Raw genomic sequence first — 55302 nt, forward strand, 5'->3', positions numbered from 1 at the left:
GCGTCGCGCGCGACGCTCGCTCGTTCCGCTAGACTATAAAGGTTATGAAACCGATCGGAGGGTCCGATGCCACAGCCTATCGTCGCCATCGTGGGGCGTCCAAACGTGGGGAAGTCCACGCTCGTGAACCGCATCGCGCAAACATCCGATGCCATCGTGCACGAGATGCGTGGCGTTACGCGTGACCGTTCGTATCACCATGCTGATTGGAACGGCGTTGAGTTCATGTTGGTGGATACCGGCGGTATCGAGATAGCTACCGATGATGCCTTTCAAGCCTCCATCCGCGATCAGGCGCTCCGCGCCGCTGAAGAGGCTGATGCGATCATCTTCCTCGTCGATGGCCGCACCGGTGTACTCACCGACGATGAAGAGGTAGCCCGTATTCTCCTGCGGGCTGAGGCACCATCGTTCCTCGCGGTGAATAAGATGGACAATCCCGCGCGCGACGACGAGACCTGGGAATATTGGCAGCTGGGTATGGGGCAGCCGTGGCCGGTCTCTGCGTTGCATGGACATGGGACGGGAGACTTGCTCGATGCGGTGGTGGCTGCGCTTCCCGCTGAGGCATCATCTCAGGACGAGACCGACGATGCGCTCAATGTGGCCGTGATCGGGCGTCCGAATGCGGGGAAATCATCTCTAGTGAATCGTCTTACCGACAACGACCGCTCCATCGTGAGCCCGGTGGCGGGCACCACGCGCGATGCGATCGATACGCTGGTTGACCATGATGGCCGCCTGTATCGCATCGTCGACACCGCCGGGCTGCGGCGCAAGAGTCGCATCGATGAGTCGGTCGAATACTACGGGTTCGTGCGCGCCATGCGCGCCATCGACCGGGCTGACGTGGCGCTTCTCGTGATGGATGGCACGCTTGGCGTGACCGGCGAGGATCAACGCGTTGCCAACTATGCTGCCGAGCGCGGTTGTGCGCTCGTCGTGGTGCTGAACAAATGGGATATCGTCGAAGGTCCCGAAGCGAAGGAGAAGGTGCGCTGCGATGTGGAAGACGAACTGCACTACATCTCCTATGCGCAGGTAGTGGCCCTCTCGGCGCTGACGGGCAAGAACGCCCATCGCATCTGGGATGCCATCGATTCTGCGTATGCCAACTACGCGAAGACCATTCCCACCAGTCGCCTGAACGCATGGCTCGCGGAGATCCGCGAAGAGGGCCACACCGTTACGAAGGGCAAAGCCGTTTTGCGCATCAAGTACGTCACGCAGACGAGCGCGTGCCCGCCTTCGTTCTCGTTTTTCTGCAATCGACCCGATCTGGTCACTGACAATTACGAGCGATTCTTAGAGAACCGTTTACGACGCACGTTCGATCTGTCGGGTACCCCTATCCGCCTGCGGTTCAAGAAGAAGGATTGACCATGACCGGTGCGCTACTCATGCTCGCGGCCCTGTTCGCGGTGAGCTTCCTGTTGGGGTCCATCCCGTGGGGGGTCATCGTGTCCAAGGTGTTTTTCAAGAAGGATATCCGCCATGAGGGGTCGGGCAATATCGGCGCCACGAATGCCGCTCGCGGCATGGGCCTCAAAGGCGGCGCTGCCGTGTTCGCTCTTGATGCGGGCAAAGGCGTGCTAGCAGGCGCTCTTGCGTGGTTGGTATGGGCGCCGCTTCTCTCGGGGGCGTTCGCAGACGATACCATCAGCTTGTTCGCGGGCATCTATGATGGCGCAGCGCCTGCTCATGCCGCCTTCGCCTCAGGGCAGGTGGTCGTTTTGTGCACCGCGGTAGCGTTTATCGGCTGCACGCTCGGACATATCTTCTGCCCCTGGTTGGGCTTGCGGGGAGGCAAGGGCATCTCGGTCGCATTCGGCTGTGAATTCTTCGCGCTCGGTCCGCTGGCAGCGCTCATCGACCTTGCGGTGTTCGCGGTGTTCGCGGTGAGCACGCGCTGGGTATCGCTCGGGTCGCTCATGGCAGCGGTGGCGGTGCCCATCATGAGCGTGTGGGTCTGCGGGGGTTGCTGGCCTGCCATGGTGCTCATCGATGCGACCGCGGTTGTCGTCATATGGGCGCATCGGGGCAATATTCGGCGCCTGCTCAAAGGCGAGGAATCGAAGTTCGGTGCGAAGGGCAAGACTGCGGCGCGACCGCAGGCCTCGGATCGCTCTGCTGAGGATGCGGGCGCGCGCTGAGCGAGCATGTGCGCGATCGGGGAGAAAGGACAAGAGGGCATGGGCAAGATCGCCATCATCGGATCGGGTTCGTGGGGCACCGCGCTTGCGCAGCTTCTCGCATGCAAAGGGTTTGATGTGGTTATGTGGACACGACGCCTCGAGCTTGCTGACGAGGTGAACGTCCGTCATACTAACCAGACCTACCTCGCCGATGCTTCGCTCGACGTGCGCATCCGTGCTACCACAGCGCTTTCAGAGGTGCTCGAAGGCGCCCTTGCCGCGGTCTTTGTGACCCCCTCGCGCTTCTTGCGGGCAACGGTCGAGGCTGCAGCTCCGTTCGTGCCTGCGCAGCTTCCCGTGGTCATCTGCTCGAAGGGCGTTGAGGGCGAAAGCGGTTTGCTCGCCAGTCAGATGATGGCTGAGGTGCTGGGATACGCTGCGCGCATTGCGGTGCTTTCGGGCCCCACGCATGCGGAAGAGGTCGTGCACGGCGTTCCGAGCGGTGCGGTATGCGCCTCGCAAGACGTGGCGACTGCGACGTTTTTTCGCGATCTGTTCGCTACCGATACCTTCCGCACCTATACCTCCGAGGACATCGTGGGCGTGGAGCTATGCGCGGCGTTCAAGAACGTCATCGCCATCGCGGTTGGCGTATCGTATGGCATGGGGTATGGCGACAACACGGCTGCTATGATCGTCACCCGCGGCTTGGCCGAGATGAGCCGCATGGTGGTGGCGTGCGGCGGCACCGCGCTCACCTGCATGGGGCTTGCCGGTGCGGGAGACATGGTGGTCACGTGCATGTCGCAGCACTCGCGCAATCGCCGTTTCGGCCAGTACTACCTGGCGCAGGGCAAGACGCTCGCCGATTTTGAATCCGATACGCATATGGTGGTGGAAGGGGCGCAGGCTGCGCGCAGCTTGCGGGTGCTCCAAGAGCGCCATGGGGTTGACCTGCCGCTGACCGATGCGGTGCGCAAGATCGTTTGGGAGGGGTCCGATCCAGCCCTTGAGGCGCGCGTGTTGGTCGATCGGCCGCTCAAGGATGAGATATACGGCATGGAGTCGTACTCGCAAGCCAAGGCATAAGGCGAGCCCCTCGCTGTTAAGGGGGTGAGCGAGGGGCTCTCGCTGGCGGGCCGTCTTGCACAAGGTTTGGGAGGAGAAGAGGATTCACGCACAAGACGCGTGACAGCCCGTTAGCTTCAACCCAGTGCTGCGCTCGAAAGCACCAGCACGATCATCTTACGCGCTTGGCACAGGTGATCTGCGGCATGTTCGATTCGGTTTCCGTCCGGTCTTTGGCTCGTTACGCATCCGACACTGTCAGCGGTGGATGCTGCCCGGTCAGCCATGCTCTCTGTCGGGTGATGCTCCTGTTACCCATTCGGCTCTTTAGGCGAAAGAGCGCTCGAGCTTGCGAAGCGCTGCGCGCAGTTGCGCGGCTCTATCGGTATCGACCGTGCGTCCCGATGCGGAGGTCACGCGATGTGCAGGAATCAGGATGGCGAGGGGATTGCTGCTGACGGCCTGTCCGACCGCGCGGTTCGCATTGGGGCGGCCGATGACGTGGGCGATATGGGTTGCGGTGCGCACTTGCCCATAAGGGATATCACCGATGGCCTGCCAAACCTCTTTCTGGAAGAGCGTACCCTCTACGAGAAGATCGACGGTGAACGAGGTGCGCTTGCCCGCGAAATACTCGAGCAGTTGATCAGCGCACGCGTTCGTCGCCGCGCTTGGGCGCCTCTCTCCTTCAAAGGCAAGATGGCCGAGCGCAACGCGGTAGATGCGTTCGCGCTCGCCGCCGATCGTGAGTGGCCCGTAGGGCGTTCGGTACGTGAAATAGGTGCGGGAGCGCATCGTAGGAGCATCCTCCTATCATCTTCGATGGAAGAATTATAGCAGTGGTGTGCGGCGCTCTTTGCATTAGAATGAAACATATCCGACGCTCTCAGAAAGGATATTCGTGTTCACACCTGTTCGCATATGCCCCTCCATCCTCTCAGCTGACTTCGCGCATCTCGGCGATGATGTGGCTACTGTGGCGGCAGCGGGCGCAGGATACATCCACATTGACGTGATGGATGGCCATTTCGTTCCCAATCTGACGATGGGGGTACCGGTGGTCAAGCAGCTCAAGCGGTGCACGGATGTGCCGCTCGATGTGCACTTGATGATCAGCAATCCGCTCACGCAGTTGCCGTGGTTCATCGAAGCAGGCGCCGACATGCTCACCGTGCACGCTGAGGCGGTTGATGAGCAGGGGCTCGCGGATGCGGTGCGCCTGATCCGCGATGCTGGCGTGCAAGCGGCGGTCGCGGTGAAGCCCGCCACGCCCATATCGGCTGTTGCCCCTGTGATCGAAGAGGTCGATATGGTGCTGGTGATGAGCGTAGAGCCGGGGTTTTCGGGTCAGAGCTACCTTGAGGGGTCCGAGGACAAGGTGGCAGAGGTCGTGCGCATGGCGCGCGAGCGCGGGTGCGCGCCTTTGATCCAGGTTGACGGCGGTATCGGTAGGGAGACCGCTCCGCGCGTCTGTGCGTGCGGGGCCGATCTTCTGGTATGCGGAAATGCCGTGTTCGGCGCTGACGATCCTGCCCAGGCACTGCGCGATATCCAGACGTGTGGGCAGCGCGCGCGGAAGGAAGGTGCTGCGTGATGTCTGAGGATATGATCTACCTTGACTATGCTGCCACCGCTCCGCTGCGACCTGAGGCGCTGGCGGCTATGGAGCCGTACCTCACCGCGGGCCGTACCGGCATGACAACGCAGGCTAACCCCAATTCGCTCCATTCGGCCGGGCGAGCAGCATTTCGCGCATTGGAAGAGGCACGGGCTGAGGTAGCGAAAGCCTTAGGCGCCGCCCGCCCCGACGAGGTGGTCTTCACCTCGGGAGCAACCGAGGCGGATAACGCAGCCATCGCCGGTCTTACGTTCTCGGCGAATCGGCGCATGTTCGATAGCGGCAAAGCGGATTCCAAGGCCCACGTCATCGTCTCTGCCATCGAGCATGATGCCGTGCTTTGTCCGGCGCGTCATCTGGCTTACCAGGGATTCGAGGTCGACTTCATCAAGCCGACGCGCGCGGGATTCGTCGATGTTGAAGCGGTGCGCGACGCGTTCAAGCCGAATACGGTGCTGGTATCGGTGCAGGCAGCCAACTCAGAGGTGGGCAGCGTGCAACCGGTGCGGCAGCTGGCCGATCTCGCCCATGCGCATGGTGCGCTCTTTCACACCGATGCTACGCAGGCGCTCGGGAAGGTGCCGGTCGATGTGCGGGCCTGGGACTGCGATGCTGCGTCCTTCAGCGCGCATAAGATCGGCGGTCCGAAAGGGTGCGGCGCTCTGTATCTGCGCGCACGCACGCCCATGCAGCCCCAAGCGCTCGGTGGCGGACAGGAAGGCTCGAAGCGCAGTGGCACGCAGGACGTGTGCAGCATCGTGGGTTTCGCCGCCGCTCTACGCACAGCCGTTGCCCACCAGCAGCAGGAGAGCGCCCGCTTGATGCGCCTGCGCGATCGCATCTACGGGGCGGTGCAGAACATGGCACGCGTGGTGCCCACGGTGCCGGTTGAGGCGGGCTCGCTCGATTATCTGCCCAACATCGTGAATCTCATGGTGCCGGGCATTGAGAGCAATACGCTGGTCTTGCGCTTCGATATGCTGGGGATCGAGGTATCCGGTGCCAGTGCGTGCGCATCGAACTCATTGGAGCCAAGTCATGTGCTGCGCGCCCTGGGCATCTCAGACGACGAAGCGCAGTGCGAGTTGCGCGCATCCATGGGTTGGGATACCACCGATGCCGATGTGGAGGCGTTCTTGGATACGCTGCCGCGCGTGATCGAGTGGAGGCGGTAGCCGTGGAGCTCATAAACACGCATTGTCATTCCCGGTATTGCGGGCATGGTGAAGGCGAGGTCGCTGCCTATGCTGACGCAGCTGCTGCGGCGGGCATCACCACGCTGGCCTTCACAGAGCACTATCCACTCAGCTCCGCCTTCGATCCCGATGCCTACCTTTCAGTGCCGAAGGCGGATATGCGCGCCTATGAGCAGGCGGTCCTTGATGCGCGGGCGACACACGATGACATGGAGATCCTGCTCGGCATCGAGCTCGATTACCTAGCCGATACCGACGATCGCGATTTGGCCGCTGCGAATCTTGAGCGCTTCGATCTTATCTTGGGATCGGTGCATTTCGTTGACCGGTGGCCCTTCGACGATCCGGCGCAGCGCGGGGTGTGGGAAGAGCCTGGCGCGCCCGAGCGCATCTGGAGCCGCTATGCTGAACTGTGGTGCGAGGCTGCAAGCGACCCATCGCTTCCCTTTGATGTGATGTCGCACCCCGACCTGCCCAAGAAGTTCGCCTTCTATCCGCAGTTCCCGCTCGATGCGCTCTATCAGCGCATGGCCGAGGCGGCTGCTGCGGGTGGGCGCATGATAGAGGTGAACACCTCGGGCACCTACTACGCGTGCAAGGAGATGTTTCCCGCTCCGCAGCTCTTGCGCGCATTCTGCCGAGCAGGGGTGCCGTGCACGGTGGGTACCGATGCTCATACGCCAGCCCACGTGGCGCGTGATATCGAACGCGCCTATGCGCTCATGAGGGATGCGGGTTACCGCCAGGTCACCGTTGCGACGCTTGGCGGCGATCGGCGCGTTCTCGCTCTAGACTGATCGTATCGATCAGAGACGGCGTTATGCGCCGTGTGCCGGTTGTTCTAAGGAGCATGAGATGGATCAGGAAAGAACGAAGGACGCTATCCAGAAGCGGCGCTCGCCGTTGCCCGCTCGCGCAGCGAAGCGCATGACGGTGGGCGATCTGGAAGGAGCGCTGCTCGCTGAGTTTCCGGCCGCAGATGCGGAGAGCTGGGATAGAACGGGGCTGTACGTGGGGGAGGCTGCGGTGCCCGTTCGCACGGTCGCGGTGGCCCTCGATGCGACGGTCGCGGCCATTGCTCAGGCGGCGAGCGCGGGCGCGCAGGTGCTCATCACGCATCACCCGGCGTATCTGAGCGCCCCTGACGCCTTCGCGCCGGAGCCTTCGGCGGCGTTGAGCCCGGGCGCTGCGGTGTTCGCGGCAGTGCGCAACGGTGTGGCTCTCATGGATTTCCATACGGCGCTTGATGCGAGCAAGCGCGGCAACGAAGCATTGCCAGCGCTTTTGGCATTGCAGGCAACGGGGCGGGTGGTTCGTCCGATCGCGCCGAGAAGCCATAAGGGATACGGGCAGATCTGCAAGACGAAGCAGAGAGATCTGACCGTGCAACAGCTTGCCGCTCGGTGCACCTCGGTGTTCGGACGCGTTCCGCGCGTATGGGGCGCTCCCGACGCGCCGGTATCTACGGTGGTCACTGCCACGGGTAGTGCGAACGGCATGGGAACCGATGTGCTCGCTGCGAAGGCTCAGTGTCTGATCTGTGGCGAATTGCGCTACCATGAGGCGCTCGATCTCTCGCAAGCCGGCCTCGCTCTGATCGAGCTGGGGCACGATGTGAGCGAGTTGCCGCTGGTAGCGGTCTTGGCTGACGCGGTGGCCAAGGCGGGCGTACCGCGCGATGCCATCATGGTCATCGACCAATCGGAGAATTGGCACTATCCCGAAGCCATCCGCCTTTAGTGGTATAGTTGAAGGAGATACCGTACTGCGAAGGGATGGTCAGCGTATGCAGGCGAAGATGGATGATCTGGACAGATTGCTCGAGGCACAAGGATTCGATCTTCAGATCATCCATCTCAAGAAGCAGCTGGCCGAGCTGCCGCAGCCTGCGCGCATCGCTGATGCGCGCTCTAAACGTCAAGCGCTCCAGAAGAAAGCCGATCAGGTCGCAGCTCTGCGCAAAGATGCCGAGCGGCGTCTGACGCGCATTGCCGATGAGGACGCATCGCTTGAGAAGAAGCAAAATGGCGTGCAGGCGGCCATCGACTCCGCACAGGGCGATTACCGCAACGTAGAGGCCCGCACTAAGGAGCTGGCCGGGATTGCGCGGCGCCGCGAGACCCTTGAAGCGGAGCGAGCGGAGGCGGATGCGGAACTTGCCAAGATCGCCGCATTGCATCAGCAGGTTTGTGCGGCGCTCGATGAGATCGATCGTCTTGAGGCCCACGCGATCCAGGAATATCAGCAGCAGGGAGGCGCTCTCAAGAAGAGCGAGGCGGATCTCATCGCTAAGCGCGATGCGCTGCTTGACAAGGTGGATGCAGAGGTCGTGGAAGCATATCGAAAGACTGCCGAGCGTTTGGGCAGCATTGCTCTGGGCGTTCTCGAAGAGGATCGATGCGGCGTGTGCCGCTCGGTCATCGATGGCGGCCGTCTCATCGATCTGAAGAATCAGGCGCCGCTTGGTGTGTGCCCTTCCTGCAAGCGGTTGCTCATCATCAAGTCATAGCGCGAGCCATCAGCGCTCCCGTCATCAGGATGCCAGTACTGAAGCGCTCGCAGCGTGCATGCTGATCAGGTGCTCAGACATAAAAAAAGGACCCCAGCGGGTCCTTTTTTCGTTGTGGCGGAGCCTCTGTTATGCGCGCTCCACCTTTCCAGCCTTCATGCAGCTGGTGCAGACGCGCGCCTTGCGCACCTTGCCCTTCGTGTCGCGAATGGTGATCTTCTGCACGTTCGGACGGAACACGCGATTGCTCACGCGATGCGAATGGCTGATGCTCCGACCAGCAACCGGGTGCTTTCCGCAAATCTCGCAAACCTGTGACATCTTCTTATCTCCTATGAGCGCATGGCAATAGAGCCGATTCGTCGATAGCTGCCCAACTATATCACAGTGGGCCGCCTGCTGGTAGGAAAATTTCCCACTGATCGCATCTGATGCGCGATGGGCGGGCAACAACATGGCCCCAACCTGTCACCGACTATGTGGCATGGGGTATACTTTGGCGAAAAGCCTTGTTCAAAGAGCGGCGCTTCGGCGCCTGACGGAGAGGAGCCTCATGGACGGATCGATCCCGGGCGATCTGCACGTTGCCAACGACGTGCTGGCCGATATCGTGGGCAATGCCGCCATGGAATGCTATGGGATAGTCGGCATGACTGCGCCCAACGCGGTAGATGGCATTGCGAAAATCCTTCCCAAATCACGTCTGCGTCGCGGTGTGGTGGTTCACCCTCAGGATGGTGGGGTGAAGGTCGACCTGTATGTCGTGATCGAATACGGTACGAACATCCAGACCGTCTCGCAGAATCTGCGCGACCAGGTTTCGTTCGCGTTGAAGGAATATGCGCGCGTTGCCGCCTGCGATGTGGAGGTCCACGTGCAGGATGTGAAGGTGCGCAGCTAGGCGCACGCAAGAGAGAGCCGCTAAGGAGTATTCGATGCCCAGCAAGTATTCACCGCAGCAGATGCTCGGAGCCATCGCGTTTGCCAGCCGCGTTTTGGACGAGCGCAAAGAAGAGGTGAACCGTCTCAACGTGTTCCCGGTGCCCGATGGTGACACCGGCACGAACATGTCGCTTACCATCAAGAGCGTGGTGGACAACATTCAGGCACTGCCGCTTTCGGCTTCGAACGCCGATGTGCTCAAGGCCATCACCACGGGGGCTTTGATGGGGGCGCGCGGCAATTCTGGCGTTATCACCTCTCAGATCCTGCGCGGATTCTGCGAGGGCACCATTGACCATACCGACTTGAATACCGATGTGCTCAATAGCGCCTTTCAAAAGGCAGAGGAAGTGGCGTTTCAGGCGGTGCGCAAGCCGGTGGAGGGCACCATCCTCACCGTGCTGCGCGATTCGGCCGCTGCCGCTGCGCGCGCAGCTGAGGATCATCTTCCGGTGGATGAGGCGCTTCAGGCCATCGTGGATGAGGCATACGCTTCGGTGCAGCGCACCCCAGATTTCCTTCCGGTGTTGAAGGAGAACGGTGTGGTGGATGCGGGCGGCTTCGGCCTCGCTATCCTGTTCGACGCTTTCACGGCGGCTTTGTCGGGTAAAGGCGAGCCGGTGGGCATCTCCTTCGGCATTGCGGCATCTGCGCCCAAGGTGGAGATCGAGCAGATCAACGACTGGGAGGATGCGAACTATCGCTATTGCAACGAGTTCCTCGTTGATTCCGATACTCTGGATGTGTCGAAAGCGCTCGATTTTCTTGCGACCATGGGAGATTGCGAGCTGTGCGTGGGCTCAACGCCCAAGTTCAAGGTGCATGTGCATTCCAATGAGCCGAACAAGGTGCTCGAGTACTTCTTGGATCGCGGCCAGATATCAGAGGTGCACATCCACAATATGGAGCTGCAATCGGCCGATCGCAGCCAGCGGATCGCGCAGGAAGAACAACAGGCTCGCAAGCCCATCGGGGTGGTTGCGGTGGCTAATGGCGCAGGTAACGAAGCGATCCTCAAGAGCCTAGGGGTAGATGTGGTCGTCAGTGGCGGCCAGACCATGAACCCGTCCACCAAGGATTTGCTGGACGCAGCAGCATCGGTCAATGCCGAAGCGGTGCTGTTCTTGCCCAATAACTCGAACATCATCATGGCGGCGAACAGCGCGTGCGAGTTCGTCGACAAACCTTGCGGCGTCGTTCCCACCAAAAGCGTGCCGCAGGCATTCGCTGCCCTGTTCGCGCTCGACGAGAACGCTTCGGTGCACGAGAACGTGGTGGCCATGACCGACGCATTCGCCGAGGTGCGCACCGGTGAGGTGACCACGGCGGTGAAGGACTCCAAGGACGCTGAGGGCAATCCTATCGTTGCAGGAGACATCATCGGCATCGCCGATGGCTCCATTCGCGCGGTGGGTGTTGACGTAGCCGATGTGGTTATGGATTTGCTCACGAAGATGGATGCCGACCAGTTCGATAACTGCACGCTCTTGGCGGGCGAGGATCTGGATGACGCTGCGCTCGCGGCGCTGGCCCTTCGTGTCGAAGAGACGTTCGACGAGCTGGAGGTGGACCCGCAGCGGGGAGACCAGCCGCTCTATCCGGTGGTTCTCTCGCTTGAATAAGAGGCATCCGACGAGCCGGAGGCGCTTGCAGGCGACGCTTGCGCTTGACGAGCCGCTCACGGCGGTGCCGGGGATTCGCGAGCGTCGCGCAGCCGATCTCCGTCAGATGGGCATGCATCGTGTGCGCGATCTGCTGACCTCGTATCCGCGCCGCTATATCGATATGAGCGAGGTGCGCACGATAGCAGAGGCTGCTATCGGGGCGCTGGTCACCATAGCGGGCACGGTGCATGAAGTGAAGGTCAAGCGCCCGCGCCGTAATCTGCATATCGTAGAGATCACGGTGGTGGATGGCACAGGAACACTGATCGTGACCGCCTTCAATCAGCGCTGGCTGGCCGATAAGCTCTCAGCTGGCATGCGGGTGGCGCTTTCCGGGAAGCTGGAATTCGACTACGGCTTCAAGCGCATGACCAATCCTACCATCGAGCCGGTCGAGCACGATGTTGAGGGTCTGATCCTGCCCGTTCATCCGGCGTGCGCGCGCATATCCGCTGCCCAGATGCGTGGCTTGGTCAAACGCGCGCTGTCCCTCACCGCGGCCGCGCTCGATCCGCTTCCGCTCGAACTGCGTCTCAAATACCGCCTGATGAGCCGCGGGGCTGCCCTGAAGAGCGTCCATTTTCCTCGAAGCATGCGCGAGGCTGCTCTCGCGCGTCGCAGGCTCGCGTTTGAAGAGATACTGATGGTGCAGCTGTTGATGATGACCGAGAGCCGAAAGCGCTCGGCTGGGCTCGAAGCGACCGCGCATCGAAGCGATGGGCCGTTCGTACGTGCGCTCGCCGACGTGCTGCCATTCGCATTGACCGACGATCAGGCAGCGGCGCGCGATGAGCTGTTCGACGCCATGGCACAGCCCGAGGCGGCGAACCATATGATCTTGGGCGATGTGGGAACGGGCAAGACCGCTGTGGCGGCGTTCGGGATGGCGGCGGCTGTCGACTCGGGCGGCCAGGCGCTCATGCTGGTGCCCACCGAAGTGCTGGCAGAGCAACACCGGGCGAGCCTGGGGTCTCTTCTGGAGCGCGCGGGCATGCGCGTGGCGCTGTTGACGGGGTCGACACCAGCCGATGAGCGCGCGGTGATGCTCGGGGAGCTCGCGTCCGGCACGCTCGATATTTTGATCGGGACCCACGCGCTCATGGAGGACGATGTGCGGCCAGCGCACTGTACGCTGGTGGTCATCGACGAACAACAGCGCTTCGGGGTCGATCAGCGCGCACGGCTCTTAGCGAAGGGCAGCGCACCGGATGCGCTCTATCTGACTGCAACGCCGATCCCGCGCTCATTGGCGCTCGCCCTGTTCGGGAATTTGACGCTGTCCTACCTTCGACAGCGCCCGCATGCGGGCTCGGGCAGGACGACCACGGTGGTGGCGAAGGCGGATAGGGGCGTTGCCTACGATGCGGCGAAGCGAGCTCTTGCGCGCGGGGAGCAGGTCTATGTCATATGTGCGTTGATCGGCCTAGACAGCACCGAGCGCAAGGCGGCTGCAGGACGTCACTTGGGTGAAGACGACGATGAGGCCTACTATCCTGAGGTTGCCATCGAAGGTGCCCAGGGTGATCCGGACGCTGGCTTGACCGCAGCGGTGCAAGAGGCATCGTTTCTACGGACGAACATCTTCCCCGACCATTGCGTCGAGCTGCTCCATGGTGCTTTGCCCGCAGATGAGAAGCGCTCGGTCATGCAGCGCTTCGCATCGGGCGAGATAGAGGTGCTGGTGGCGACCACGGTGGTGGAGGTGGGCGTGGATGTGCCCAACGCCACGGTGATGATCGTGGAGGACGCCGATCGCTTCGGTCTGGCGCAGCTGCATCAGTTGCGCGGGCGCGTGGGACGCGGCGAGATCCCGGGTCAGGTGTTCTTGGTGTCGGCCTCGAAACAACAGCCAGCGCTCGAGCGTCTGCGCGCCATGGTGCGCACCGACGATGGGTTTCGCTTGGCCGAAGAGGACTTGGCGCTGCGCCGCGAAGGTGACATCCTCGGCAATCGGCAATCGGGGGCATCGGCGCTCAAGCTGGTCAACGTGGTGCGAGATGCAGCCATGATCGAAGAGGCGCACGCATGCGCGGCGGCGATTCTAGCGGCGGATCCTGACCTCCAGGCGTCCCATAACGCCGCTCTAGCACGTGAATTGCGTACCGTGTTCTCCGAAGAGCGCTGCGAGTACGCGGTCGTGGGAGGCTAGGATGGGCGAAGTGCGCATCATAGGGGGCATACATGGGAGCCGCCGCATCCAGGTGCCCGCATCGGTGTCGCGCCCGACGACCGATCGGGTGCGAGAATCGTTGCTGAGCAGTTTGGAGAGCGCATACGGGGGGCTGGCAGGCGCGCGGGTCCTGGATGCGTTCGCGGGCAGCGGTGCCCTTGGGCTTGAGGCGCTGAGCCGGGGTGCTGCGCTCGCGTGCCTGGTGGAGCGCGACGCGCGTGCTGCGAAGGTGCTCGCTGCGAATGCGCGTATGCTCGGTTATGGCCCCGAGCAGGCGTGTATTGTGCGCGCTGATGCGCTCGCAAGCGCGGCGACGATTGCTTCTCAGGGTCCCTTCGACGTGGTCTTCCTTGACCCGCCCTACGCGCTCGCTCCTGAGGCGGTGGCGGGCTTCCTTGACGCTCTTGCAGGTGATGGCGGCATCGCGGAAGGCGGTTTCATCGCCTATGAGCATGCACGCGATGCCGTCCGCGCGCTCGAGCGCGCTTTTGCGGAAACCCCCTTCACCCTCGTACGACAGAAACGCTATGGAGGCACGCTGATCACCCTGCTTCAAGCACGATGACCCTACCTTGCGCAACGGCTTTTAACGAGAGTCGTGTTTTGGGTTGACAAAAGTGCTTGGGGGGGGGGTATCGTCTTTTTTGCATGTGTTCGTGCATCTTTGAAACGTACAAGAAAGGTTATAGGTATGAAGAAGAAGATAACAGCTTCTGTTGTCGCCTTTGCGCTTGCGCTGGCGCTGCCGACGGCTGCTTTCGCAGTGGAGAAGAGCATCGAGGCTTCTCCGGTCGCAGGCGCCGACTACGTGCAGGCCGCCGTGAATGCGAACGGCATTGGCAACGTGAACGTCCAGGGCGCTGAGGACGTCACGGTGAAGACCGTCGACACCCCCGAGGCCGGCATTGCTGATGTCGAGGCGAGCCTGGCTGCGAAGATCGCCGAGGCGACGAAGGGCACCAACCTGTCCCAGGATGAGAAGGACGCCATCGCCAAGAAGATGCGCGAGGACTTCTATGGCACGGATGATTCGGTCGACATCAACGGCAACGTTGTTGAGGGCGAGAAGGGCTATCTGGACAAGTTCAACGAGAAGGTTGCTGAGATCGAGAAAGGCGAGGGCGAGTACAAGGGTGCTCAGCTCATCACCGATCTGGTGCTCACCGGCGATGTTGAGGGCACCGCGACCGTGCGCGTGTTTCTGAACAGCGCGAACGCTCAGGAGGGCATGACGGTCACGTACGTCATCCTGCACGAGACGCAGGCTCCTGAGTACAAGACGGTCACCGTGGGCGCGAATGGTATGGTTCTGATCGAGGGCCTGACCGAGTTCTCCTACGTGCAGTTCTATGCTACTCCGTATGCAACGGCTGGCCAGGGTGGCGCCATTGACGGTGACACCACCGACCAGCCGATCGTCGACAATGGCACCGACAACGGTACTGACAACGTTGTCGATGGCGACAATGTCGACAAGGTCACCGACGAGGACGTGACTCCTGCAGGGAAGTCCCCGAAGACCGGTTTCTAAAAGTATAAGCGAACACACACTACTATCAAAAGATGCATGAATTCGCGATTTCATGTGCAGGGAGGATCGAAGGATGGTCTTCCCTGCTTCCCTTTTTGTGAGGTTCCTGCATAGCAAAGGCCACGCAGGCACGCTGATGCTGGGCGGCCCTTGCTAGTGCTGTCGCAAAGAGCTCGCATACGGAAGGAGAGGTATGTCTTCGGATACCCAACAAAAACAAGGCGCACATGCGCCCAAGAAGCGCACTGGTCTGATCGCTCTGGTCGTTTTGATCGCCGCGATCGCGATAGCGGCGGTGGTGTTCATCGCTGTAGGTGCGGGCATGTCCGAGCCTTCATCTGATGAGGGTGCGCTGGATGTGGCCGAGCCGGAGTACAACGCCGAGGGTCAGCTGACCAATCCGGTTGACTGGAACACCTGGATCGAGCGCAATCCTGATGTCTATGCGTGGGTGAAGATCGACGATACCGATGTGGATGAGCCGATCTTGCAGCATCCTTTGGAGGACAACTATTACTTGAACCGCGATGTCGACGGCCAGCGCGGCGGCTACGGGGCGCTCTATACGCAAGGATCGCATAACAGCAAGAACTTGGGCGAAGATCCGGTCACGATCGTCTATGGGCATACGTTCCAGAACAATGTCGAGATGTTCTCGACGCTGCATAATCTGGAAGATGCGGAATTCTTCGAGAGCCACCCTGAGTTTTACATATATACGCCCACTGAGCGTTTGACCTATGAGATCGTCTCGGCGTTCGAATACGGCAACGACCATATTCTCGAAACGCAGGATATGAGCGATACTGCGGTGCGCCAGGCGTTCTATGATATGGTGCAAGATCCTGATTCGCTCAATAAGAACGTGCGCACGCTCGATGTGCCGCTTGATGCCGAGACCGACAAGCTGTTGGTGCTGAGCACATGCACGAAGCCCTCTAATCCGAATGCACGCTACCTGATCGTGGCGAAACTGGTGGCCGAGGAACCCACTGAGACCGTTGAGATCTCTGCTGATGGCAGCAATGAAGTGATCGACGAGGGCGTGCTGGAGTAGGCGCTTACCAGCACGAAGGCGGAGCATGGCGCGAAAAAGGAGCAAAGCGCAGAAAGCGCGCACCGAACAGCCGATGGCTTCTCGACGTGCGCGCACGGAGGGCATGACAGGATCGTCTTCGGTGGCGCGCTCACAAGATGCTGCGAACATGTCAGCTGAGCGTGAGGCCAGGCCTGCGCGAACGCGCACGTCCGGCAACCTCGTCTTCAATGCAGCGTTTCATCCGTACGGGAAGGTGGCTGATGCAGCGCCCGTAGAGTCGACCGATCTGGTGTTCGATGCGGTATTTAAACCCTTGCAAGAAGCCGAGGCGCGCGACGCGGGCGCACAAGGCGCTCGAAGGCCTCAGAAGCGACGGCGCCGCGGGCGCATCGCGGCCATAGTAGCGGCGAGCATGTGCTGCGTGCTTCTCTGCGGGGTTGGGGCGGTGGCGCTCGCACTCACGATGGGCAAGAGCAATCTTGTGCAAGAGGCGCAGGTTGAGGTTGAGCAGAGCGCCGTATCCGAGGATAACGGCAAGACGGTCACCTACAACGGGGTGACCTATCGGCAGAAAGAGCACATGACCTCTCTTTTGTTGCTGGGGCATGACGGTCGCACCACCGACGAGCTGAACGGCCAGACCGATTTCGTGATGCTGCTGGCGGTCGATACCGAGAGCGGCCAGATGGATCTGATCTCCATTCCGCGCGACACCATGGTGCAGGTGCGCATGACCTATAGCAATACCGATGAGTATGCCGAGCTGCGCGACTTGCAAGTAGCGGCCGCCTTCGCCTATGGATCAGATCTCAACACTTCAGCTCTCAACGTGTGCGATGCGGTCTCGCGCATGCTCTATAACGTACCTATCAACTATTACTACGTTTTGAACGTGCAGGGTATCGGTCCGCTCGCCGACGCGGTGGGTGGTGTGACGGTGGAGGCGCTCATGGACGTCAAGCCTGCCAACATCGTGGCGGGCAAGACGTACACGTTGAAGGGTCAGCAGGCTTCCTACTACGTGCAGTATCGCGATATCAAGCAATACGGGTCTGCGTTCGGTCGCTTGGATCGTCAGAAGCAATTCTTGAAAGCGTATGCGGCCAAGGCGCTTGAAGAGGCGAAGGGAAATCCTGCGGTCATCCTCAACATCATCGATTCGGTCTCGGCATATTCCACCACCAACATCGGGATGGCGGAGATGAGTTTTCTCGCGCAGGTGTTTCTAGAGCACGGCATGGCGGATCTGGACATGACCACGCTCGAAGGCGATTACACCCACAACGATGAAACGGGCTATGCTGAATATCATCTAAACCGAGAAGCGGTGTATCAAACGTTTTTGAACATCTATTATGAGCCGCTGCCTGATGATGAGACGGCCCAGCATGCAGATGAAGAACGTTCGGACGCTGATGCGCCTGAAGATGCGGAAGAATAGGGCGCAGCGACATCGCGCGCAGATGCACATGAGGGATATTCGCGTGCGGGCGCTTTTATGATACTATTTGCAGATATGCCTGATGCTTGGGCTGGCAAAGCATGCCATTAAAACGAACCAGGGAGAACGAAGATGGACGAAACCGGAGTATTGGGTCTTCTTGAAGAGCTTTCGATCTTGCTCGAAGACTCGAAGACGGTGTTCGGCAAGAGCAACATGCGCCAGGTGGATATCACTGCGGCGTTTGAGATAATGGATGAGATACGCGACCTGTTTCCGAGCGAATTCGCGCAGGCGCGTCAGATCGTGCGCGAACGTCAGGCGCTCCTTGATGATGCGGAGGCAGAGGCGAATCGCCTGATCGAGGATGCGCGCAGTCAGGCAATGACCATCGCGAGCGAGCAGGAGATCGTGCGCATATCGCAGCAGCAAGCGGAAGCCATCATGGCCGACGCGCGTGAGCTCGAACGCGAAACGCGCGCTGGCGCAGAGGATTATGCCGATGAGGTGTTCGGGCATGTGGAGCAAAGCCTTGATAATGTGCTCGGTCAGGTGCGTCGCGTGCGCGATCGCCTGAATCAGAACAGCACGGTGCCGCGCTAGTGCTCCCATCCATCTTCATACACATACCGAAGGATCTGTTCGAGCCCGCAGCGACGCGCTCTTTCGAAGGAGCGGCGCACGGGTTCGAATTGCGTTTGGGCGCTGATGAATACACGTTCGAGCCGCCGGTTACGTGGAGCGTTGAGGTGACGAACACCGGTGGAGCCTTGTTGGTAACGGGCAGCGCGGCTGCATGCTGCTGCTGTGCGTGCGCGCGTTGTTTGGAGAGCGCTGAATACGAGCTGGAAGGTCAGATCGAGGGCTATTTCCTGATTCCGGGCGAAGAGGCCGAGGTGGACGATCTGGAGGCGGATGAGTTCGACGCGCTTCCGGCCGACCATCGCATCGATCTGGCGCCGCTCATCCAAGCCGCGCTGGTGTTGGAAGTTCCGCGCGTGCCGCTCTGCACCGACGATTGCGCAGGGCTCTGTCCGGTCTGCGGGCAGAATCTGAACGAAGGTGTGTGCACCTGCGTTCAAGAAGAGTCGGACGCTCCTGTCAACCCCTTCGCGGTGCTCAAGGATCTCACGTTCGATGACTGAGGGACAGCATGCCATCAGGTGTTCGGATAGCCCAGCATTTCTCGTCACAGATGCGTTCTTTGTGCTAAACTTACCAAGTTTGCTCAAGCCTTGGTCGGAAACCAAGGCGCCGAAAAGGAGATACCATGAAACCTGAGATCCATCCTGATTATATGGAATGCACGGTGAAGTGTAGCTGCGGCAACACGTTCACTACGCGCGCTACCAAGCCCGAGATTCGCTTGGATATCTGCAACGTATGCCATCCTTTCTATACCGGTACCCAGAAGCTCATCGACTCCGGTGGACGCGTTCAGCGCTTCGCCGATCGCTTCGGCAATGCAACCGATACCGTTGCCAGCCGCGAGGCCGCTCGCAAGGCCGAGCGCGCAGCGAAGGCTGCCGAGAAAGAGGCTGCTCGCAAGGCCGAGCGTGAAGCGAAGGCCAAGGCCAAGGAAGAGCGTGCGGCCAAATATGCCGCCGAGGCTGAGCGCGCAGCGAAGCGCGAGCAGCAGGCTGCTGATGCGGCCGCTGAGGAAGTTGCAGCTGACGCTGCCGCCGAGGTGGCCGAAGGCGAGCAGGCTGCCGCTGAGTAGCCTTGCATCTTCGCAGAGAACTGTCAGGCGGTCTGCTGAGCGGGCCGCCTTTCTTTTTGTTGAAACCTGTTTGAAACATGCCTCGCTATAATGGCCGCAAGAAACGCGAAGGAGGGAGCAGCATGGACGAGAGCGGGTCGACCCGATTGAACCCAGAGCAGGATTTCGTGCTCAAGACGGTGGAAAGCCGTGGTGTGCACTTCGTGCGATGCTGGTTTTCCGATGTGCTGGGAAACATGAAATCCTTCGCGATGGTGCCCGGTGAGTTAGAGGGTGCGTTCGCGCGCGGCATGGGCTTCGACGGAAGCTGCATCGAGGGCTTTTCGCGCACTCAGGAAAGCGATATGCTGGCGTTTCCTCTGGCATCAACCTTTCAAGTGCTGCCGTGGCGTCCGCAAACCGATGCGGTGGCTCGTATGTTTTGCCGTATCTGCACGCCCGCTGGCACGCCTTTTGAAGGAGACCCGCGCCAGGTGCTCGCCCGTATGGTCGAGCGCGCGGCCGACCTGGGATTCATGGTGAACGTTGGTGCCGATATTGAGTTCTTCTACTTCAAGGACGCGCAGGGCACCGAGGTGCTCGATCGGGGCAGCTACTTCGATCTGACCTCGCTTGACTATGCAAGCGATCTGCGCCGCGATACGGTGCTCGCTCTTGAGAAGATGGGCATTCCGGTGGAATACTCCCATCATGAGGTTGCGCCCTCTCAGCATGAGATCGACCTGCGCTACGCTGACGCCATGAGCATGGCCGATGCGGTGATGACCTATAAGCTGGTGGTGCGCGAGATCGCCTTGAAGCATGGCGTTCATGCGTCGTTCATGCCGAAACCCATGGCTGAACAACCCGGAAACGGCATGCATGTGCACCTGAGCCTGACCAACAGCGAGGGCGAGAATGCGTTCTTCGACGATTCCGATCCATGGGGTTACTGTCTTTCGGACACGGCGAAGAGCTTCATTGCGGGCATTCTCGCACGCGCGCGCGAGTTGTGCTTGGTAACCAATCAATACGTGAACTCCTACAAGCGATTCTGTGGGGTGGGGCATGCGTCTTCGGCGCTCGTGTGGGCGCGCAACAACCGCTCTGCCATGGTGCGCATTCCGGGATACCGGCCGACCTCTGCTGAGGCGTGCCGCATCGAGGTGTGCAACCCGGATCCGGCGGCCAATCCCTATCTCGCGTTCGCGGCGCTGCTCGGAGCAGGACTGGCGGGCATTGAGGCAGGGCTTGTGCTATCCGAGCCCACCGAGCAGATCGATATGACCGATATGAGCGCGCAGCAGCTGGACGCACAGGGTATTCGCTGTCTGCCGGAAACGCTCGGAGAGGCGGTGGATGAGTTCGCGGCGAGCGATCTGATGCGCTCGGTGCTCGGCGAGCATATTCATGGCTATCTGGTGGAGGCCAAGCGTGCGGAATGGGCCGCCTATCAGCAGATCGTGACGCCTTGGGAGCTCGATCGGTTCTTGGCGGTGCTGTGAATGTCGGCGAAGAAGGTCATATTCATAGCCGATTCGCTTGAGAATGCCCATCGGTTCCAGCAGGTGCTTTCGCAGATCGATGCCGAGGTGGTGGCTGGTTCGTCTGCTCAGGCGCTCGCGTTGGCGACACAGCATCCCGATTGCGACTTGGTCGTGTTTGAAGAAGCGCGCGCTGCGGTCTCGGTGCGCGAGCAGATGCAGACGCGCCTCGCTGAGGAGGGGCATGCTGCCCTTTTGATCGTAGTGGAGCCGGATCGCGTTGCGGAGCTTCACCTGCCCGTGCATCTTCGCTGCGATTTCGTCCTGAGCGGTGCCGAGGTTGCTGAATGCATGGTGCGAGTGCGCCACCTGCTTTGGCCTGGCAGCGATACGGCTGCTGCCGATATGGTCATGGTGGGTGCTTTGACGATCAATCTTGCAACGTATCAGGTGAAGGTGGGAGACCGTCCGCTCGATCTGACGTATCTGGAATATGCGCTGCTCGCATTTTTGGCAACGCATCCGAGCCGCACCTATTCTCGCGATGCATTGCTGCGACAGGTGTGGGGCTTTGATTATTATGGCGGAAGTCGTACGGTTGACGTCCATGTGCGCCGTATCCGCGCCAAGCTTGGGCCAGATCTAGCGCACAGGCTGCAAACCGTGCGCGGAGTCGGCTATCTGTGGAACGCATAGTGGGGTAGAATCGTTTCCTAAGAGTACTCGCCGCACTTGAAGGATGTCCCATGTCGAAGAAGGTCGCCGTGATCGACGGCAATTCCTTGATGCACCGCGCCTATCATGCTATTCAGACGCCCATGTCAGCTCCCGATGGCACGCCGACGAATGCGGTGTTCGGCTTCATGCAGATGCTGTGCAAGTTTGTGGAGACGGCGCATCCTGATGCGCTCGTGTGCGCCTTCGATGCGGGAAAGCCGGAATTTCGCATGCAGGAGCTGCCAACGTATAAGGCGCAGCGGCCCCATATGGACGATGAGCTGCGTCGGCAGTTTCCGGTGGTCGAGAAACTGCTCGAGGCCATGCGCGTTCCCGTGGTGAAAGTGCCCGGGTGGGAAGGCGACGATATCTTGGGCACCGTAGCCGCGCGCGATGAGGCGCTGGGCTATCAGACCCTGCTGGTGACCGGAGATAAAGATGCCTGTCAGCTGGCTACGGAGCTGACGCATATCGTGACCACGAAGAAGGGAATCTCAGATGTGGCCATCATGGGCCCCGATGAGGTGATGGAAAAATACGGCGTCTCGCCTGCTCAATTCACGGACTTTTTGGGGCTGATGGGGGATAAGTCGGACAATATCCCTGGCGTGACCGGGGTGGGGCCGAAGAGCGCTACCACGCTGCTCGAGAAGTACGGCACGATAGAGGGCATCTACGAGCACCTCGACGAACTGCGCGGCAAGCAGCGCGAACGCCTTGAGGAAGAGCGCGACCTCGCTTTTCTGAGCCGCCAGATCGCCACGATCGTGACCGATCTCGATTTCCCGCTCGATCTTGAGAGCATCGTCTTTCCCGCTTTCGATGTGGGTGAGGTGGAAGCGGCGTTCAAGTCGTATTCGCTGATGAGCCCGCTGGCGCGCGTGCTCAGCATGGTGGGGGGAACGGCTACGGCCGATATGGTGGAGCTCGATCCGGGTCCTTTGCATGAGGGCGCCTCGGCGCAAGCGCTGCTCGAGCAGGCGCTCTCTTCGGGCGAGTGCTTGGGCATTGCGCTCGATGACTCGGGGCAGGATTCTCTGTTCGAGACGAGCTTGCAGGTGGCGGTGAGCACCTCCGAGGGGGTCGCGCTGTTCTCCGGTGCCGCTGCTGAGCATGCGCTGGTTGCCGTCATTCGCACGGCGCCGTTTTCGGTGCTCGACTCGAAGGAGATGGCGCAACGCGTCTATCCGGCCGACTCCGCATGCGCAGCCTTGGTCGACGAGACTGACCTTGTCGCCATGCGCGCCTTCGATCTGGGCCTTGCCGCTTATGCGCTGAACTCCACTGTATCCGACTACACGCACGATCAGCTGGCGCAGCGCTATCTGGGGGGTATGCTCGAGACCTCTGACGACCAACGCGCGACCTTGGCGCAGAGCGCGTGCGCGTCGCGCCTGTTGGTGGAACCGCTGCGCCGCGCGTTGGCGGCGGATGGCTCTGAGGGCATCTATGAGCGAATCGACGTGCCGCTGGTGCCCGTTTTGCTCCAGATGGAGCGGTGCGGCATGGCGCTCGATTGCCAGCGCCTTGAAGAGATCGGGGAGTCCGCGCAGACCGAATTGACGGCGCTTGCCGAGAATATCTTCGCGCAGGCAGGCGAGTCCTTCAACATCGATTCGCCCAAGCAACTGGGCCATGTGCTCTTTGAGGTGATGGGCATCCCGCCGCTCAAGAAGAATCAGCGCGGGTATTCGACCGATGCCACGGTGATGAAGGAGCTGGCGAAAACCTACGACATCGCGAACATGGTGCTTCGATATCGCGAACTGGCGAAGATTAAATCGACCTACATCGATCAACTGCCGCGCATGCGGGCAACGGACGGGCGCGTCCATACCGCCTTCCACGAGACCGTAACGGCCACCGGGCGTCTCTCGTCATCGAACCCCAACCTCCAAAACATTCCCGTGCGCACCGACTTCGGGCGACAGATCCGCGCGTGCTTCGTGCCATTGCGCGCGGGCGAGGTGTTTCTGTCCGCCGATTATTCGCAGATCGAGCTGCGGCTGTTGGCTCACCTTTCAGGCGATGAGCACCTGATCGCCGCCTTCCGCAGCGGAGAGGATTTCCATACCAATACGGCAGCCCGCGTCTTCGGCATGGCGCCCGCGGAGGTAACGCCGCAGCTGCGCAGTCGGGCGAAGGCGGTTAATTTCGGCATCGTGTATGGGCAGCAGGCCTTCGGGTTGTCGCAGAGCTTGGACATCCCCATGGATGAGGCGCGCGCGATGATCGATCGCTATTTCGAAGCGTACCCGGGCGTGCGCGCGTTCTTGGATGAGACGGTGCGGCAGGCCTCGACCCGCGGGTTCGCCGAGACGCTCTTCGGGCGCAAGCGGCGCATTCCCGAGCTGACCATGAGCAACAAGCGAACGCGAGGCGTCGGCGAGCGCACAGCCATGAACCATCCGATGCAGGGAACCGCGGCCGATATCATCAAGCTAGCAATGATCGAGGTCAGCAAGCGGTTGGCTGCGGGAACGCTCGATGCGCAGATGATGGTGCAGGTGCACGACGAGCTCGATTTCAGCGTAGCTGCCGATCAGGCTCAGCAGCTGGCTGATTTAGTGCAGGATGCCATGGAAAACGTGGTGGAGTTGAAAGTGCCGCTCGTGGTGGACGTGTCGTGGGCGCAGACGTGGGCTGATGCCCATTAGCAGAAATTGTTGTTGACGAGCGCAGGGGTCATTGTTAAAGTAAATCCTTGCGTTTAAGGCATATACAAGGAGATTATCAATGTACGCGATTGTTAAGACCGGCGGCAAGCAATACAAGGTGTGCCCCGGTGACAAGATCAACATCGAGAAGCTGCCCGCCGCGGTCGGTGACAAGGTGGTGCTTGACGCCATTTGCATCGTTGACGGCGAGAAGACCGAGCTCGACCCGCAGGTTGCTGCAAAGACTCCTGTGGAGGCGGTGGTGCTCGAGCAGTTCAAGGATAAGAAGAAGATCGTCTTCAAGTTCAAGAAGCGCAAGAACTACAAGCGTCTGCGCGGCCACCGTCAGGAGCTGACGCGCGTGCAGATCACGGCAGTGGGTTCCGAGAAGTTCGAGGCGCCCAAGCCGAAGAAGGCAGCTGCCAAGAAGGACGATGCGCAGGCCTCCGACAAGAAGCCCGCTGAGGCTCAGGCTGCAAAGACGGCTGAGAAGAGGACAGCCGAGAAGAAGCCAACAGCCAAGAAGGCCGCTGCTGCGAAGGACGATGCGGCAAAGACGTCGGCAACGAAGAAGCCTGCTGCGAAGAAAGAGGATGCCGAGAAGAAGCCTGCGTCCGCAAAGACGTCGGCAGCGGCTGAGAAAGCTGAGGAGGAGTAAGACATGGCACACAAGAAAGGCCTCGGCTCTACCCGTAACGGTCGTGATTCCCAGGCAAAGCGCTTGGGCGTGAAGATGTTCGCCGGTCAAGCAGTGCGTACGGGCAACATCATCGTTCGCCAGCGCGGCACGCATTTCCATCCCGGCGAGAACGTGGGTCGTGGTAATGACGACACGCTGTTCGCTCTGTGCGACGGGACGCTGAAATTCACGAAGGGTGACAAGCGCAAGGTGCATGTGATCCCTGCCGAGTAACCTGTGTGATCGTGGAGCGGCGCCGTCTTGGCGCTGCCCTATGAGGTATCATGAAAAGCCCTTATGTAAGGGCTTTTTTTGTGAGGTGGCGCACTATGTTCATCGACAAGGTGCATATCAACGTGAAAGCTGGCGCAGGTGGCGCTGGATGCATGTCGTTTCGTCGCGAAGCGCATGTTCCCAAGGGCGGCCCCGATGGCGGCGATGGTGGGCATGGCGGCAACGTGGTGCTCGAAGCTGACGCCGCAGTGTCCACGTTGATCGATTACCGCTTCAAGCATCATTTCAAGGCGCGGCGTGGCACGCATGGCAAAGGAAGCCGCATGCATGGCGCCAACGGCGAGGATATCGTGCTGAAGGTGCCTGTGGGCACGGTGGTGCGCTCCTATGATGACGAGAGCGGGCAGACGGGAGAGGTTCTGGCCGATCTGGTGCGCGATGGCCAGCGTTTCACGGTGGCGCGCGGGGGGCGTGGAGGGCGTGGCAACACGCATTTCGTCACGTCGACCCGACGCGCTCCCGCCTTCGCAGAGCTGGGGGAGCCGGGAGACGAGCTATCGGTGGAGCTCGAGATGAAGCTGCTGGCCGATGTGGCGCTCGTTGGGGTGCCGAGCGCAGGGAAATCATCTCTGATCGCACGCATGAGCGCGGCAAAACCGAAGATCGCCGATTACCCGTTCACCACGCTCGCACCCAATCTTGGCGTGGCGACCAGCGGTGATGACAGTTTCGTCATCGCTGATGTTCCCGGCCTGATCGAAGGAGCGCATGAAGGGCGCGGGCTCGGTCATGAGTTCTTGCGTCACATCGAGCGCACGGCTCTGATCGTGCACGTGGTTGATATGACGGGCGGCTATGAAGGGCGCGATCCCCTTGAAGATTACCGCATCATCAACGAAGAGTTGAAGCGCTACGCTGCTGAGCTCGATGCGCGGCCCCGCGTTGTCGTCGCCAACAAGATGGATGCCGTGAGAAACGATGAGGCGCTCCAAGAGGGCGTGCGGCGCCTTGAAGCGCAGCTCAAGCAGGATTCCATTGCGGCTGCGGGCGGGGATGAGTTCGCCTCGAGTCCGCTTGATCCGAAGCTCTACCAAGTGAGCGCACTGACAGGAGAGGGCGTTGATGCGCTGAAAGCCGCTCTCGCCACGAAGGTGAAGCATCTTCGTGAAGAGGCCCGTGCGGAAGCGGCGGACGCGCAGGATTTCGAGAAAGTGTGGGAGCTCAAGCGCGATGCGCGCGACCATGCGTTCACGGTGCAGCGCGAAGAGAACGGCACGTTCTCGGTGAGCGGCACGCGTATTGAGCGCATGGTGCTTCAGACCGATCAAGACAACGAAGAGGCGGTCACGTTCTTGCAGCATCGCTTCCGTCGCATTGGGCTGGACGATGCGCTGCGCGATGCGGGCGCGCGCGATGGCGATGAGGTGGTCATCGCAGGGTTGTGCTTCGAGTATGAATCGGGCCTTGCTGTCGATGATGTCTATGCAGAATTGGATTTCTAGCGTATGAGAACGACGCATCACACGAAACGGCTTGTCATAAAGATCGGGTCATCAACGCTGACCAGCGCGGAAAACGCCATCGATCGCGCGCGCATCACCGATCTTGCGCGCCAAAGCGCCGATCTTGTGGCTGATGGATGGCGTGTCGCCATCGTGACGTCTGCTGCTATCGCGGCGGGGCTCGGCGCCCTCTCCATCGAACGGCGCCCTTCCGATATGGCGACGCTTCAGGCGGCTGCCTCGGTGGGACAATGCGAGTTGACCGGCGTCTACGCAGAGGAATTCGCAGCCCATGGCTTGCTGACATCGTTGGTGCTGCTGACGCGCCGTGACACCGCCGACAGGACCGCCTATCTCAATGCCCGAGCAACGCTCGACCGGCTGCTCGATCTGGGCGTGGTCCCCATCATCAACGAGAACGACACGGTCTCGATCGAGCAGATTCGCTTCGGAGACAACGACACGCTCGCAGCGTTGGTTGCGGTGCTGGTGGGCGCCGACCAGCTGATCATCTTATCTGACATCGACGGGCTCTATGATGCGAATCCGCGCACGTCTGCGGATGCGCATCTGATAGAAGAGGTGAGCCGTATCGACCAGCAGCTCCTTGACGCATGCGGCGGGGCAGGCAGCGTGGCCGGATCGGGCGGCATGGTCACCAAGGTGGCGGCGGCGCGCGTGATGATGAGCGCTGGTATTCCCCTGGTGATCGCTCATGGGAAGAAAGACAACGTGGTCGTTCGGTCGGCACGCGGAGAGAGCGTTGGCACGCGTTTCGTGCCTGCCGATCGTCGGCATGAGATAACCCCGCGCAAGCTCTGGATCGCATTGGGCGATGCCGCCCACGGCGCCGTCACGGTCGATGGGGGAGCAAAGCGCGCGCTGATCGCGGGCGGCAGCTCGCTTCTGCCCGTTGGCGTGGTGGACGTCGACGGACGGTTCGCTGAAGGTGATATCGTCGATGTGCGCGACAGCGAAGGCTACGTGTTCGCCCGCGGCCGCGTCAGCGTAGGGCGTGATGCGGTGGAGCTGTCGAAGGGAAGCTCGAGCAAGGAGCTCGCGGCGAACAGCTTGCTCGCGGCGGTAGCAGATAAGCCGGTCATTCATCGCGATGATCTGGTCGTGTTCGAATAGGAGACGGTATGTCCTCAACGATGCAGCATGATGTGGAATTGCTCGCAATGCAAGCTGCGGCGGCATCCAAGCAGCTCGCACAATGCAGTGGCGAGGCACGCGATGCGGCTTTGACCGCGATGGCGCAAGCTCTTCGAGCGACGTGCGGAGATATCATCCAGGCCAATGAGCAGGATATGGACGCGGCGCGGCAGTGCGGCACGAACGAGGCGCTGCTCGATCGCTTGATGCTCGATGAGGCGCGCGTGGAGGCCATGGCGTGCGCTCTTGAAGAGTTGCGCGACCTTCCCGATCCGCTCGGGCGCATCCAAGATGCGCGCACGCTTCCGAACGGCTTGAAGCTCGAGCGCGTCAGCGTGCCCATCGGGGTGGTTGGCATGATCTACGAGGCGCGTCCGAATGTGACCGCTGATGCAGCAGGTATCTGCATCAAATCGGGCAACGCCTGCATTCTGCGCGGCGGCAGCCTTGCGGCGCGCACCAATGAGGTCGTCTCCGATGTGCTCGCGCAGGCCGCTTGCTCGTCTGGGTTGCCGCAAGGTTGCATCTGCGCCCTGACCACCACCGACCGAAGCGCAACGGATGCGCTCATGCAGTTGCACGGACTCGTGGACGTGATCATTCCGCGCGGCGGTGCCGGTTTGATACGTCATTGCGTGGAGTCCTCGAAGGTTCCGGTCATTGAGACCGGAACGGGCAATTGCCATGTGTATATCCACGAGAGCGCCGATGAAGAGAAGGCGCGCGCCATCGTCTTGAACGCGAAGTGTCGTCGTTTCGGCGTTTGCAATGCGGCAGAGAGTTTGCTTGTTGACAGCGGATACGACTGCGCGGCGCTTTGCTCTCTCCTGACCGACCTGGTCGATCATGGTGTGCTGCTGCATTGTGATGAGGATGTTCTTGCATGCGCGCGCGATGCGGGCATCGTGATAGACGGCCCTGATGCGCAGGCGATGCTTGCGACGGAAGCGGATTGGGCAACGGAGTATCTAGGGCCTGAGATCGCGGTGAAGATGATCGCGGGAGGCGTTCGGGAAGCCATCGATCACGTGAATCGCTATGGCACGGGTCATTCCGAGGCTATCGTGGCAACGGATGCTGATGCGTGCGAGGCGTTCCTTGCCGGTGTGGATGCTGCGGCAGTCTATGCGAACGCATCGACCGCCTTCACCGACGGCGGCCAATTCGGCTTGGGTGCCGAGATCGGCATCTCAACCCAGAAGCTGCATGCGCGCGGGCCCTTCGCACTTGATGCGCTGACCTCGTACAAGTATCTTGTGCGCGGCGAGGGACAGGTGCGCGCCTGAATGGATACTCGTGCGCTCGTGCGCCCTGCTTGTGGCAGTGCGGTATCGCTCGAAGCGGTGTATGCGGCGGCGGTGAGCCATCGTTTCGACGCTTTGGGCGCCGATGGGGTGCCCAGACGCTTGGGCATCATGGGGGGCACGTTCGACCCTATCCATATCGGCCATCTTGCGTGCGCGGAAATGGCACGGGATGCGTGTTCGTTGGATGCGGTGGTGTTCACGGTCGCTGCCAACCCATCGCTCAAGCAACACCGAAGCATCGTTGACGTGCATGAGAGGATCGCCATGTGCTCGCTGGCCGTTGCCGACAATCGGCGCTTTGACGTGAGCGCGATCGAAGCGGCTCGGCCCGGGATCACCTATACCAGTGATACGATGCGTCTCGTGCGCCACCAGTTCCCCGATACCGTGGAGCTCTTCTTCATCATGGGAGCGGACTCTCTTCGCACGCTCCCGCACTGGCATGAGGCGAATGCGCTCAAGGATATGCTCCGCTTCATCTGCGTTTCGCGTCCGGGTCGCTTTGATGAGGGGACGCTGTTGCATCGCTGCCGCGAGCAGGGCTTCAAGATCGATCAGGTGAGCGCACCGCTGCTCGATGTGTCCTCGAGCGAGATACGGAAACGAGCGCGCGCAGGGCGAGCCATCCGCTATCTTGTACCGCATGCGGTATGCTCGTATATCGAAGAGAAGCATCTCTATAGTGCGAAAGGATGAGTCTGATGGATGATGCGCTCAGTGAAGCCTTCTACCAGGCGCGTGTTGAAGACGTGGCGGCTCGGGTGAAACCGAAGCGCTTCGAGCATATTCAAGGAGTAGCGCAAACGGCCGAGTCGTTAGCGCGCATCTATGGGGTGGACCCCGCGCGTGCGCGCTTGGCAGGGTTGCTCCACGACTGGGACAAGGGCATGCGCGATGGCGAGATCATCCAGCGCGCGCACGACCTTGGTGTCGATGCGCAGGTAGGGGAGTGGGTGGTCGAGAACATGCCCGAGGTCTTACATGGTCCCACCGCGGCAGCAGCGCTCGGACGAGCATTCCCACAGATACCCGCCGATGTGCTCGAGGCCATCCGGTGCCATACGACCGCAAGCACCACGATGACCGATTTGAGCAAGATCATCTACGTGGCCGACACCCTCGAGCCTTCGCGCACGTTCGGTGAAGCCGACGGATTGCGTGCCTTGATCGGCGTTGTGCCTCTCGATGAGCTGTTCTATCGTGTCTACAAGTTCTGGACCATGGCGCTGATCGAGCACGACACGGTGCTTCATCCTGATACCATCAAGATATGGAATACGATAGCCAAGGGTAAATCCCGGGCCAAGAAGGAGAAATACGCATGAGCGTGAGCAGCGAGTGTTCTTCGCGCAAGGCGGCCATCGCGGCGGCCCGCGCAGCGGATTCAAAGAAAGCCATCGATATCATGGTGCAGCAGGTAGGAGCGTTGATCGGCGTGACCGATTACTTCGTCATTGCGACGGGTCGGAACAAAGCCCAGATGGATGCCATCATCGATGCGGTCGAAGAGGAACTGCGCGAGACCTGCGACATGCGTCCTGCCCATCGCGAGGTCTCTTCCGATGGCACGTGGAGCCTTTTGGATTACGGGGATATCGTCGTGCACGTTTTCTTGCCCGAGACGCGCGAATACTATCGGCTTGAGGCGCTTTGGAATGACGCTCCCATCGTTGATCTCGCGTCAGAGGCGGACCTCGTCGGCTTGGAGTATTCGGATCGCATTCGGGATTTGATCGAACAAGGCGCGCGCATTGCCCAAAGCGTCCAATCTTAGGCGGGACAAGACGGACAATCTCCCCGGTAAGGCGATTGACCGATCGGACAATGAAACATTGATGGCGCATGCTGGATGCGATATCGGCATGATAAGGCGCGTTCCCCTAGCCGGGATCACCTGCTGAATCGGAGTGTTTCATGGCGACTTTCATGGAGTCGTGCCGATGCAAGGGGACAAGGCCGCAAGGCATTGTGGGCCACACGTTTTCGTCTCGTCCCGATCTGGTGGGGAAGATGTTGCACGACCGGCGCGTTGCGCGCTTCCTCGTTGCTCCGCCGGGATACGGGAAGAGCACCGTCGCATTCGAGTATGCCGATATCGTCTTCGGTTTCAAGCGCGTCTTTTGGATCAGATGCGCCTCTCCGTGCTTTCTGCGCGATCTTGATGCGGGGGCGCTCATCTCATCGCTCATCGGGTCTGACCCAGATGCGGCTTTGGTGGTATGCGATGACGTGCCGCTGCTCGATGACGAGCGCGCCGAGGCGTTCAACGGGTTCGTGGATGCGGTGCTGGCGCGTGGTTGCGAGGTTGTGATCACCTGCGCACCTGCTGCTGACACGTTCTCGGTGCTCCAGCGCGATCGCATGCTGATCAATGCCACCGATCTTCTGCTCACCGACGACGAACTGAGCTTGGCAGCTACCGCAGGCGCTCTCGATGCATCGGAGATTCGCGATCGCTCTCGCTCGGAGCGTGCGGCCTGCTTGGTCTGGCACGGTGATGGCATGCGGCTGCTCATCGAAGGCGCATCGTCGGGTGAGATGCCGTTAGATGTGGCCCTTGCTGTGGTGGTTTTGCTGCTGCTCGGGAGAGGCGGCTTCGATGATCTGACAGCGGTTCTCAGCGCCGATCGTGCGAGCGAGGCGTGGGAGTATTTGGCCGATGATTATCCGTATTTGGGCATTGATCGGCGCACAGGCACCTATGTGGCAATGCGCTGTAGCGTTGCCCGGATCGCATCCGGCTTTTCCCAGCGCCTCGATGATCTTGCGACCTGTTCGATCCATGCCGATCGCGGATCGCTCGTGGGGTGTGTGGCGGATATGCTCTTGCAGCGAGAAGGTGCGACGCGCGCTGCTGAGGTGATGGCGCACCTTGCGCCCAAGCAGGCCGCATGCGCGTGGCTCGTTCGCTCATGCAGGCGTTTGGTGGCATGCGCCGAACCTGTTGCGATCAGCGACTTGCACGAGAGCGTGCGGAGACGTTCCACGGGCTTCACCGATCAGCTTTCCCTATGCAAATGCTGGTCGGCGCTGCTTCTCGATGATCGGAAGAGCCTGGAAGACTTCGCCAAGCGCGTCGTGCGATCGGGCAGCGCTGATACGGCGCAAAAGCTAGAAGCGCTCTCGTTTCTGGTCGCGCGTGGCGAAGGCGACCTGCGTGCGCGGGCGCACGCGAAGCTGATGCAGCTTGCGGAGCGGACAGAAGGGGGAAAGGCCGAGCGCTCCCGTTCCGGCTCGCTGCGTGGTGACGCCGCCGTTCTTGCCGCTATTTGCTTGGCTGCCGGAGAGGGTGCGGGTGCTGGCATGAACGAATGGATGCGCGTTTGCGCGGAGCAGCAAGACCAGCCGACGACGATGCGGGAAGCCCTTCTGCTGGGCGCAGCGTGGCTGTTCGAGGCAGCGCTTGCCGAATGCGATGTTGTGGGCAGTGCAGGTCGTGCAGGGGAAGAGGGCAAGGAGCTGCAGGACGCTTTGATGCAGTTGGCGCGATATTGCGCGCGTGAAGGAGAGCGCATCCAGGAAGGCGCCTCTTTGGATTGGTTCGGGTTCAATGCGCTTCGGTGGCTGGATGCGGCCAGCGAGCGATGGATGGTGCTGCAGTCGTGTCGTGCGGGCGAGGAAGCGCACGCTCAGATGCGTCGGATGGAGGTGCACCTGAGCGAGCAACGCGAGCGCTACCAAGCGGCGGCACATGCGGTTTCGCCTCCGGTGCGGCGCTCGTCCACGAGTTCGCATTCCCGGCCGAACCGTTCTGCGGAGGAGCGCGCCACCCCTGCAGCCGTTCCGCTTTTGTCGGTCAACCTTTTTGGTGGAATGGAAGTGCGCATCGGTGGCGATCTGGTCGAGCCGCGATTCTTGCGTCGCATGAAGGTGAAGACGCTGCTCGCGCTCCTTGTGATGAATCGCGGGCGCGAGATACAGCGCGATAATCTTGCGAGCATGCTGTGGCCTCACAGTGCCACGAATGCATACCGCAACAACTTCTATTCGGTGTGGTCCCAATTGAAGCGCTCGCTTCAGGTCGGGGGAAGCTGTCCGTATCTGATCCGAACCCAGACCGGATGCAGCTTGGATCCGCGCTTGGTGACCAGCGACGTGCATGAATACGAAGCGATCTGCCGCTCGCTTCTCTTCGGCACTGATGCGCCCGGGGATTGGGAGCGACTCTATTCGTTGGTGAGCAACGAGTATGCTGGCAAACTCATGCCGTGCGAACAGGAAAACGAGACCATCCTCTCGCTGCGGGAGCACTACCATGCCCAGCTGATCGACGGGCTCATCGCAACGACGAATCGGTTGATCGGCATGAGCGAGCCGCGCGGAGCCGTGTGGTTCGCGCGCGAAGCGCTCAGGCGGGAGGGGCGGCGCGAGGATGTCTACATCGCCTTGATGGAAGCCCAGATCGCTGCCGATCAACGCTCTGCGGCATTGGAGACCTACTTCGAATGCCGTCAGTTCTTGAACGAGGATCTCGGGATCGATCCGTCCCTGCGCCTCGTTGAGCTGTACCGATCCATCATCGAGACGGAAGATGCGCTTTTCTAGACGGGAGCACGGGGTCGTTTCCCGAGGATAACCTATGAATTCCAGCACTTCTGTTCGCATGTGTATTAGAATCATCGCAAGACACACCAGAGAGGTTGCCGACGGCGGCCCTCTAGAAGAGAAAGCAAGCAAACGACATGGGATTACTCTCCAAGCTGTTCTCGGCTGGCGAAGGAAAGCAGCTCAAGAAATACCAGAGCAAGGTAGATCAGATCAATGCGCTCGAGCCTCAGATGCAGGCGTTGAGCGATGAAGAGCTCGGCGGCATCACCGAGCGTTTCCGCGAGCGCTACGCGGCGGGAGAGACGCTCGATGACCTGTTACCGGAAGCGTTCGCGGCAGTGCGCGAGGCTAGCGTGCGCACGATCGGCCTGCGTCATTTCGATGTGCAGCTGATCGGCGGTATGGCGCTCAACGCTGGCGAGATAGCCGAGATGAAGACCGGCGAGGGCAAGACGCTCGTATCGACCCTTGCTGGTTACCTCAACGCGATCCCGGGGCATAACGTGCACATCGTCACGGTGAACGATTATCTGGCGCGGCGCGACTCGCAGTGGATGGGCCAGATATACTCGTTTTTGGGGATGAAGGTGGGCCTCATCCAAAACGGCATGCGCCCCGAGGCGAAGATACCGGCATATCAAGCCGACGTGACGTATGGTACCAACTCGGAGTTCGGCTTCGATTATTTGCGTGACAACATGGTGGCGAAAGCGGACCTGCGCGTGCAGCGTGGGCATCATTTCGCGGTGGTCGACGAGGTTGACTCCATCTTGATCGACGAGGCGCGCACGCCGCTCATCATTTCCGGTGCGGGCACGCAAGCCGCAGAGACGTACAAGCGCTTCGCTGCTGTCATGCCGGGGCTCGTCGAGGGCGAGGACTTCGATATGGACGAGGCCAAGCGCACCATCAACGCTACCGAAGTCGGTCTTGAGAAGATAGAGAGCATGCTCGGCATCGAGGATATCTATGCCGATCCGTCGGGCCAGCTCGCCAATCATCTCCAGCAAGCTCTCAAGGCGCAGTTCCTGTTCCACCGCGACGTAGACTACGTCGTGATGGATGGCGAGGTGAAGATCGTTGACGAGTTCACAGGGCGCATCATGGAGGGTCGGCGCTATTCTGAGGGTCTCCATCAGGCGCTCGAGGCAAAAGAGCGCGTGAAGGTGCTCGATGAGAATCAGACGCTCGCTACCATCACGCTGCAGAATTACTTCCGTCTGTACGACAAGCTCTCGGGCATGACCGGTACCGCTATGACCGAAGATGCTGAGTTCCGTCAGATCTACAAGCTGCCTGTGTTCGCTATTCCGCCGAATCGTCCGGTTGCGCGCGATGACCTGAACGATCTGGTCTATCGCACGATCGATGCGAAGTTCAACGCGGTGGCCAACGATATTCAGGCGCGCAATGCTATTGGGCAGCCGGTGCTGGTGGGTACGGTCTCGGTGGAGAGCAGCGAGCGGCTGAGTCGATTGCTCGACAAGCGCGGCATTCCGCACGAGACGTTGAACGCGAAGAACCATGAGCGCGAGGCTCATATCGTGGCGCAGGCGGGCCGGGTAGGCGCGGTCACCATTGCCACCAATATGGCCGGTCGCGGTACCGATATTCTGCTCGGCGGCAACGCTGATGTGCTCGCGGACGATATCCTGCGTGATCGCGGGTTCGATCCCGATGCTGCCGAGCTCACCGAGGAAGGCGAGCCAAACGAGCTGTTCGCCCCGCAGGCCGAGCGCCAGCGGGCCCTTGATGAGGCGCACGCTATTTGCGAACAGGAGCAGCAGATTGTGAAGGCGGCGGGTGGTCTGTGCGTGATCGGCACCGAGCGGCATGAATCCCGTCGTATCGACAATCAGTTGCGAGGCCGTGCTGGACGTCAGGGCGATCCGGGCGTGACGCAGTTCTACCTTTCGCTGGAAGACGACCTCATGCGTCTGTTCGGCGGCAATCGCATGGACTCCATCTCGGCCATGATGCAAAAGACCGGCATGGAAGACGACATGCCCATTCAGGCGAGCATGGTTTCCAAGTCCATCGAAAGCGCGCAACGCCAGGTTGAGAGCATGCATTTCGCCGCGCGCAAGAGCGTGCTCGAATACGACGACGTGATGAACTTGCAGCGTCAAGCCATCTACGAAGAGCGCAATGCCATCCTCGATGGCAAATCCATCGCAGGGCGGATCCCTGAGATCATCAGCGACTCGGCGGCCGCAGAAGTGGCCGATACGCTGCCCGATGGCAGCGCGAGCGATGATTGGGATACCAAGGCGCTCGATCTGTGGGCCGCCAACATGTCGGGGCGGCCCGACTTCAAGGTCGAAGAGCTTGACCATGACGACGATCCTGCGGTGGTGGAAGAGGCGCTCGTCTCCTACCTCAGTGGCATCTATCAGGAAAAGGCGGCCGTGCTCGGCCCGGTCATGGACGATCTTGCGAGCCAGATCATGCTGCGCATCATGGATACGCGTTGGATGGCGCATCTGCAAGAGATGGATTATCTGCGCACCGGTATCGGGTTGCGCGCGATCGGTCAGCGCGATCCGCTGGTCGAATACAAAAACGAGGCGTACAGTGCTTTCGAGGCCATGACCGCATCCATGTACGATGACTATCTGCGCACGCTGCTCAGGCTTGAGATCGCGGTAAAGATAGAGCCGGTTGAGCAGCCCGCGCATGACGAGAAAGAACTGAGCTACTCGTCGCCTGAGGCAGCTCTTGAATCGTCGGGCACTGCGCAGGCGCGCGCTCAGGCTCAGGCAGCGGCGCAAGGAAGCACGCCAGCACCTCCCAAACCGAGCCAAGGGAAGGCGTCTACATATATAAAGGATAAGGACGATCCCTTCGCAAACGTGGGACGCAACGATCCATGCCCCTGCGGATCGGGTCTCAAGTATAAGAAGTGCCACGGAGCATAATCGAAGCTGGTGGCTTGAAGGCTGCCGTGTGAGGAAATCGAATGAGCAAGGAACTGGAAGAGCTTGAGAGGCGCCTGTGCGATGCGCGCGGATTCTTACATGTGGAGAGCATACAAGAAGAGTTGGAAAATCTTGAAGCTCATATGGCCGATCCGTCCTTTTGGGATGATGCGGAGCGCGCCCAAGGCATCTCTAAGCGGGTAGCAGCGATAAAGGATACGCTTGCCGCATACGATGCGGCTGCAACCAAGCTCTCCGATGCCAAGGCTGCTTTGGAGTTGGCAGCAGAGGATGAGGCGTTCGCTGTTGAGGCCGAGGCAGATGCTGCCACGCTTGCGAATATGCTCGACGAACTTGAGGTGGAGTCGTGGTTCTCGGGTCGTTTCGATTCGGGCGATGCCATTCTTTCGGTCAACCCTGGATCCGGTGGCCTTGAAGCGCAGGATTGGACCGAGATGCTCTACCGCATGTACACTCGCTATGCCGAACAGCGCGGGTGGAAGGTGACGGTGCTCGATCTTGTGCCCGGGGAGGGCATCGGGCTTGATAAGGCCACCATCCAGATCGAAGGCAAGAACGCCTACGGCATGTTGCGGAGCGAGTCGGGCGTGCATCGCTTGGTGCGCATCTCTCCCACCGATGCGAAGAAGCGGCGCCATACCACCTTCGCCGGTATCGAGGTGATGCCGGTCATCGCTGACGATGTGGAGGTCGATCTGAATCCGGCCGACGTACGCGTCGATGTGTATCGCTCCAGCGGTCCGGGTGGCCAGTGCGTCAATACCACCGACTCGGCAGTGCGTCTCACGCATCTTCCTACGGGCATCGTGGTCACCTGTCAAAACGAGAAGAGCCAGCTTCAAAACAAGGAAGCCGCGTTTCGCGTGTTGCGCGCGAAGCTCTACGAACTCGAGGAGCAAAAGCGACAAGCTGAGATAGACGAGCTGCGCGGCGACCGTATGGACAACTCATTCGGCAGTCAGATACGCAATTATGTGCTGTATCCCTACCAGTTGGTCAAAGATGCGCGCACTGATATCGAGACGGGCAACGTGGATGCGGTGCTCGACGGTGATCTGGATGATTTCGTTCTCGGGTATCATAAGTGGCTGGCGGGAGCGGATCCTCAGGCGCGGTAGCACCAGTTCTGCCTTCTGCTATCATAAGACCATGTCTTATATTGAGCCGAGGGAGAAGCTATGCTCTTCGAGAACATTTCCATCCTTGATGAGAACCTCGAATACCGCGAGGGCGTCTTTGTTGGCATTGAGGACGCTACGATCGCCTACGTCGGCGATGCGGCCCCTGCTGATGCGGATCGTTTCGGACGTCGTATCGACGGGCGCGGGAAGCTGGCTATGCCAGCGCTGTACAATGCTCATGCCCATGCACCCATGACGCTTCTGCGCGGCTTCGCTGAGAATTTGCCGCTCGACCGATGGCTCAATGAGAAGTGCTGGCCCTTCGAGGCCAAGATGACGCCCGAGGACAACTACTGGGCCACCCTGTTAGCGTGCGCCGAAATGGCGCGCTATGGGGTGGTGTCGTTCAGCGATATGTACTATGCAACGCCTGAGCGGGCGCGCGCCGTCTGCGAAGCGGGCATGAAAGCGAACCTTTGCGAGGGGCTGATCGCCTTCGAGCCCAAACCGTATGCTGAATATCCCATCGCCGCTCAAAACGAGGAATACGTGCGCACGCTGCATGGGTCGGCTGATGGACGCATCCTGATCGATTACAACATCCACGCGGAATACACGTCGAATGAGCAGGTGTGTCGCGACATCGTAGCGCTGTTGCGCGAGAACGGCCTGCGGCTGCATCTTCACTTGAGCGAGACGAAAAAGGAAGTTGAGGAATGCCGCGAACGCCATGGCGGTCTCTCTCCGGTGGAATACTTCGATGCCTTGGGTGCCTTCGACGTGCCTTGTACCGCAGCCCATTGCGTGTGGCTCTCGGATGCCGATCTGGATATCCTTGATCGAAAGGGCGTGTTTGTTGCCAACAATCCTGTGTCGAACATGAAGCTGGGCAGCGGGTTCGCGCGCATCCCCGAGATGCTCGACCGCGGTATGAACGTGTGCGTTGGTTCAGATGGCATGGCATCGAACAACAACCATAATCTCTTCAGCGACCTGTACGTGATGGGATTGATCTATAAGGGGTATGCGCTTGACCCGGCGGCGGTCGATCCGCGTCAGGTGCTAGCGGCGGCAACGCGCATGGGTGCGCTCTCGCAAGGAAGGGCCGATTGCGGGGTGCTCGCCGAGGGCTATCGGGCAGACATCTGCGTGATGGATATCACCGGCCCGCAATGGTGCCCGCTTACGCAACCGCTCTACAACGTGGTGTTTGCCGGGGACGGCAGCGATGTGGTGTTGACGCTGAGCGATGGGCAGGTGGTCTACGAGCGCGGCACGTGGCCCCGTATCGATATCGAGCGAGCGCGGGCAGAAGTGCAGGCTCGCGCTGAGCGGATCATCGCTGAACTCTAGATATCCCGTTTCAGCGATCGCCGGTCGTGATGCGCTGCACCGTTTCACGTAACTCGGTGCGCGAGGTCGTTCCCGTTTTCTTGAAGATGGCGCTCAGATGGTGCTTGACCATGCTCTCTGAGATCATGCAGTCCTTCGCGATGTTCGGTGTGCTCTCTCCGTTGATCGCAGCAAGGGCAATGCACTGTTCCATGTCGGTCAAGGCGAAGGTGTTCAGCGCGATGCATTGGAGCTGATGGTAGAGCGCAACGATCTGCTGTGCGTTCGCGGTGTGCAGAACCTCTTCCAGGTGCTTGAGCTTCGCGATGCGCTCTTGCAGCGCTGCCTCGTCTTCGCCGGTGGTCGGCGCGCTTGGCGAGGCCGTCTTATGAGGGCCGTGCGAGAGGGGATCCGCGGTATCGGAGGGCTGGGCATGAACGTCGCATGCAGATGCTCTGCGCTGCGCGAACAGGGCGCCAAGCGCACCGAGCGCGGCAAGGGCTATCACGAATGCGCCCGCACCCAATTCCAGATGTATCTGATAGATGGCAGAGGGTAGCGGCGCAGCCGCGGTACGACGGAAGCGATCAAGCATGCTCAAGCACCTTTTCTCTCGGTAGGATCGGTCATGTTGTCGGAAGGTGCACCATCCGTTCGACGAAACGCCCGCTGTGTGGCGGGCGCTCGGTGCAAGGATACAACATAAGACCTCGTCTGCCTCCTTATTTCCGTGTGCGGTGCACCAGGTGCGCGCGCCGCTCTTCGCGCGTGCTGAGAGCGCGCGCATAATTATTCCCGCGTGCGTCCGTGCAGTGCCTTGCATGGGGTACACTGGAGGCAGAGGGATCCTGAGCGTACCGGTGCGCTGCATTGCATCGCGTGAGGTGCGCTTTCCGTTTAGGGAAGATGGAGGAAGAAATGGCAGCTCCTGCAACAGAGCACGTGCGCAACATCGTGTTGGTCGGCCAAGACGGCGCCGGAAAAACCTCGCTTGCTGAGGCCATGCTGTATGTGTCGGGGAAAACTCCCCGCATGGGCACAACGCATGATGGGAAGTCGTACCTCGATTACGACCCCGAAGAGATCAAGCGCAAGTTCACCATCAGCACCTCCATCGCTCCGATCCCGTTCAAGGATTACAAGATCAACGTGCTCGACACCTCGGGGCATCCGGATTTCATCGGCGATACGCTCGCCACCATGCAGGCAGCCGAGATGGCGCTGTTCGTGGTTGACGCTGTTGCTGGTCCGCAGGTGATGACCACGCGCCTCTGGCGCGAGGCGGAGAATATGCGTTTGTCGCGCGCGGTCTATATCAACCACATCGATCGCGAGAACGCCAACTTCGATGCGGCCATGGCGCTGTTGCATGCGCGTTTTGGATCGCGCCTGGGTGCGGTGACCATCCCCATGGGCGTCGATCGCGATTTCGAGGGTGTCATCGACGTCATTCGCATGAAGGCGCGCTACCACAAGGATGGCGGCGCCGACGAGACGGTGGAAGACATTCCGGATGAGTATCGGGAAGCTGCGCAGACCGCACGCGAGAAGCTGTGCGATCTGGTCGCCGAGGCCGATGACGATCTCATGATGAAATACCTTGACGGGGAAGAGCAGCTCACGCAAGAGGAATTGGAGTCGTTGCTTGACAAGGCCATCGCCCAGGAACTCTTTATCCCCGTATTCGTGGGCTCGACCATCGTGATGCAGGGCGTCGAGAGCCTGATGGAGGATATCTGCACCTATTTCCCGCATCCGCGCAGCCACGGTCGTTTCCGTCAGATGTCCGATGGTGTCACCATTCCGATCGATGAGACGAAGCGTCCTAGCGCGTTCGTGTTCAAGACGGTCAACGACCCGTTCGTGGGCCGCCTGAGCTTTCTCAAGGTGCTTTCCGGATACTTGGAGCCCGGTCTTGAACTCATCAATTCCCGTACGGGGAAAAAGGAGCGCCTTGGCAAGATCCAGGTGATGATGGGCAAGGAACCGGTTGATGTGAAGAGCGCAAAGGCGGGGGATATCGTCGTGGTGCCCAAGCTTTCCGAGACGCGCAACGGCGATACGCTCTCGGTTGAGGGTGATATCGCGATCGAGCCCCCCGTGCTGCCCGAGCCGCTCTATCCGGTTGCCATCGAGGCGGTCAACAAGAACGAAGAGGACAAGCTGGGCACGTTCTTGGCGCGCGCTGCCGAAGCTGATCCGACCATCCGCATTCGCCGCGACGACCAGACCCATCAAACCATCCTGTACGCTATGGGCGACACGCAGGTTGACATGTTGCTTTCGCGTATGCAGGAGCAGGCTGGTGTCGAGGCGAAGCTGGTAGCGGTGCGCATCCCGTATCGTGAAACCATTCGCAAGGTGGCCGAAGCGCAAGGGCGTCACAAGAAGCAAACGGGTGGTGCCGGGCAGTTCGGCGATTGCTGGTTGCGCATCGAGCCCAATCCGGATGGCGGCTACGAGTTCATCGACGAGATCAAGGGCGGGGTCATTCCGAACGGACTGATTCCGGCGGTTGACAAAGGCGTGCAGGAAGCCATGGCCGAGGGCTTCCTGGCAGGTTATCCCATGGTCGATATCAAGTGCGCCGTGTTCGATGGCTCCTATCATGCGGTCGACAGTAATGAGATGGCGTTCAAGACCGCTGCCCGCATCGGGTTCCGCGCAGCATGCGAGAAGGCGAATCCGGTGGTGCTTGAGCCTATGGCTACCATGGATGTGGCGGTGGAGGAAGAGTACGCCGGTGCGGTCATGGGAGATATCTCCACGCGGCGCGGACGCATCATCGGCACCGATGCGGGGGCTGCCGGTGAGACCGTCATCAAGGTGCGCGTGCCCTACGCCGAGGTGATCGGCTACACGAAGGATCTGCGTTCTCTGACGCGCGGGTCGGGCACGTACCGCATTCAGCTCGAGGGCTACGAGGAAGCACCGAGAGATGTGACCAAAAAGCTGATCGAGGAGTACGAAGCAGCCCGAGCGGCTGGCAACTAACGTATAATCGAGGGGCCGCGCAGAGGTGCGCGGTCCTTCGGTATATGAAGGGGAGAAGGGGGTCGACCGGGATCGGTCGAGAGGTATTTCTAGGGGATGATATGAAACCGTACAAGACCATTATCTACAGTTTCTTCGTGGGAGGCATGTTCGCGCTGATCGCGCAGGCCATCTTGGCCGTGTGGCAGGTCGTGCTCGCCGATACGCCCATGGCGTTCTTCATGGGCGGCGCTACGCTCGTGAGCATGGGCATCATCGGCTGCATCCTTGGCGGCTTGGCGTGCTATCAGTACGTCGAAGAGTGGGCCACCTTCGGTGCGCTGCTCCCGTTTTCCGGCTTCGCTATGGCGGTCGGCATGAAGGCGGTGGGCCCTTGGACCACCAAAAACGCCAAAGCGAGCAAATGCGTGATCGATGTCGTCTGGTTCGTGGTGTGGTTCAATCTTTTGTTCGCCGCCATCTGCATCGCCATCGGGTTTGTCTTCGGCATGCTCGGAATTGAACCGGCCTTTACCGTGGAGAAGACCACCGGTGCGCTGCTCTTCCCGTATGCGTTCCTCATCGGTGGTGCGCTCGCGGCGCTGTTCCAGTTGCTGTTCGTGGCCATCAAGGCCATCACGCCAAAGGTCACGCCGCTTCATATTCTGATGACGGCATGGATGTGCGGGGCCATCTTTGCGCCTCTGGGTGTTTCCGGCGCCCTTGCGAACTTCTCCGGAGAAGGCTTCTCGGTCATGATCACGGTCGGTGGATACAACATGTACAACGTTGGCTTCGATCTTGCTTTGGGTCATGTTGACGCGGCGCTTCTGCATCTCGGCTCGTTCGCGCTTGCTGTGTTCGGTCTGATGATCACCGCGCTGTTCACCTGGATCATCTACAACGCCGTGTTCGGTCGCAAGCCCATTCATCAGGTGCATGTGGAGAAGGCCCAGGCATCCATTGATGGTCTGACCAAGCATATGCCGCCTTCTGACAACATCGAAGGCTTCGACTATGAGGTCGATCCAGCTACGGTCGCGAAGGCTTAGAGCGCATGGGACGTACCTCCACCAAGAAGGCGAAGCTCCAGCAGCAGATAGATGAGCTTGAGCTGAAGAAGCGCAACGGCATGATGCGCTGCATCGTTGCGATCGTGTGCTTTATCGTGCTGATCGTGTTGAAGCTGACCCTTCAAGGGAGCGGTGTTGAATTCGTCAACACCGTGCAAGCCAATGGCGTATTCTTCGTTATCGCATTGGTTGCGGCGGGGTTTGCTGGTATCGGCAGCCGCGATTGGGCACGTGCTCGACGGGAGCAGGCTGCGTTGTTGCAGAAGCTTCATCGGTAGCGGTACGAACATACGGACATGATGACGAGCATCGGATATCCGGTGCTCGTTTTCTTTCTCGTAAGCAAAATGAAAGAGAACAAATGTTCTTTTTTGTGATATACTAGATTCAAATGCAGAGCCAGTGCAAGCGCATTCGCTACCCAAGGAATGCCCGAGCAGGCGTCGTGTTACCCTGCGACCCCATCCCACGCTTGCAAGTTCCTCGCAAACAAGGGTGAATGGAAGCGGGTGCAGTATGTCTTGTCGTGCCATCCATGTCCCATACCAGTTTTGCTGTGCTGGTGCTGATCCTCAGCCTTCCCAGATCCTCTCGGTGAAGGAAGTTCTCGCCTCGTGCTCTCCCGATACGCTCCTTCGGAGCGTTCTCGAAGACCATGTTGGCTGGCATGCGTCGATCGGTCTCATGCCGGGCGCTGCATGTCATGCCTTGCGCAACAAGGTGGCATCTTCTCTTGATCTGATGGCTTCTCTTGAGGCTGCTCCGGCACCCCGCGGTCTTTTCATCGTCCCGTGGCAGTGGTTCGCCACCCTTGATGAGCGGGGATGCTTTCGGAGAAGCATGGGGGCGGCACTCGTTGATCCCGATCGTATTTTTGCTGCTGAACATATCATCGCCATCGCTGAGAACAGGCAATGTTCAGTGGCAGAGGTAGCGCACTATCAAGCACTGCTTGGCGGTGCTGACCCGCTCGAAGCTCTCATGCTCAGCGGCGCATTGATCGAACTGGATGAACTAGCAGCGCTCTCGTGGCCATACATCTTGGGCATGAACGTATGGGTGCCAGATACTCTGACTACAGTAGAACGTCATGCTCTGGCCGCGCATATTTTCTGGACGATGACCTATCGGGGGTTTGGCGCCGTATCGCAAAGCGTGGAAGCAGATGGCGGAAGCGGGGAAGAGGAATGCTGGTCGCAGCCTGACGCAACGCATCTTGAGAAGCTCGATCGAATTATGGAAGCGCTGAATATTGATACCTGGATCGAATCGCTCACCGCTCTTAAGGCGGTAGCTGCCTTGATGGACGCGAAGACGCTTCCGGCCTCGGAGAGCTCAATATGGTCAGATTCAGCATAGTGTATCTCGGTGTCGCCTATGCTGCTATCATCGGATGTGGGGCAGCCGCAAGGTCAGAGGCCGCGCTCGCGCTCGGCCCTGTCAGCAAGCGTCGTGCGATCAGCAACAAGTTCGGCGAGGGGTGCAAGATAGGGCCGCTCGTGGTCTGACAGTCCTGTCGTCGCAATGCTCATCAGCTCATCTGCAAGCACCGATACCGGGCTTTGATAGACCGTTGCATGGTAGCCGCTTTGCATGAGCGCATCCTTGGCGCAGGCGCATGCGTCCGCATCAACGCCGTCGAAGAGAGAGTCGAGGGCATCAAGGGATGCATTGTTGTAGAAAAGCCCTTTGATGAGCGCGGTGTATGCGAGCACATAGGCAGCAGGCATGGCGTCTGCGGGGCGTATCTCAAGGTAGGTTTTCAGGCGCACATCATTAAAGAGCATAGATACTGCGTGCTCGACCGCGGGAACATCCATCAGCGTATCTGAGAAGATCTCTCCGAACGTTTTGGTTGTGAATCGTTCCCCGTGTGGCGTTTGCTCCACGATAGCGGGTGTGTCAAGGACATAGGCGGCGTACTCTTCCAAGGTGAACGCGCGGTCGAAGACCCCAGGAACAATGCCGCATCGATCGGGATCGCAGTGCTGCCATATCTTCGTGCGCACAAGCTGGTGGGTGCGTGGCTTCGTCTCAAAGACAGGTGCGTTATCGCATATCAGCGCGAAGAGCGGCGCGCACGCGCTTGTAAGACGTAGCTTGCGCAGGCAATCTTGCTCCGAATGATAATCGATGGATACTTGCGTTGACGCGCTGCCGCGCATCATGCAGACGCCGAACATGGAAAGAGCACCAAGGTACTCATTCATCATGGCATAGCGTCGCTTTGGGATCAGTTCAAGATCGATGGCACGGTGGTAGGGGTTATAGCCTGGGGTTTCCACGCGGATATCATGCGCTTCGCAAAGAGCGCGCAGATGCCCTTCAAACGCCGAGAGGTTCGCTGCCGCGTCATCGAGCGCGCGAAAAGGGCCAGCTGACAGCTCGAACTGTGCCGCAGGTTCAAGTGTGACGGTCCCTTGTCGGCCTGCCCTGCCAACAATAGTGGCCCCATCCATCATCGGCTCAGGGAAATCATCAGCGAAGGCCTCAAGCAATTGCTCTGCTCCGAAGTCGCCGTGGTAGGCCACCTGAGTTCCATCTTTGCGCGTGAGCGTATGCTCAAGCTCGATACCGACCGCCTGCGCAGTGTCCTTGATGCCTGAGCGGTAGAAATCCGCTATCGCTTTGATGTTCTGCGTTCGAGCGGGCTGCTCTACCATGCCCATCTGCTACCTCCCAGGGTATCCCTGTCTTGACAAACTCAAAAGATATGTGAGTATTGAATCCGATGAATATCGTAGCATGGAGTTTACGGTGTTCGGTCTTTGAACGTGAAACGAGGACGGACTGTGATGTTGGCGCTTGACGCATCTTACGCATCCACCGCTGCCATAGCGGTTCCTCGACGACGTCTTCAGCGCGGCGGCATCTGGTAGCAGTCGGCCTGCGTGCCTTTGCTCCTGTCGTTCGCGCGTTAATCTTTCCAATATCTCAGCCGCTTTCGTGCGGCTCTTTGTGTCTATCTTCTCGAAGAGAAAGAAGCTTGCATCATGAAAGAGAAAGCAATTCTTGCCTATAGCGGTGGTCTGGATACCAGCGTCTGCATCAAATGGCTCATCGAAGAATATGGAGTGGACGTTATCGCGGTAGCAGGAGACCTTGGTCAAGACCACGACGGTTTGGAGGCGGTGAAGGAGAAGGCGATCAAAAGCGGTGCGCTCGATTGTCTTGTGGTGGACATGCGTCAGACGTTTGCCGAGGAATACCTCTCATGCGCGCTTGCGGCTAACGCGATGTACGAGAACAAGTATCCGCTTGTGAGCGCTTTGTCGCGGCCGCTCATCTCCAAGCATCTGGTGGATGCGGCTCATCGGTTTGGCGCGCGCTATATCGCGCATGGTTGCACGGGCAAGGGCAATGACCAGGTCAGATTTGAAGCATCAATCCTCATGCTCGATCCGTCGCTTGAGATCATCTCTCCCGTGCGCGAGTGGGACCTCGGATCGCGCGAGGCGGAGATGGCGTGGGCTGCTGCGCATGGCATCGAAGTTCCCACCACTCAAGCATCGCCGTACTCCATCGATGACAATCTCTGGGGCCGTGCGATCGAGTGCGGCGTCTTGGAGGATCCGTGGGCTGAGCCGCCTTCAGACATCTACACGATGACCGTTGATCCTGCGTGCGCGCCCGATGCTCCCACGTATGTGGAGATTGCCTTTGAGTCGGGCGTTCCGGTTGCGCTAGATGGCACGCCCCTGCCGCTTCTTGACATCATCGGTACGCTCAATGGCATCGCTGGTGCCAATGGATATGGCCGTATCGACATGATCGAGAACAGGCTTGTGGGCGTGAAGAGTCGGGAGTGCTACGAGGTTCCCGCAGCGCTCGTGCTCATCAACGCGCACAAAGCGCTCGAAGACATGTGCCTTGAGCGCAGCGTATTGCACTACAAACTCGGCATCGAGCAGAGCTGGGCGGAGCAAGTCTACAACGGGCTGTGGTTCTCGCCGCTCAAGGAAGCTCTCGATGCGTTCATCGCCGATACGCAGCAGTGCGTGACCGGTACGGTGCGGGTGAAGTTGTACAAGGGCAGCTGCACAGTAGTGGGCCGCAAGAGCGCCTATTCGCTCTACGATCATGGCCTTGCCACCTATGATGCCTCTGATCAGTTCGATCATGCTGCCGCCAAGGGCTTCATCGATCTTCATGCGCTGCCTTGCAAGGTGTGGGCTCAAAACAGGATCGCGATGAACGCCCGCATGGATCAGTTCACGGCAGTGGACGAGACGGTTTGCCAGTTCGCGGACGGCGAATCGGATGTGGTGCGCGCTGCGGAAGTGGCCATGTACCAAGAGCAAGCGATGGAGGTGTGAGCAGTGGCGCTTTGGAGCGGTCGTTTCGAGGGCGGCCAAGACAGCTTCCTTCAGCAGTTCGGCGCATCGCTGCCGGTCGATCGACGCATGTACGTGCAGGATGTAGAAGGATCCATCGCACATGCCCGTATGCTTGCAGCTCAAGGCATCATCAGCAGCTCTGATGCGGAAGCAATCTGTGCGGGGCTTTCATCCATTCGCCACGATATCGCATGCGGAACTTTCATGTTCGATGAGGCCGATGAAGATATTCACATGGCTCTTGAAGCCGAACTGACGCGACGCATCGGCGATGCGGGCGCACGGCTGCATACCGCACGGAGTCGCAACGACCAAGTGGCAACCGATACGCGGCTTTTTGCCAAGACGCTCGCCCGCAACCTCATGGAGGCGGCGGGCAGCCTGCGTGAGGCCCTGATCGATCAGGCACAGCAGCACATGCATACCATCATGCCTGGCTATACGCATATGCAGCACGCACAGCCCGTGCTTCTCTCACATCATTTCTTGGCCTATTCGTGGATGCTCGCCCGCGACCATACGCGTCTTATGGCCGCATTTTGCGCGGCTGACTGCTGCCCGCTTGGCTCAGCGGCGCTTGCGGGCACCTCATGGCCGATCGACCGCGAAGCAACGGCGCACTCCTTGGGATTCGCCGCGTGCACTGAAAACTCCCTTGATGCCGTGTCCGATCGCGATTTCCTGCTCGACCTGCTCCATGCCTGCACGGTCATGGCGGTGCATCTGAGTCGCCTTTGCGAAGAACTGATTTTGTGGTCAACCTCGGAGTTCGGCTTCGTGACGCTCTCCGATGCCTATTCCACCGGTTCATCGATCATGCCGCAGAAGAAGAACCCCGATTTCGCCGAGCTGATTCGCGGCAAGACGGGGCGCGTTGTGGGGGATATGGTCTCGTTGCTGGTCACGCTCAAGGGGCTGCCGCTTGCGTATAACAAGGATATGCAAGAGGACAAATCGTGCGCCTTCGATGCGGCCGATACGCTGCTCGATTGCCTGAGATGCGCTACCGGTATGGTATCCACTATGACGGTGCACGCCGATGCTATGCGCGCTGCTGTCGAGACGGGCTATCTTGCGGCAACCGATGTGGCCGATTACCTCGCGAAGAAGGGCATGCCGTTTCGGCAAGCTCACGAGGTGGTGGGGCGCTTGGTGCTGCTGTGCGACAAGCGCGGCTGCGAACTGAAGGACCTGACGCTTGAGGATCTTCGCGCTCAAAGTGATCTCTTCGAGGCCGATGTGGTTTCGTGTCTGAGTATCGAATCCATCGTGGATGCGCGCGTGTCGCAGGGAGGCACGGCGCCTGCGGCGGTGACAGAGCAGCTCGAGTGCGCCAAACAGGCGCTCGTGCGCGATAGGGAGGCGTATGCGGACGATCAGGGTCCTTTGGGCGCAATAACGGATTTACTATGATGGAACACCACGGCTCTTGACCGGATGCTAGAATGTTGCGAAACCGCGAGAAGGAGCATGAGTGACATCACGCGCCGTTAAGAAACGCCACAATATCAAGAAGAAGAACGGCAAGGTGATCGCGCTTTCTGTGCTGGCGATCATCGCCGCCGTCACGCTATCCTGCGTTATCGGGGTATCTGCCCTGGCCAATACCTGGCTCGAGGATCTCCCTGACTATACCGATTCAGACGCCTTCAACACCTCAGCAACTTCGGTCGTGTACGCCTCCGACGGGCAGACCGTGCTCGCCGAGTTCCAACTGGAGAACCGCTATCCGGTGGAGGCGGATGCCATCACCGACTATGTCAAGCACGGCACCGTTGCCACGGAGGACGAGCGCTTCTACACGCATAACGGCTTCGACACCATGGGCACTGCCCGCGCGTTGGTGAACAACATCACCGGTGGTGCGCTCGAGGGCGGCTCCACCATCACTCAGCAGCTGGTCCGCAATACCATCCTCTCGGAAGAGATGACCGACATCTCGTTCAAGCGCAAGCTGCGCGAGGTCTACATCGCCTTGAAGATGGAAGAGCTCTATGACAAAGACCAGATCCTGCTCATGTATCTGAACACCATCAATTACGGGTCGGGCGCCTACGGTATTGAAGCTGCCGCACACCGGTACTTCTCGAAGAGCGCCGCCGACCTTACCTTGGCCGAGTCGGCCACGCTCGTGGGCATTCCTCAGTCTCCCACGTACAACAACCCCATCAACAGTCCTTCTAACTGCGTTGCTCGGCGCAACCTGGTTTTGGACCGCATGACCTCGAACGGCTATATCACGCAAGAAGAGGCCGATGCGGCCAAGGCGGAGGAGCTGGTTCTCAATCCTACCGAGTTCTCCATGACCGGTATCAAGCAGTACCCGTATTTCACCAGCTACGTGCGCAATCAGCTTCAGAACACCGATGGGAAGTATGCGTTCAGCACCGCCGACCTGTTCTCAGGCGGCCTCGAGATCATCACCACGCTTGACGTGGATGCTCAGGTGGCAGCTGAGGCGGCGGCACGTGACAAAGCGCAGCAGGCCGGTAGCGATTTCGAGGTGGCTATGGTGGCGACCGAGCCTGATACGGGCTATATTCGCGCCATGGTAGGCGGTAATAACGAGACCTACGATGTCGAGCAGGTCAACATGGCCACCGGCGAGGGTGGTTCGGGGCGTCAGCCCGGCTCTTCTTTCAAGACGTTCACGCTGGTTGCAGCGCTTGAGGCGGGTATCGACCCGTCGACCACCATTGATGCGGGCCAGAACTACGAGGTGGAAGGTACCGACCAGATCGTTCACAACAGTGGTAACAAGGACTACGGCACGCGTCCCATCTCATCGGCGTTCGCAGTATCCTCGAATACCGCCTTCATGCGACTGATCATGTCGGTGGGGGTCGATAAGGTCATCGATGTGGCCCATCGCATGGGCATCAATTCCAACCTCCAGGAAGTCGGCGGTCTCACTTTGGGCATTTCTTCGGTCAACCCGCTTGAGATGTCGAACGCTTACGCAACGATCGCCAATGGTGGCAAGCACTACGATCCTGAATGCATCTTGCAGATCAAAGACCGCAAGGGCAATGTGATCGTTGATAATTCCAACCCGGAAGGCGAGCAGGTCATTGACGAAGAAGTGGCCGTTGCTGCTCTCGAGGTCATGGAAGGCGTTATCTCGGGCGGTACGGGCACGGCGGCTCGCCTGGCGACAAGTCAGCCGGTAGCCGGTAAGACTGGCACCACCGAGACCAATAAAGACAGCTGGTTCGTGGGCATCACGCCGCAGATGTCGGTTGCCATTTGGCTGGGCGATCGCGCCGCTACCTACGACGAGGCCCGTCCTGTCTACGCTACGGCCGCGAGCGCGTTCCCCGCATTCATGAACGTCATCTTGCGGGGGCAAGAGATCCGTCCTTGGCCTACTGCGGCAGAGCCCGAATACCAAGAGGACTACGTTGACGAGAAGAACCACATCGGCAAGGGTTCATGGTCGCATAACGAAGAGCGCAAGCGTCGCGAGGAAACAGAAGAGGAAGAGCGCCGCAAGCGCGAAGAGGAAGAGGCGGCTCGCCAGCCCGCGTCATCGTCCTCATCGGCTGCGACGACGGCAAAACCCGCTCCGGAGGGTTCCGCATCAAGTAGCGCGGGCACCAGTTCTGGCAATAACGGAGGTGCCACAGCGCCGCCGGGAACGCAGTCGTAGGAGAGCCGTATCCTTTGGCGGAAGCGGTTGCAGTATAATCGCATACAATACCTTCGATCCTGACAGGAGAGATACATGACGCGCTCCATCCGCCTTCTCGGTGTTACGCTCTGCGCGGCGGTCTTCGCTTTGATGCTCGCTGCATGCACTCCACCACAAGCAACGAGCAGCCAAGATGACAACGTGTCCGCCAATCGGCAGTACATGTCGGCGCTCAGCCAGATGTCCGACGATCTCGCTGCGAAGCTTCAGGGTTTTTCCGAGGCGGCCTCGCGCAACGATACCGTGAGCATGCGCACTCAGGCGGACAACGCGTTTCAAGTGATCGAGCAGATGCGTCAAGAGGATGCTCCCGACGATCTGAAAGAGTTGCGCGATGGCTATATGGAGGCATGCGATGAGCTCGCGGATGCCTTGACCTCCTATCTTGAGCTCTACGACGATGCTGCAGGGTCGTCTCCTTTGAGTCGCGATGCATATGCAGCGCGCGTCAAGGAGATCCAAGATACCTACGATGAGGCCATCTCGAAGCTGTCCGATACGGATCAGAAAGCCACTGAACTTCAAAAATGACGATGCTCGAATTGCTCAGTCCTGCCGGTGATGCCGACGCGCTCAATGCTGCGGTTCGCGGGGGCGCCGATGCGGTCTACCTTGGTCTCGGTTCGTTCAACGCACGCCGCAACGCAGATAACTTCACTGCCGAGTCGCTGCGTGACGCCTGTGATTACGCCCACCTGCGCGGCGCGCGCGTCTATGTGACTCTTAATACGGTTGTCTTACCCGATGAGGTTGATGCGGCTCTGACCTGCGCCGATACCGCTTTTACAGCTGGTGCTGATGCGCTCATTGTGCAGGATATCGGAATCGCCCAGCGTCTCGCTGATGCGTTCCCGTCCTGTCCGGTGCATCTATCCACGCAAGCGAACATACATGATAGCTGGGGAGTCGAAGCGGCTGCGCTGCTCGGAGTTGAGCGCATCACGTTGGCGCGTGAGCTCTCTTTGGAAGAGGTCGCGCAGATCAGCCGCTGCGCCGCCCGCCATGGCATCCAAACGGAGGCATTTGTGCACGGGGCGCTGTGCGTCTGCTATTCGGGTCAGTGTCTAATGTCCTCCCTGATCGGTCAGCGTTCAGCCAATCGTGGGCTGTGTGCTCAGGCGTGCCGCCTTCCATATGCCTTGCTCTGTAACGAACAAGATGTCGCATCCGTTGAAGGGGAGTTTCTGCTGTCACCGAAAGACCTCTGTGGCATTGATCTGATCCCTCAACTGGTGGATGCGGGCGTGACTTCCTTCAAGATCGAGGGCCGTATGAAGTCTGCGGAATACGTGCATACGGTCACCAAGGTATACCGCCGGGCTCTCGATGCTTTGCTGGAAGGACAAGCTACGGTTGACCCAGCTGATCATCGCGCTCTCTCATCGGCGTTTAGCCGCGGGTTTACCACCGCATATGCAGAAGGTGACCGCTCGAATGCCATCATGAGCTATCAGCGCCCTAACAATCGGGGGTTGTTCATCGGGCGCGTCAGTTCGATCGAGAAGGGCTCGGCTGTCGTTGTGTGTGAAGAGCCGCTGGTAGCTGGCGATGTCGTAGAGTTTTGGACGGGCAAGGGAAGGGCTGCTGTGCAGGTTCCTGATGGATTCATCATGCAGGGACGCACGGCGCATATTCCGCTCGGCGATAAGGGGTCTTCGGTGCATGCGACCGATCGCATGTTCCGCGTACGCAGCGCTGCCACCGCGTTCACGCCCGATTCGCTTGAGCCGCGCGTGCCGCTCGATTGCACCGCGCGTGCGGTTATCGGGGAGCCACTGGCGGTGGCTTTTGAAGTTCCGCGTGCGCAGCGGGCTGATGAAACGCCGGTCGAACACGCTCTTGTCAGGCGTCTCCACGACGAATATCCTGCGGATCGCTTGCGCTCTGAGGCGTGCGGGCAGCTGGTGCAGGCGGCGCGCTCGAAGGAACTGACGGAAGAAGATATGCGGACGCATATCGGGCGCATGGGTCAAACTCCGTTCCGATTGGTTTCTTTGCGAGCTGACCTGGGTGCGGGGGGAGCCGGTATGGGTTTCTCCGAGCTGCATCATGTGCGCGCGGATGCGCTTGATGACTTGCGCAACGCTATTTTGGCGGACTATCGCCAGCGTCCGTCGCGCAGGGCCGATCGAGATGTTCCAGAAGCGGATCGCCCTGCGTGCGACCCGTCGGTCTGTGCGCTCGTCACCAATCCTGAGTGCGCACGGGCAGCTAAGCGTGCTGGCGCTGCTACGCTGTATGTGCCTGCGTTGGACTATCGGCGCGGTCAGGCGAGCATGGAAGGGGCTTTGTTGCCCGAGGTGTCCCAGTCTGCGTATCCGCATGGGTGCATTATGCAGATGCCGGCGATCTGCCACGATGCGGTTGGGGCGTCGCGCGAAGCGCAGGTGGGCGCCGACCCGTGGGAGTATGCCCAAGCGAACAAACCGGTGCTGGTGGAGAGCTTCGGTGCTCTGGTGCGCGCGACAGCGCTCGGTGCTGTTCCCGAGGTTGGCTCCGAGCTGCCCATCACCAATGCGCTTTCCCTTCATCTGGCGGCCCGTATGGGGGCGGCACGCGCGTGGCTCTCTCCTGAGCTCACCATCCATCAGATCGAAGACCTTGCAGCAACGAGTCCGCTGCCGTTGGGCATCAAGGTCTCAGGCGCGCTTCAGCTCATGGTCACCGAGCACTGTCCCCTCATGGCGCTGGGGCCCTGCAACGAACAGTGCGATTCTTGTGCGCGCCGAAAGAAGCGGTATTACCTGCGCGACCGCAAAGAGTATCGGTTCCCTGTTTTTTCGGACGCGCTCGGACGCGGCCACATCTTCAACAGCGTGCCGCTTGACGTGGTACCGGCGCTCCCTCATCTGCTGGATGTGGGCGTGAGCGCCTTCATGGTGGACGCGACGCTGCTTGACCCTGAGCGAACGGCTCAGGCAGTGGGGCGCGCGGTCCATGCGCTACGAAGCGCCCAGGAAGGGCGGCCCGCCGAGCCGAAGCTCCCGCACACCACCAGCGGCCACCTGTTCCGCGGTGTTGTATAATCCCCTGAGTTTCTTACGGAAGAAGGGGGATGCGGGATGATCTCGCCCGAAGACCAACTCCATGTCATACGTTCAGGGGCGGCGCAGATCGTTCCTGAGGATGCTCTGCTCAAAAAACTCCAGCGCGGCGTTCCTCTGAATATAAAACTGGGAGTGGATCCCACGGCGCCCGATATTCATCTGGGGCATGCGGTGCCACTGCGCAAGCTTCGCCAATTTCAAGACTTGGGGCACGAAGTGACGCTCATCATCGGTGATGGCACGGCGCTCATCGGCGATCCATCGGGCCGCAACTCGACGCGTCCGCAGCTTACGCGCGCAGAGATACAGGTAAACGCGCAAACCTATGTCGATCAAGCGTTCAAGGTGCTCGACCCCGCAAAGACGACGTTGCGCTACAACTCCGAATGGATACTCGACCTCGATATGGAAGGGTTGTTGAAGCTGCTCGCCAATTTCACGGTCGCGCGCATCCTTGAGCGAGACGACTTCCATAACCGCTACACGTCCGGACAGCCCATCAGTCTGCACGAATTCCTCTATCCTGTCATGCAGGCCTACGACTCGGTGGTCATCAAGGCCGACGTGGAACTTGGTGGCACCGATCAACTGTTCAATCTGCTGGCAGGCCGCGAGCTCATGGAGAAGATGGGCATGGAGGCGCAGGTCTGCTTGACGCTGCCGCTGCTCGAGGGCACCGACGGCGTGCGCAAGATGTCCAAGAGTTATGGCAACTACATCGGTCTGACGGATGCGCCCGAGGATATGTTCGGTAAGACCATGTCCATCCCCGACGAGCTGATGGTGAAGTACTATCGGCTTGCCTCTACGGAGACCGTCGAGGATATTGACGCCATCGAAGAGGGGCTGGCCGCAGGCACGCTGCATCCTAACAAGGCGAAGCGGCAGCTCGCGCGCAATATCGTAGCGGCGTATTATGACGATGAAGCCGCTCTGGCAGCAGAGGCGCATTTCGATCGGGTGTTCAAGGCGCACGAGGTGCCTGAGGATGTTCCAACGTTCACGGGCGATCTTCCCCTCAACGACGAAGGGCACGTCTATCTGCCCGGCTTGCTCAACCAGGCCGGATTGGCAGCCAGTGCAGGAGAAGCGCGCCGTCTGATTGACGGTGGTGGCGTGAAGGTCAACGATGTTGCCGTGCCTGCGAAGACCTACCATCTTCCTCCTTCAGATATCAGAGAAGCCGTCATCAAGGTGGGGAAGAGAAAGTTTTTGAAAATTTCTTAACTTTTTCCTTGACGAGACGTTTTCTTCCTGATAATGTTTATCGACGCGCCTGTGAGGGGCGCACACGGGCACCAAACGCCCGGCACCTTGATAACCGGATACTGTGGATGGGATCGCAGAGGGCCTTTGCAATGCAGGAGCCGACGCGATCCAGACAGCGAACAAAAACAAGGATCCACATCGCTGATCTGTTCGTATACGAACAGATCAGCACCTGATCAATTACTTGAACTTTTGGACTCAAATGAGAGTCCAGGATTCGAACGG

The 55302-nt window shown here is 60.0% G+C and carries 47 protein-coding genes; 43 read left to right on the top strand and 4 right to left on the bottom strand.

The annotated features are described in order from the left end of the window. Window positions 1-66: 66 nt before the first annotated feature. The 3 genes from der to NFR19_RS06575 are packed head-to-tail and all read left to right on the top strand — an operon-like array spanning window position 67 to window position 3224. Entirely contained in the window at window positions 67-1380 is a 1314-nt protein-coding gene (gene der / locus NFR19_RS06565; RefSeq protein WP_251212990.1) for a ribosome biogenesis GTPase Der, read from the top strand. 2 nt (window positions 1381-1382) lie between these two features. Next, on the top strand, window positions 1383-2153 hold the full coding sequence (plsY, locus tag NFR19_RS06570; RefSeq protein WP_251212991.1) for a glycerol-3-phosphate 1-O-acyltransferase PlsY: 771 nt from the start codon (window positions 1383-1385) through the stop codon (window positions 2151-2153). Window positions 2154-2192: 39 nt separating this feature from the next. Continuing rightward, window positions 2193-3224 carry an NAD(P)H-dependent glycerol-3-phosphate dehydrogenase gene (locus tag NFR19_RS06575; RefSeq protein ID WP_251212992.1) on the top strand — a complete coding sequence of 344 codons (1032 nt, stop codon included), beginning with the start codon at window positions 2193-2195 and terminating at the stop codon, window positions 3222-3224. 306 nt (window positions 3225-3530) lie between these two features. Here the strand turns inward: NFR19_RS06575 and NFR19_RS06580 are convergent, their stop codons facing one another. Next, complete coding sequence (locus NFR19_RS06580) at window positions 3531-3998, bottom strand: methylated-DNA--[protein]-cysteine S-methyltransferase (RefSeq protein WP_251212993.1); 468 nt, start codon at window positions 3996-3998, stop codon at window positions 3531-3533. A 106-nt stretch (window positions 3999-4104) separates the two neighbouring features. Here NFR19_RS06580 and rpe point away from each other — a divergent pair, with 106 nt between their 5' ends. From rpe to NFR19_RS06605, 5 genes are read left to right on the top strand one after another with little or no spacing between them, the layout of a single operon-like run. Continuing rightward, window positions 4105-4797, top strand: a complete 693-nt coding sequence (rpe, locus tag NFR19_RS06585; protein ID WP_251212994.1) for a ribulose-phosphate 3-epimerase — start codon at window positions 4105-4107, stop codon at window positions 4795-4797. After that, window positions 4797-5996 carry a cysteine desulfurase family protein gene (locus NFR19_RS06590; protein WP_251212995.1) on the top strand — a complete coding sequence of 400 codons (1200 nt, stop codon included), beginning with the start codon at window positions 4797-4799 and terminating at the stop codon, window positions 5994-5996. The genes rpe and NFR19_RS06590 overlap by 1 nt, the downstream gene beginning before the upstream one ends. A gap of 2 nt (window positions 5997-5998) precedes the next feature. Next, window positions 5999-6814, top strand: coding sequence for a histidinol-phosphatase (locus NFR19_RS06595; protein WP_251212996.1), 816 nt, complete (start codon window positions 5999-6001; stop codon window positions 6812-6814). Between the two features lie 58 nt (window positions 6815-6872). Then, a complete protein-coding gene (locus NFR19_RS06600) occupies window positions 6873-7757 on the top strand; it encodes a Nif3-like dinuclear metal center hexameric protein (RefSeq protein WP_251212997.1) in 885 nt (294 codons plus the stop codon). A gap of 46 nt (window positions 7758-7803) precedes the next feature. Then, window positions 7804-8526, top strand: coding sequence for a zinc ribbon domain-containing protein (locus tag NFR19_RS06605; protein WP_251212998.1), 723 nt, complete (start codon window positions 7804-7806; stop codon window positions 8524-8526). A 129-nt stretch (window positions 8527-8655) separates the two neighbouring features. Here the strand turns inward: NFR19_RS06605 and rpmB are convergent, their stop codons facing one another. Further along, window positions 8656-8847: a 50S ribosomal protein L28 gene (gene rpmB / locus NFR19_RS06610; RefSeq protein WP_251212999.1), complete on the bottom strand. Its 192-nt coding sequence runs from the start codon at window positions 8845-8847 to the stop codon at window positions 8656-8658. A gap of 232 nt (window positions 8848-9079) precedes the next feature. Here rpmB and NFR19_RS06615 point away from each other — a divergent pair, with 232 nt between their 5' ends. The 25 genes from NFR19_RS06615 to NFR19_RS06735 all read left to right on the top strand — a co-directional run bounded on the left by NFR19_RS06615 (window position 9080) and on the right by NFR19_RS06735 (window position 38708). Further along, entirely contained in the window at window positions 9080-9427 is a 348-nt protein-coding gene (locus NFR19_RS06615; protein ID WP_251213000.1) for an Asp23/Gls24 family envelope stress response protein, read from the top strand. Between the two features lie 34 nt (window positions 9428-9461). Further along, window positions 9462-11090: a DAK2 domain-containing protein gene (locus NFR19_RS06620; RefSeq protein ID WP_251213001.1), complete on the top strand. Its 1629-nt coding sequence runs from the start codon at window positions 9462-9464 to the stop codon at window positions 11088-11090. Window positions 11091-11115: 25 nt separating this feature from the next. Beyond that, window positions 11116-13281 (top strand): ATP-dependent DNA helicase RecG, encoded by a 2166-nt coding sequence (locus NFR19_RS06625; RefSeq protein ID WP_251213002.1) that lies wholly within the window; start codon window positions 11116-11118, stop codon window positions 13279-13281. A gap of 1 nt (window position 13282) precedes the next feature. After that, complete coding sequence (gene rsmD, locus NFR19_RS06630) at window positions 13283-13867, top strand: 16S rRNA (guanine(966)-N(2))-methyltransferase RsmD (RefSeq protein ID WP_251213003.1); 585 nt, start codon at window positions 13283-13285, stop codon at window positions 13865-13867. Between the two features lie 126 nt (window positions 13868-13993). Then, window positions 13994-14833 (top strand): hypothetical protein, encoded by an 840-nt coding sequence (locus NFR19_RS06635; RefSeq protein ID WP_251213004.1) that lies wholly within the window; start codon window positions 13994-13996, stop codon window positions 14831-14833. A 193-nt stretch (window positions 14834-15026) separates the two neighbouring features. Then, complete coding sequence (locus NFR19_RS06640) at window positions 15027-15890, top strand: class B sortase (RefSeq protein ID WP_251213005.1); 864 nt, start codon at window positions 15027-15029, stop codon at window positions 15888-15890. Window positions 15891-15915: 25 nt separating this feature from the next. Then, on the top strand, window positions 15916-17313 hold the full coding sequence (locus NFR19_RS06645) for an LCP family protein (protein WP_251213006.1): 1398 nt from the start codon (window positions 15916-15918) through the stop codon (window positions 17311-17313). A gap of 132 nt (window positions 17314-17445) precedes the next feature. Beyond that, window positions 17446-17916 (top strand): ATP synthase subunit B family protein, encoded by a 471-nt coding sequence (locus NFR19_RS06650; RefSeq protein WP_251213007.1) that lies wholly within the window; start codon window positions 17446-17448, stop codon window positions 17914-17916. After that, window positions 17916-18458 carry a YceD family protein gene (locus tag NFR19_RS06655; protein ID WP_251213008.1) on the top strand — a complete coding sequence of 181 codons (543 nt, stop codon included), beginning with the start codon at window positions 17916-17918 and terminating at the stop codon, window positions 18456-18458. Before NFR19_RS06650 ends, NFR19_RS06655 begins: the two co-directional genes overlap by 1 nt. A gap of 125 nt (window positions 18459-18583) precedes the next feature. After that, complete coding sequence (gene rpmE, locus NFR19_RS06660) at window positions 18584-19033, top strand: 50S ribosomal protein L31 (RefSeq protein ID WP_251213009.1); 450 nt, start codon at window positions 18584-18586, stop codon at window positions 19031-19033. A gap of 122 nt (window positions 19034-19155) precedes the next feature. Beyond that, window positions 19156-20517, top strand: coding sequence for a glutamine synthetase family protein (locus NFR19_RS06665; RefSeq protein ID WP_251213010.1), 1362 nt, complete (start codon window positions 19156-19158; stop codon window positions 20515-20517). After that, window positions 20518-21192 (top strand): response regulator transcription factor, encoded by a 675-nt coding sequence (locus NFR19_RS06670; RefSeq protein WP_251213011.1) that lies wholly within the window; start codon window positions 20518-20520, stop codon window positions 21190-21192. A gap of 50 nt (window positions 21193-21242) precedes the next feature. Beyond that, window positions 21243-23870 (top strand): DNA polymerase I, encoded by a 2628-nt coding sequence (polA, locus tag NFR19_RS06675; protein WP_251213012.1) that lies wholly within the window; start codon window positions 21243-21245, stop codon window positions 23868-23870. Between the two features lie 79 nt (window positions 23871-23949). Further along, window positions 23950-24528: a 50S ribosomal protein L21 gene (gene rplU, locus NFR19_RS06680; RefSeq protein WP_251213013.1), complete on the top strand. Its 579-nt coding sequence runs from the start codon at window positions 23950-23952 to the stop codon at window positions 24526-24528. Between the two features lie 3 nt (window positions 24529-24531). Continuing rightward, the gene (gene rpmA, locus NFR19_RS06685) at window positions 24532-24783 is read left to right on the top strand and encodes a 50S ribosomal protein L27 (RefSeq protein ID WP_251213014.1); all 252 of its coding nucleotides are present in this window, start codon (window positions 24532-24534) and stop codon (window positions 24781-24783) included. 95 nt (window positions 24784-24878) lie between these two features. Then, window positions 24879-26285, top strand: coding sequence for a GTPase ObgE (gene obgE / locus NFR19_RS06690; protein ID WP_251213015.1), 1407 nt, complete (start codon window positions 24879-24881; stop codon window positions 26283-26285). Between the two features lie 3 nt (window positions 26286-26288). Further along, window positions 26289-27419, top strand: a complete 1131-nt coding sequence (proB, locus tag NFR19_RS06695) for a glutamate 5-kinase (protein WP_251213016.1) — start codon at window positions 26289-26291, stop codon at window positions 27417-27419. Between the two features lie 8 nt (window positions 27420-27427). Beyond that, on the top strand, window positions 27428-28726 hold the full coding sequence (locus tag NFR19_RS06700) for a glutamate-5-semialdehyde dehydrogenase (RefSeq protein WP_251213017.1): 1299 nt from the start codon (window positions 27428-27430) through the stop codon (window positions 28724-28726). Next, on the top strand, window positions 28727-29443 hold the full coding sequence (gene nadD, locus NFR19_RS06705; protein WP_251213018.1) for a nicotinate-nucleotide adenylyltransferase: 717 nt from the start codon (window positions 28727-28729) through the stop codon (window positions 29441-29443). Between the two features lie 5 nt (window positions 29444-29448). Beyond that, window positions 29449-30072, top strand: a complete 624-nt coding sequence (gene yqeK, locus NFR19_RS06710; protein WP_251213019.1) for a bis(5'-nucleosyl)-tetraphosphatase (symmetrical) YqeK — start codon at window positions 29449-29451, stop codon at window positions 30070-30072. Next, a complete protein-coding gene (gene rsfS / locus NFR19_RS06715) occupies window positions 30069-30521 on the top strand; it encodes a ribosome silencing factor (RefSeq protein WP_251213020.1) in 453 nt (150 codons plus the stop codon). The genes yqeK and rsfS overlap by 4 nt, the downstream gene beginning before the upstream one ends. 140 nt (window positions 30522-30661) lie before the next feature. Then, on the top strand, window positions 30662-33292 hold the full coding sequence (locus NFR19_RS06720; RefSeq protein WP_251213021.1) for an AfsR/SARP family transcriptional regulator: 2631 nt from the start codon (window positions 30662-30664) through the stop codon (window positions 33290-33292). Window positions 33293-33429: 137 nt separating this feature from the next. After that, a complete protein-coding gene (gene secA / locus NFR19_RS06725; RefSeq protein WP_251213022.1) occupies window positions 33430-36213 on the top strand; it encodes a preprotein translocase subunit SecA in 2784 nt (927 codons plus the stop codon). Between the two features lie 41 nt (window positions 36214-36254). Continuing rightward, a complete protein-coding gene (gene prfB / locus NFR19_RS06730) occupies window positions 36255-37352 on the top strand; it encodes a peptide chain release factor 2 (RefSeq protein ID WP_251213023.1) in 1098 nt (365 codons plus the stop codon). A 60-nt stretch (window positions 37353-37412) separates the two neighbouring features. Continuing rightward, window positions 37413-38708 (top strand): amidohydrolase, encoded by a 1296-nt coding sequence (locus NFR19_RS06735; protein WP_251213024.1) that lies wholly within the window; start codon window positions 37413-37415, stop codon window positions 38706-38708. A gap of 10 nt (window positions 38709-38718) precedes the next feature. On the opposite strand, the gene NFR19_RS06740 is transcribed toward NFR19_RS06735, so the two are convergent. Then, window positions 38719-39282 carry a LuxR C-terminal-related transcriptional regulator gene (locus NFR19_RS06740; protein ID WP_251213025.1) on the bottom strand — a complete coding sequence of 188 codons (564 nt, stop codon included), beginning with the start codon at window positions 39280-39282 and terminating at the stop codon, window positions 38719-38721. 323 nt (window positions 39283-39605) lie between these two features. On the opposite strand from NFR19_RS06740, the gene NFR19_RS06745 reads away from it, so the two are divergent. The 4 genes from NFR19_RS06745 (at window position 39606) to NFR19_RS06760 (ending at window position 44092) form a co-directional block, all read left to right on the top strand. Then, complete coding sequence (locus NFR19_RS06745) at window positions 39606-41681, top strand: elongation factor G (RefSeq protein WP_251213026.1); 2076 nt, start codon at window positions 39606-39608, stop codon at window positions 41679-41681. 101 nt (window positions 41682-41782) lie between these two features. Beyond that, window positions 41783-42712, top strand: a complete 930-nt coding sequence (locus tag NFR19_RS06750; RefSeq protein WP_251213027.1) for a SpoVA/SpoVAEb family sporulation membrane protein — start codon at window positions 41783-41785, stop codon at window positions 42710-42712. Between the two features lie 5 nt (window positions 42713-42717). Beyond that, complete coding sequence (locus tag NFR19_RS06755; RefSeq protein ID WP_251213028.1) at window positions 42718-43011, top strand: hypothetical protein; 294 nt, start codon at window positions 42718-42720, stop codon at window positions 43009-43011. Between the two features lie 406 nt (window positions 43012-43417). After that, window positions 43418-44092: a hypothetical protein gene (locus NFR19_RS06760; protein WP_251213029.1), complete on the top strand. Its 675-nt coding sequence runs from the start codon at window positions 43418-43420 to the stop codon at window positions 44090-44092. 53 nt (window positions 44093-44145) lie between these two features. On the opposite strand, the gene NFR19_RS06765 is transcribed toward NFR19_RS06760, so the two are convergent. Beyond that, window positions 44146-45402: a glutamate-cysteine ligase family protein gene (locus tag NFR19_RS06765; protein ID WP_251213030.1), complete on the bottom strand. Its 1257-nt coding sequence runs from the start codon at window positions 45400-45402 to the stop codon at window positions 44146-44148. A 324-nt stretch (window positions 45403-45726) separates the two neighbouring features. On the opposite strand from NFR19_RS06765, the gene NFR19_RS06770 reads away from it, so the two are divergent. The 6 genes from NFR19_RS06770 to tyrS all read left to right on the top strand — a co-directional run bounded on the left by NFR19_RS06770 (window position 45727) and on the right by tyrS (window position 55035). Beyond that, window positions 45727-47049: an argininosuccinate synthase gene (locus NFR19_RS06770; protein ID WP_285813465.1), complete on the top strand. Its 1323-nt coding sequence runs from the start codon at window positions 45727-45729 to the stop codon at window positions 47047-47049. Window positions 47050-47052: 3 nt separating this feature from the next. Next, the gene (gene argH, locus NFR19_RS06775) at window positions 47053-48483 is read left to right on the top strand and encodes an argininosuccinate lyase (protein WP_251213031.1); all 1431 of its coding nucleotides are present in this window, start codon (window positions 47053-47055) and stop codon (window positions 48481-48483) included. A gap of 61 nt (window positions 48484-48544) precedes the next feature. Further along, the gene (locus NFR19_RS06780; protein ID WP_251213032.1) at window positions 48545-50719 is read left to right on the top strand and encodes a transglycosylase domain-containing protein; all 2175 of its coding nucleotides are present in this window, start codon (window positions 48545-48547) and stop codon (window positions 50717-50719) included. A 75-nt stretch (window positions 50720-50794) separates the two neighbouring features. Next, window positions 50795-51292, top strand: coding sequence for a hypothetical protein (locus tag NFR19_RS06785; protein WP_251213033.1), 498 nt, complete (start codon window positions 50795-50797; stop codon window positions 51290-51292). Further along, window positions 51289-53787, top strand: a complete 2499-nt coding sequence (locus NFR19_RS06790) for a U32 family peptidase (protein ID WP_251213034.1) — start codon at window positions 51289-51291, stop codon at window positions 53785-53787. Before NFR19_RS06785 ends, NFR19_RS06790 begins: the two co-directional genes overlap by 4 nt. Before the next feature lie 36 nt (window positions 53788-53823). Beyond that, window positions 53824-55035 (top strand): tyrosine--tRNA ligase, encoded by a 1212-nt coding sequence (gene tyrS, locus NFR19_RS06795; RefSeq protein WP_251213035.1) that lies wholly within the window; start codon window positions 53824-53826, stop codon window positions 55033-55035. The last annotated feature ends 267 nt before the right edge of the window (window positions 55036-55302 follow it).

Source organism: Adlercreutzia murintestinalis (assembly GCF_943192905.1).
GTDB lineage: Bacteria > Actinomycetota > Coriobacteriia > Coriobacteriales > Eggerthellaceae > Adlercreutzia_A > Adlercreutzia_A murintestinalis.

Coding starts and splice junctions, on each gene's coding strand:
- der (WP_251212990.1), top strand. CDS start 67: ATGCCACAGCCTATCGTCGCCATCGTGGGGCGTCCAAACGTGGGGAAG.
- plsY (WP_251212991.1), top strand. CDS start 1,383: ATGACCGGTGCGCTACTCATGCTCGCGGCCCTGTTCGCGGTGAGCTTC.
- NFR19_RS06575 (WP_251212992.1), top strand. CDS start 2,193: ATGGGCAAGATCGCCATCATCGGATCGGGTTCGTGGGGCACCGCGCTT.
- NFR19_RS06580 (WP_251212993.1), bottom strand. CDS start 3,998: ATGCGCTCCCGCACCTATTTCACGTACCGAACGCCCTACGGGCCACTC.
- NFR19_RS06590 (WP_251212995.1), top strand. CDS start 4,797: ATGTCTGAGGATATGATCTACCTTGACTATGCTGCCACCGCTCCGCTG.
- NFR19_RS06600 (WP_251212997.1), top strand. CDS start 6,873: ATGGATCAGGAAAGAACGAAGGACGCTATCCAGAAGCGGCGCTCGCCG.
- NFR19_RS06605 (WP_251212998.1), top strand. CDS start 7,804: ATGCAGGCGAAGATGGATGATCTGGACAGATTGCTCGAGGCACAAGGA.
- rpmB (WP_251212999.1), bottom strand. CDS start 8,847: ATGTCACAGGTTTGCGAGATTTGCGGAAAGCACCCGGTTGCTGGTCGG.
- NFR19_RS06615 (WP_251213000.1), top strand. CDS start 9,080: ATGGACGGATCGATCCCGGGCGATCTGCACGTTGCCAACGACGTGCTG.
- NFR19_RS06620 (WP_251213001.1), top strand. CDS start 9,462: ATGCCCAGCAAGTATTCACCGCAGCAGATGCTCGGAGCCATCGCGTTT.
- rsmD (WP_251213003.1), top strand. CDS start 13,283: ATGGGCGAAGTGCGCATCATAGGGGGCATACATGGGAGCCGCCGCATC.
- NFR19_RS06635 (WP_251213004.1), top strand. CDS start 13,994: ATGAAGAAGAAGATAACAGCTTCTGTTGTCGCCTTTGCGCTTGCGCTG.
- NFR19_RS06640 (WP_251213005.1), top strand. CDS start 15,027: ATGTCTTCGGATACCCAACAAAAACAAGGCGCACATGCGCCCAAGAAG.
- NFR19_RS06645 (WP_251213006.1), top strand. CDS start 15,916: ATGGCGCGAAAAAGGAGCAAAGCGCAGAAAGCGCGCACCGAACAGCCG.
- NFR19_RS06650 (WP_251213007.1), top strand. CDS start 17,446: ATGGACGAAACCGGAGTATTGGGTCTTCTTGAAGAGCTTTCGATCTTG.
- rpmE (WP_251213009.1), top strand. CDS start 18,584: ATGAAACCTGAGATCCATCCTGATTATATGGAATGCACGGTGAAGTGT.
- NFR19_RS06665 (WP_251213010.1), top strand. CDS start 19,156: ATGGACGAGAGCGGGTCGACCCGATTGAACCCAGAGCAGGATTTCGTG.
- NFR19_RS06670 (WP_251213011.1), top strand. CDS start 20,518: ATGTCGGCGAAGAAGGTCATATTCATAGCCGATTCGCTTGAGAATGCC.
- polA (WP_251213012.1), top strand. CDS start 21,243: ATGTCGAAGAAGGTCGCCGTGATCGACGGCAATTCCTTGATGCACCGC.
- rplU (WP_251213013.1), top strand. CDS start 23,950: ATGTACGCGATTGTTAAGACCGGCGGCAAGCAATACAAGGTGTGCCCC.
- rpmA (WP_251213014.1), top strand. CDS start 24,532: ATGGCACACAAGAAAGGCCTCGGCTCTACCCGTAACGGTCGTGATTCC.
- obgE (WP_251213015.1), top strand. CDS start 24,879: ATGTTCATCGACAAGGTGCATATCAACGTGAAAGCTGGCGCAGGTGGC.
- proB (WP_251213016.1), top strand. CDS start 26,289: ATGAGAACGACGCATCACACGAAACGGCTTGTCATAAAGATCGGGTCA.
- NFR19_RS06700 (WP_251213017.1), top strand. CDS start 27,428: ATGTCCTCAACGATGCAGCATGATGTGGAATTGCTCGCAATGCAAGCT.
- nadD (WP_251213018.1), top strand. CDS start 28,727: ATGGATACTCGTGCGCTCGTGCGCCCTGCTTGTGGCAGTGCGGTATCG.
- yqeK (WP_251213019.1), top strand. CDS start 29,449: ATGGATGATGCGCTCAGTGAAGCCTTCTACCAGGCGCGTGTTGAAGAC.
- rsfS (WP_251213020.1), top strand. CDS start 30,069: ATGAGCGTGAGCAGCGAGTGTTCTTCGCGCAAGGCGGCCATCGCGGCG.
- NFR19_RS06720 (WP_251213021.1), top strand. CDS start 30,662: ATGGCGACTTTCATGGAGTCGTGCCGATGCAAGGGGACAAGGCCGCAA.
- secA (WP_251213022.1), top strand. CDS start 33,430: ATGGGATTACTCTCCAAGCTGTTCTCGGCTGGCGAAGGAAAGCAGCTC.
- prfB (WP_251213023.1), top strand. CDS start 36,255: ATGAGCAAGGAACTGGAAGAGCTTGAGAGGCGCCTGTGCGATGCGCGC.
- NFR19_RS06735 (WP_251213024.1), top strand. CDS start 37,413: ATGCTCTTCGAGAACATTTCCATCCTTGATGAGAACCTCGAATACCGC.
- NFR19_RS06740 (WP_251213025.1), bottom strand. CDS start 39,282: ATGCTTGATCGCTTCCGTCGTACCGCGGCTGCGCCGCTACCCTCTGCC.
- NFR19_RS06745 (WP_251213026.1), top strand. CDS start 39,606: ATGGCAGCTCCTGCAACAGAGCACGTGCGCAACATCGTGTTGGTCGGC.
- NFR19_RS06750 (WP_251213027.1), top strand. CDS start 41,783: ATGAAACCGTACAAGACCATTATCTACAGTTTCTTCGTGGGAGGCATG.
- NFR19_RS06755 (WP_251213028.1), top strand. CDS start 42,718: ATGGGACGTACCTCCACCAAGAAGGCGAAGCTCCAGCAGCAGATAGAT.
- NFR19_RS06760 (WP_251213029.1), top strand. CDS start 43,418: ATGCCGGGCGCTGCATGTCATGCCTTGCGCAACAAGGTGGCATCTTCT.
- NFR19_RS06765 (WP_251213030.1), bottom strand. CDS start 45,402: ATGGGCATGGTAGAGCAGCCCGCTCGAACGCAGAACATCAAAGCGATA.
- NFR19_RS06770 (WP_285813465.1), top strand. CDS start 45,727: ATGAAAGAGAAAGCAATTCTTGCCTATAGCGGTGGTCTGGATACCAGC.
- NFR19_RS06785 (WP_251213033.1), top strand. CDS start 50,795: ATGACGCGCTCCATCCGCCTTCTCGGTGTTACGCTCTGCGCGGCGGTC.
- NFR19_RS06790 (WP_251213034.1), top strand. CDS start 51,289: ATGACGATGCTCGAATTGCTCAGTCCTGCCGGTGATGCCGACGCGCTC.
- tyrS (WP_251213035.1), top strand. CDS start 53,824: ATGATCTCGCCCGAAGACCAACTCCATGTCATACGTTCAGGGGCGGCG.